Genomic DNA, 56,090 nt, shown 5'->3' with positions numbered 1-56,090 from the left:
AGGTCGTCCATGCCCCCGGCATGGACTGAACAGCGCGGGGCGCTGTTTCCCTGATGCTCCCCGGAGGGGAAAGGGTTTGGATTTATCGGGCGGTGACGCGCCAGATCTTGTTGCCGACATCGTCGGCGACCAGCAGGGCGCCGGTCTTGTCGATGATGACGCCGACCGGGCGGCCCTGTGCATCGCCATCGGCGTTCAGGAAGCCGCCGACGACATCGAACGGCTTGGCGCCCGCCACCGGGAAGCCGTTGGCGCCGAAGGGGATATAGACCACCTTATAACCCGACACCGGCTTGCGGTTCCACGAGCCATGTTCGCCGATGAACACGCCGTTGCCGAAGCGGTTGCCCAGTTTCGCTTCGTTCGCGAAGGTGAGGCCGAGGGCCGCGACATGGGGGCCGAGCGCGTAATCGGGCCGCTTCGAATATTGTTGAAGTTGCGGATAGGCGGGCTCGACGCGGGTGTCGGGATAGCCGCCCCAATAATACCAGGGCCAGCCGAAATGGTCGCCAAACTCGACCTGGGTCAGGTAATCGGGAGCGAGATCGGAGCCGAGCATGTCGCGCTCGTTGACCACGGTCCAGAGCCGGCCATTGGCGGGGTTGAGCGCCATGCCGTTCGGGTTGCGCAGGCCCGCGGCATAGATCCGCCAGTTCTTGTCGGCGGGCCAGACCTGGAGGATGTTGGCGCGGTACTTCTCCGCCTCCATGCCGCCTTCCGCGATATTGCTGGCCGAGCCGACGCTGACGAACAGGGTGCGGCCGTCACCCGACGGGATGACGTTGCGCGCCCAGTGATTGCCGCCGGGGTTCAGCTTGATGACCAGTTCGGGCTTGGCGGTGATGCGGGTCGCACCCTCGGTATAGGGTACACGGACCAGGGCATCGGTGTTGGCGACGTATAGCTGCCCCTCGAACAGCGTCATGCCGAAGGGCGAGTTGAGCCCGGTCATGAAGGCGGTGCGGGTATCGACGCGGCCGTCGCCATTCGCGTCGCGCAACAGGGCGATGCGATTGGCGGAGGGAACGCCGGCACCGGCGCGGCCGAGCAGGACGTTCATCACCTTTTGCACGATGCCGCCGCCCTCGCGCGGCGGCGAGTTCGTCTCGGCCACCAGCACGTCGCCATTGGGCAGGCGGTAGAGCCAGCGGGGATGATCGAGCCCGCCGGCAAACTCCTCGATCCGCAGGCCGGGCGCGACGCTGGGTTTGGCACCCGCCTGCCAGCCGACCGCCTTGGCGACCTTGACCGTGGGAATGGTCTGCTGGCGCGGTGCGGTGATGGTCGGTTGACGGCCGACGACCTGATCGACCGGCAGTTGGGCGGTGTCCGGCCAGGCGAGCCAGGTGACGATGCCGGCCCCGACAAGGAGCAACAGGCCGAGCACGATCAGGATGTGTTTGCGCATGGGCACCTTGCTAGACGCAGCCGCGGCCGAGGGAAAGAGCGGGCGCGTCAATGACAATGGCCGCCGGCGTGGGAGAAACGCCGGCGGCCGATCGGGCCCGTCAGGGAAGCAAAGGGGGTTACTTCACGGGCTCAAACTTGGGTGCCTCCGCCTCGGTATTCTTGTGCGGTTCGGTCACGGCCATGCGATCGACATCCTTGTGCGTCTCGCGGTCCTCCTCGGACTTGTCGAGATGGGCGAGCGCGTTGCGGACGCCCTCGGCATAGGAGGGGTCGACCTTGGCGAAGTGGCCGAGCTGGCGGTCGATGATGAACTGCGGGATGCCATGCATCGCGGCGGCGATGTTTTTGAACAGGCGGCCCTTCTGCTCGTCGTCGAACATGGTGTAGAGCGCGCGCGGCTGGACGAAATCGTCATCGCCGACCGGCTGCTCCCACCGCTTGGCGACGCCGTGCACCTCCAGCGGCGGCTCGTTGTAGCGCGGGTCCTGCACCGGGCCGTCGAAGCTGTTCGGCTCGTAATAGGCATCCGGATTGTTGTTGTCCGCAAAGAAGCGGAGCAGGCCGTCCTTGTGGTAATGCGCGACGGGCGACTTGGGCTGGTTGACCGGCAGCGCCTCGTAATGTGCGCCGAGACGATGACGGTGCGCATCGGCATAGGAGAAGATGCGACCCTGCAGCATCTTGTCCGGCGAGAAGCCGATGCCGCGCACGACGTTGGACGGGCTGAACGCGGCCTGCTCCACCTGGGCGAAGTAGTTTTCCGGGTTCTTGTTCAACTCGATCTCGCCGACCTCGATCAGCGGGAAATCGGCGTGCGGCCAGACCTTGGTCAGGTCGAAGGGGTTGTACGACGTCTCGTTCGCCTGCTCCTGCGTCATGACCTGGACGTACATCGTCCATTTCGGGAAGCGGCCCTCATGGATCGCGCCGTAGAGTTCCTCCTGATAGGATTCGCGGCTCTTGCCGATGATCTCGGCGGCTTCCTCGTTCGTGTAGAATTTGTGGCCCTGCTGGGTCTTGAAGTGGAACTTGCACCAGTAGCGCTCGCCCGCGTCGTTCCAGAACGAGAAGGTGTGGCTGCCATAGCCGTTCATATATTGCGGGCCGATCGGCAGGCCTCGGTCGGACATCAGGATCGTCACCTGATGAACGGACTCAGGGCAGAGCGACCAGAAATCCCACATCGCGGTCGGCGAGCGCAGGTTGGTGCGCGGATGACGCTTCTGGGTGCGGATGAAGTCCGGGAACTTGTACGGATCGCGCACGAAGAAGATCGGCGTGTTGTTGCCGACCAGATCCCAATTGCCTTCCTCGGTGTAGAATTTGAAGGAGAAGCCGCGCACGTCGCGCTCGGCGTCGGCCGCGCCCTGCTCGCCCGCGACGGTGGAGAAGCGCAGGAGCAGATCGGTCTTCTTGCCGACCTCGTTGAACAGCGCGGCGTTGGTGTATTTGGTGACCGCGTCCGAGGTGACGGTCAGCGTGCCGAACGCGCCCCAGCCCTTGGCATGGACGACGCGTTCCGGGATGCGCTCCCGATTCTGGTGCGCCAGCTTCTCGATGAGCTGATAGTCCTGGAGCAGCAGGGGGCCGCGCGGGCCGATGGTGATCGCGTTCTGATTGTCGCCCACCGGCGCGCCGGCGGAAGTGGTGAGCGTCGGGCGCTTCTTGTCGTCTGCCATGGAGTCTCTCCCGGGTTCCGTTCGAATTCTGGAACGGAGAGTGACAGCTTCGGTTCAAGCGGCAAAATGCATTGATTGCCCGTCTGTGATCGACTGCCTGAATTTCGCGACGGATGACATCGGCGGCCCGCCCGCGCGTCAGTCGTCCGTTTCCTCCGGGACCGGCGGGTGGAGGCGCAGGCGGTGGATGCGGCGTTCGTCTGCTTCCAGCACCTCGATCGTCCAGCCGGTGGGGTGCGCGACCAGGGTACCGATGTCGGGCACCTGCCCCGCGATCACCGCGGTGAGGCCGCCAAGCGTGTCGACATCCTCCTCCGCTTCCTCCAGCGCCGGGTCGACCGTGCGGGCGACCTCCGCCAGACCGACGCGGGCGTCGGCATCCCAGGCGCCGCCGTCGAGCGGCACGAGCAGCGCCTGGGGCGCATCGTCATGCTCGTCCTCGATCTCGCCGACGATCTCCTCGATCAGGTCCTCGATGGTGACGAGGCCCTCGGTGCCGGAATATTCGTCGAGCACGACCGCGAGGTGGACGCGCTTCTGGCGCATGTCGGCGAGCAGATCGAGCGCGCCGCGCGACATGGGCACATAGAGCGGATCGCGGATCAGCCCGGCGATGGTCGCGGGATGCTCCGCCCCGGTCGCCAGGATGTTGAACACGTCCTTGATGTGGACCATGCCGATCACCTCATCCAGGCTTTCGCGGTAGACGGGCAGGCGGCTGTGCCCGGCCTCCGCAAAGATCTGAACGAGATGGTCGAAGGTGGTGCGTTCCTCCACCGCGATGATGTCGGCGCGCGGCACGCCGACGTCGCCGGCGTCGCGCTCGCCGAAATGCAGGAGGTTGCGAACCATCTGCCGCTCCAGCGGGGTCAGGTCGCCCTTGGCATCGGGGCCGGGATCGCCCTCGTGCCGGTCGATCGCCTCCTCAAGCTGCTCGCGCAGCGATTCCTCCTGCTGCTCGCCGAAGATCAGCGAGCGCAGGCCGCTCCATATCCCGTTTTCCTGGGAGTCACCGCCGACGGTGCTACTTTGGCCCTCTGACATGGGAAGGTCTTCTAGTCCTCGCGAACGCTGTAAGGGTCGTCGATGCCGAGCGAGGCCAGCGCGTCGCGCTCGATCGCCTCCATCGCCTCTGCCTCGTCGTCGTCCATATGGTCGTAGCCTAGCAGATGAAGCACGCCGTGCACCATCAAATGGGTGGCATGGGTTTCCACCGCGATGCCGCGCTCGGCCGCCTCCGCGACGCAGACGCCGTGCGCCAGGACGATATCGCCGAGCAGCAGCTCGCCATCGTCCGAATTCTGGCTGACGGTTTCGATCAGGTCGGGCTGCACCATCGGGAAGGACAGGACGTTGGTCGGCTTGTCCTTGCCCCGATACTGCTTGTTGAGGTGGTGAACCTCGTCGTCGGAGGTCAGGCGGACGCTGATCTCGACCAGCGCCGGCGTGGTGAGCAGGGGGCCGTGCGGCGTCCGCTCGATCGCGGCACGCGCGGCGCGGGTGGCGAGGCCGTCCCAGTCGGCATGCGCCCACGGCTCCTCACGGGAGAGTTCGATCTGGATCATGCGTCGGGGCCTTCATACGCCTCGACGATGCGACCGACGATCGGGTGGCGGACCACGTCGGCGGCGGTGAAGCGGCTCATCGCGATGCTCTCCAGCCCCTCCAGCCGGCGGACGACATCGGCGAGACCGGATGCGGCGACGCCGCCGGGCAGATCGACCTGGTTGGGATCGCCGCAGATCACCATCCGGCTGTTCTGGCCGAAGCGGGTGAGGAACATCTTCATCTGCGCCGGCGTGGTGTTCTGCGCCTCGTCGAGAATGACGAAGGCGTCGCCGAGCGTGCGACCGCGCATGAAGGCGATCGGCGCGATCTCGATCTCGCCACTGGCGATGCGGCGTTCCACCTGCTCGGCGGGTAGGCAGTCGTAGAGCGCATCGTAGAGCGGGCGCAGATAGGGATCGACCTTCTCCTTCATGTCGCCGGGCAGGAAGCCGAGCCGCTCGCCCGCCTCCACCGCCGGGCGCGACAGGATCAGGCGCTGGACCGAGCCGGTGATGAGCTGTGCCACCGCCTGCGCCACCGCCAGATAGGTCTTGCCCGTGCCCGCCGGCCCGAGCGCGAAGATCATGTCGTTGGACACGAGCTCCTTCATGTAATGCGCCTGGGCGGGGGTGCGGGGCACGATCGTCTTCTTGCGGGTCCGGATCATGATCGGCGGAGGCGAGGACCGCTCCGCCGAGACGATGCCGTCCAGCGTCGGTTCCGCCGCCATCGCGATCGAGGCGTCGACCAGACCGGTATCGACCTCCTCGCCGCGACCGATGCGGGCGTAGAGATCGTTCAGCACATCGCGGGCCATCGCCACCTGTTCGGCGGTGCCCTCCAGCCCGACACGGTTGCCGCGCGCGGTGATGTAGACCCCCAGCCGGTTCTCCAGCGCGACCAGATTGCGATCATATTGGCCGAACAGATGGGCAAGCATCTGCGGCTTTTCGAACACCAGTTCCACCCGGCTGCGTTCACCGGCACGGGCGGGAAGGGGCTTACGGCTCATGCGATCCTTTCTTCGCGGATTGCCGTGAAGATGGTGCGCGAACGGGCGGAGCGCCAGTGGGAAAATCGGTTGCCCACGATGCGCAGTCAGGCCGCCGCGCGCAGCGTCTGCGTGCCGGTCAGCGAATTGGGTCCGGCGGCGCTCAACTGCACCGTCACCACGTCGCCGATGGCGTGGTCGCCGATCAGGTGAACCGACTGCAACCAGGGCGATTTGCCGAGCATCTGGCCGGGCAGCTTGCCACGGCGTTCGATCAGCACGTCGCAGGTGCGCCCGACGCTGGCGAGGTTGAAGGCGTGCTGGTCCCGGTTGAGTGCGGCCTGAAGCCGCTGGAGACGGTCGTCCATCACCTCCGCCTCGACCTGATCGGCCATGTCGGCGGCAGGCGTGCCGGGGCGCGGCGAATATTTGAAGCTGAACGCCTGCGCATAGCCGAGCGCGTCGACGAGGCTGAGCGTGTCGGCAAACTCGGCCTCCGTTTCGCCGGGAAAGCCGACGATGAAGTCGCCGGACAGCGCGATGTCCGGCCGCACCGCGCGGATCCGGTCGATCAGGCGCAGATAGGAGTCGCGGCTGTGCGCGCGGTTCATCGCCTTCAGCACGCGGTCGTTGCCCGCCTGTACCGGCAGATGGAGGAAGGGCATCAGGCTTTCGACATCGCCATGCGCATCGATCAGCCCTTGCGTCATGTCGTTGGGATGGCTGGTGGTGTAGCGGATGCGGTGCAGCCCCTCGATCCGGTCGAGGGTGCGGATCAGGCCGTGCAGGCCGTGATTCTCGGCATCGTTCCACGCGTTGACGTTCTGGCCGAGCAGCGTGATCTCGCGCGCGCCGGCATCGACCAGCGCCTTTGCCTCGTCGACGATCGCGGCGAAGGGGCGGCTGATCTCCGCACCGCGGGTATAGGGCACGACGCAATAGGTGCAGAACTTGTCGCACCCCTCCTGCACGGTCAGGAAGGCCGACGGGCCGACCTTGCGGCGGCCGGGCAGCTTGCCGAACTTGCTGGCGAGCGGCATGTCGGTATCGAGCGCGGCCTCGCCCTTTGCGGCCTTTGCGACGAGTTCGGGGAGGTTGTGGTACGCCTGCGGGCCGACGACGACGTCCACATTCGCGCGGCGGACGATCTCGTCGCCTTCGGCCTGCGCGACGCAGCCGGCGACGGCGATCATCGGGTCGTGACCCTGCTGGCGCGCGTGTTTGCGCAGGCGGCCGATGTCCGAATAGACCTTTTCGGTCGCGCGTTCGCGGATGTGGCAGGTGTTGAGCACGACGAGGTCGGCCGCATTCGCATCATCGGTCGCGGTCAGGCCCTGGGCGGCCATCAGTTCGGCCATGCGCTCGCCGTCATAGACGTTCATCTGGCAGCCGAACGACTTGACGTGGAAGGTCTTCGGATTGGACTTCATGGGCGGGGCCCATAGCAGAGTCGCGCGGCCGGCGGGAGGGGCGGCGCGCGGAAGTGGACACTACGTCCCCCCGTCCGTGTCCACTTACCTTTTTTGCAATCGTGCGGTTGGATGAAGGTGCAAGCGGGGAGGGGCTGTCCCATGGCTGCGATGTAGCAGAATCGCGGATTGTAGGACAGCGTCGTTATCAGGCGGCGGTGGCTGTGCTTCGACTTCGCTCAGCACGAACGGGGCTGGGGGGTGTCGCAATCCCTTGGGGCGGCATCCTCGATCCGGCGGCGGGCCTCGGCGGCGATGGCTTTGCGGCCGGGGTGGTCGGCGGGGTCGAAGGGGGGGCAGAAGGTCAGGGTTGCCGTGAAGCGGCCGGGGCGGCGAAGGACGCGGGCGGCGTTTGTCTGGCCATGTTCGCCATCGGGCCAGGCGAGATCGGCCATGGCCGGGCCATAGTCGATGCGCACGGGCTGGACGCGGATGCCGGGCGGGGCGGGGTCGAGCGCGGCGAAGAGGGCGCGCTTGAAGGGGAGCAATGCCCGGCCGTCGCCGGTGGTGCCTTCGGGAAAGATGGCGAGCGGCTGGCCGCGGGCGAGGGCGTCGCGGATCGCCTGCACCTGGTCCGCAATGCCGAGACGGTCGGCGCGCTCGATAAACAGGGTCCGGTTGAGGCCGCACAGCCAGCCGACCAGCGGCGTGCGGGCGAGCTCGGCCTTGGCGACGAAGCTGGTGCCGGTGGCGCCGGCGAGCAGGGGAATGTCGAGCCAGCTCTGATGATTGGCGACGAACATCACGTCGCGGGTCAGCGGCTGGCCGACGATGCGGGCCCGCGCGCCGGCGATGCGCGCGACGCGGGCCAGAAACCGCCGCGGCCAGGGCGAGGCGCGCCGCCCGCTGCGCCAGGCGCCGTGAAGGGCCAGCGCGCCGGCGAGGCTGGCGGAAAGGCCGGCGACCCGGATCGCCAGCCGGCCCTGCTTCAACGATCCGGCTTCGGCTGGCGATCGAGGCTGACGCCGTAGAGTTCCATGCGGTGATCGACGAGGCGGAAGCCGAGCTTCTCGGCGATCGCCTTTTGCAGCTGTTCGAGTTCGGGATCGACGAATTCGATGACGCGGCCGGTCTCGACATCGATCAGATGGTCGTGATGCGCCTCGGGCGAAGGCTCGTAACGGGCGCGACCGTCGCCAAAATCGTGGCGGTCGAGGATGCCGGCCTCTTCGAACAGGCGCACGGTGCGATAGACGGTGGCGATCGAGATGCCGGGGTCGATCGCGGCGGCGCGCTCATAGACCTTTTCGACATCGGGGTGATCCTCAGCCTCGGACAGCACGCGCGCGATGACGCGCCGCTGCTCGGTGATGCGCAGCCCCTTTTGCGCGCAGAGCGCTTCCAGATCGATTTTGCGGGCCATGCTTCACTACTCCTTGGGACGCGCCATCATATAGGCCCAAAGCGTTTTTGCGAAAAGAGGATAGCGATTCGCAATAAGTGGGACTTTCTGCCCTCTACCCTCCGGGGGGGCTTCCGAAGCTATCCCACCACCCGCGCGTAGGTATGCGCATCATAAGCCACGCCGTCATGGCCCCGGTAATAGCCGCGGCGAATGCCCTGACGCGTGAAGCCGTGACGCTGGTAGAAGGCGATGGCGGGATTGTTCTCGCGCACCTCGAGGTGGAGGTGGGTCACGCCGCGCGCGGCGCAGTCGGTCAGCACACCCTGCATCAGCGCGGTGCCGACGCCGGCGCGGCGATGCGCCGGCGTGACGGCCAGCAGCAGCAGCTCGGCCTCGTCCAGCACGGCGCGGGTGAGGGCGAAGCCGGCGGGGATGTCGTCGACCAGCGCGAAGACCAGGTGGATGCCGGGCATCGCCAGCACGCCCATCGCCTGCGACCGGGTCCATGCCTCGCCCCAGCGGGCCTCGAAGGCGGCGGCCATCAGCGCATCCATCACGCCCACGTCGCGCGCATCGCCGGTGCGCAGCGTAAGGCTGCGCGTCGCCATCATGCAGCGACCCCGAGCGCGGGCCTGGGCGTGGGGGGCTTTGCATCGGGCGCCCGGCCATAGATCGGCCGCGGCGGCAGATCGGCCTGGGCGGGGGGCAGGCGATGCGCCTCGGCCGCGTCGGGCAGCGCCTCGATCACGGGCAGGTCGGGGGCGAGCGTGGTCAGCCGGTGGACGCCGTTGCCGACCGCGGTGCGGCCGGCGAGATCGGCGAGCGCGGCATCGGGCTTGCACGAGGCGGCGGGGGCGAGCGGGGTGAGATCGGCGGCGAAGGGTTGCACGAAGACCTCGCCATGCCCGCCCTCCAGCACGACGCACACCTCCGCCAGATCGTGCGCGGCGAGGGCAGCGGCGGCAACGAGCGCGAGCGACTGAAAGCCCGCGACCGGCACCTGCCAGCCAAAGGCGAGGCCGCGCGCGGCGGCGAGCCCGACGCGGATGCCGGTAAAGCTGCCCGGGCCGCAATCCACCAGGATGCGGTCTGCCCGGCCGCCGCCATTCAGCGCGGCGATCATCGGCACCAGCTTTTCGGCATGACCGCGGCCGACCACGTCATGCGCATGGTCGATCACCCGCCCGTCCTCGATCAGCGCGACCGAGCAGGCGGCGGTGGCGGTCTCGATGACGAGCGTGCGCAAGGGATCAGGCGATGCGGTTGAAGCGGTCGAAGTCCGGCCGCGGGTTGCGCGGGTGGAGCGTCGAGCGATCGCCGTAACCGAGCGTGGAGATCAGGTTGGTACGCACGCCGGGCTGATCCGCGAAAAAGGCCGCATCGACCTGTCCGGCGTCGAAGCCCGACATCGGACCGGTATCCAGCCCCAGCGCGCGGGCGGCCAGGATGAAATAGCCGGCCTGGAGCGAGCTGTTGCGGAAGGCGGACGCCTCGCGCAGTTCCGTGTTGCCGTCGAACCAGCTCTTTGCGTCCACATGCGGATAAAGATCGGGCAGATGTTCGTGGAAGTTCACGTCCATGCCGATGACGACCCCAACGGGCGCCTTGCGGATCTTGGCCGCGTTCGAGTCGCTGGCGCAGGCGGCGAGCCGGTCCTTGGCCTCCTGGCTGGTGCACCAGACGAGGCGGGCGGGAAGCTGGTTGGCGGAGGTGGGGCCGAACTTCATCAGGTCCCAGATCGCGTGCAGCGCCGAGGTTTCGACGGGCGTATCGAGATAATGATTGAAGGTGCGGGCTTCGCGGAACAGCCGGTCGAGCGCGGCGTCGTCGAGCGGCTGCATCAGACGGCCCTCACTTCGGTGACTTCGGGAACATAGTGGCGCAGCAGCTGCTCGATGCCGTTCTTGAGCGTGGCGGACGAAGACGGGCAGCCGGCGCAGGCGCCCTGCATCCGCAGGTATACCTTGCCCTTGTCGAAGCCGCGATAGACGATGTCGCCACCGTCATTGGCCACCGCTGGGCGGACGCGGGTTTCGATCAACTCGCGGATCTGGGCGACGATGTCGGCATCGGCGGGATCGTCGGCAAAGCTTTCTTCCTCGACGGGCACGGCGAAGTCGGCGCTGCCCTGGCGGAAGAGCGGCATGTTGGCGGAAAAATGGTCGAGCAGGATGCCGAGCACGTCGGGCTTCACGTCCGCCCAGGTGATGCCGGGCGCGATGGTCACCGAAACGAAGTCACGGCCGAAAAAGACGCCGGTGACGTCGCCCAGGTCGAAGATCGCCTCGGCCAGCGGGCTGGCGGTGGCCTCTTCGGGAGTGGCGAAATCGCGGGTGCCGGCATCCATCACCGCCCGACCGGGCAGGAACTTCAGCGTCGCGGGGTTCGGCGTGGCTTCGGTTTCGATCAGCATGGGGAGCATGTGGCGCGGCGCGGGGCGAGGATCAAGCGGGTTGGGGGAAAGGGATCGTTTCCGGGGGGATAGCGGGGTGCGTCAAATACTCTACTCCCTGCCGGGGAGAGGGTGTAAGGTTACACGTCCATCTGTTTCACGGCGGCGTTCCAGGTGTCGATGTTGGTGCGCGCTTCCTGGACGAAGGCGGAGCGGCGGACGAAGCCCATGAACAGGTCGGCGAACCATTTGCCCGGCTGGCGCAGGGGGCGTTCGAACTGAATGAGCAGGACGACGCGGGTGCCGTTCGTCTCGTTCCAGACCTCATGCTGGTAGGTATCGTCGAAGACCAGCGTCTCGCCTTCCGCCCAGCGGACGATGCGGTCGTGGACACGCATCCGCACATCGCCGTCGCGCGGCACGATCAGGCCGAGATGACAGGTGATCAGCCCCTTGGTGACGCCGCGGTGATCGGGGATGTGGGTGCCGGGCGCGAGGATCGAGAAGAAGGCCGAGTTGAGGCCGGGGATGGAGGCGACGACCTGGGCGGTACGCGGGCAGCGCGCCAGATTGTCCGCAATCGGATAGCTGTAGCCCCACAGGAAAAAGGAGCGCCACTTGTTCACCTCCGCGATCGAGCGGTGGTCGGGCGAGATGGTGGCGAGGCTGGGGCTGGCCTGCCCCTGGAGTGCGACGGAGACCGCCTCGTCGCGGATCGCCTGCCAGTTGTCGCGCAGGGCGGCGGTCCAGGCGAAGTCGCGGGTGTCGAGGACGGGATCGTTCGAGACGAGCGAGGACGACCCGATCAGCCGGTCGAACACGCCGCGGATCTGCTTGCCGAAGCGGATGATGAAGGGGCGGCCGCGTTCGGCCCGCATCGGGGCGCCGGGTTGCGGCGCGCCCGAGATCGAGCCGAGATCGGGGGTGACGGCGCGGCCACGGGGTGCGTCGTCCGCGTTCCGCCATAAAAGACGGTCCTGTCCAACTTTTACCTCAACGCCCATCGGATCAACCACTTGTCTGTTGTTGCCGTGCCGTGGCCGGCCAGTATCGGCGCCCTAGTCGCGCTATGGGTCGAAATGATGGCGGGATCGGGCAAGGATGCGGCGGGCGTGGCTGGCGGAGGGGGCCGCGAGCGGGTACAGGGTGGTGCCTATGGCGTTTCCTTCGCGCGCATATCGCGCTCCCGTCCTTCTCTTCCTCGGGCTGGGACTGGCCGGCCTGGCGCCGGTGTCCGGGCAGCAGACACCGGCCCCGCAGGCCGCCCCCGTCGCGCCGGTGCAGCAACCGGCACCCGCCGCGGTGCCGCCGATCCCCGGCGTCGACCAGACCCCCTGGCTCTACAAGGGATCGGACCTGCCGCAGGACAAGGCCTGGGCCTTCGGCACGCTGCCCAACGGCTTGCGCTACGCGGTGCGCAAGAACGGAGTGCCGCCGGGGCAGGTGGCGGTCCGGGTGCGGATCGATGCCGGGTCGTTGAACGAGCGGGATTCGGAACGCGGTTTCGCGCACTTCATCGAGCATCTGAGCTTCCGCGGATCGGAATATGTGCCCGATGGCGAGGCCAAGCGCATCTGGCAGCGGTTCGGCGCGACGTTCGGATCGGATTCGAATGCGTCGACCACGCCCACCCAGACCGTCTACAAGCTGGACCTGCCGGGCGCGACCGAGGCGGGGCTGGACGAAAGCCTGAAGATCCTGTCGGGCATGATGGAAAAGCCTGCGCTGACCGATGCGGCGCTGGCCGCGGAACGCCCGGTGGTGCTGGCCGAGCGGCGCGAGCAGCTGGGGCCGCAGGTGCGCTGGTCCGACAAGCTGCGCGAAACCTTCTTTGCCGGGCAACCGCTCAGCCAGCGCTCGCCGATCGGGCAGGTGGAGACGTTGCAGGCGGCGACCGCGGCCAGCGTGCGCGCGTTCCACGACCGCTGGTATCGGCCCGAGCGGGCGGTGGTCATCATCTCCGGCGACATGGACCCGGCGGTGTTCGCGCGGCTGATCGCCAAGAATTTCGCCGACTGGAAGGGGGTGGGCGAGAAGCCGGTGGACCCCGATTTCGGCACGCCACAGGCGGATCAGCCGCCATCGGCATCGATCGCCGAGCCGGGCCTGCCGCCGGTGGTGGTGATGGGCGTGATGCGGCCATGGCGGTATCAGGACGACACGATCATCTTCAACCAGAAGCGGCTGGTCGACATGCTGGCCACGCGGCTGATCAGCCGGCGGCTGGAGACGCGCGCGCGGGCCGGGGGCAGCTTCCTGCAGGCGGGGGTCAGCCTGGACGACGTGTCGCGATCGGCGAACCTGACCGCGGTGAACATCGTGCCGGTGGGCGACGACTGGGAGGCGGCGCTGAAGGACGTGCGCGCGGTGATCGCCGATGCCATGGCGACCGCGCCGGGGCAGGCCGAGGTCGACCGCGAACTGGCCGATTTCGACACCATCATGCGCACCCAGGTGGAGACGGCGCGGGTGGAGGCCGGCGCGCGGCAGGCCGACGACATGGTCGAAGCGCTCGACATCCGCGAAACGGTGACGGGGCCGGAGACGTCCTACGCGATCCTGAGGGACGCGATCGCCAAGAAGATGTTCACGCCGGAAACGCTGCTCGCCTCCACCCGCAAGATCTTCCAGGGGGATGCGACGCGGGCGCTGGTCAACACGCGGAGCCCCGATCCGGGCGTTGCGACGAAGCTGGCGGCGGCGTTGAAGGCGGACGTGTCCGCGCTGGCGGGCAAGCGGCGGCAACAGGCCAACGTCACCTTTGCGCAACTGCCCAGGCTGGGAACGCCAGGCAAGGTCGTCTCGCGACAGGCGATCCCGGCGCTGGACATGGAACAGGTGGTGTTCGCCAATGGCGTGCGCCTGCTGCTGTTCCCCAACGCGTCGGAAACGGGGCGCGTCTATCTGCGGGCCCGGTTCGGGCAGGGCTATAATGCGCTGCCCGCGAACCGCGAGAGTCCGATCTGGGCGGCGGACCTGGCGTTGATGGCGGGCGGTATCGGCAAGCTGGACCAGGGCGACCTGGACCAGTTGAGCGCCGGACGCCGGCTGGGGCTGGACTTCGGCATCGAGAATGACGCGTTCGCGCTGGGGGCGATCACCTCGCCGAGCGATTATGCCGACAATCTGCAACTGATGGCGGCCAAGCTGGCGGCGCCCGCCTGGGACCCGGCACCCCTGACCCGCGCCAAGGCCGTGGTGCGCGCGGCCTATGCCGGGTTCAGCGCCTCGCCCGACGGGGTGATCAGCCGCGATCTGGAGCGGTTGCTGCACGACGGCGATCCGCGCTGGGGAACGCCCACGCCCGAGGTGGTGGCGGGGACGACGCCCGCCGCGTTCAAGGCGCTGTGGGCGCCGCTGCTCGCCTCCGGCCCGATCGAGGTGTCGGTGTTCGGGGACGTGAAGGCGGACGAGGCGATCGCGGCGGTGGGCCGGACGTTCGGCGCGCTGAAGCCGCGTCCGGCGGCGAGCGGGGCGGCGCCGGCGATCCGGTTTCCGGCGCATGTCGCGGCGCCCGTCGTCAGGACGCATGACGGGGCGGCGGACCAGGCGGCGGCGGTGATCGCGTGGCCGACGGGCGGCGGGAGCGCGGACTGGCGCGACCGGACGCGGCTCGACGTGCTGGCGCAGGTGTTCTCCGACCGGCTGTTCGACCGGCTGCGCTCGGAGGCGGGGGCGAGCTATACGCCGCAGGTGGCGAGTCAGTGGCCGATCGGCCTGTCGGGCGGCGGGCGGATGATCGCGATCGGGCAGGTGGCGCCGGACAAGGTGGACTTCTTCTTCACCCTGGCGCGCGAGATCGCCGCCGACCTGGTGGCGAACCCGATCGGGGCGGACGAGTTGCAGCGCATCAAGCGGCCGATGGGGCAATTCATCCTGCGCGCATCCTCGGGCAACCAGTTTTGGTTGCAGCAGCTGGGCGGCGCCTCGTTCGATCCCAAGCGGGTGGAGGCGACGCAGCAGCTGGCGCAGGATTTCGTATCGATCGATCCGGCGCAGTTGCAGGCGGTTGCGGTGAAATATCTGCGGCCGGAGCGGGACTGGACGTTGAAGGTGGTGCCGAAGGGGTGAGGCTTGGCGCCCTCTCCCCGGAGGGGAGAGGGGGTTAGTGGTCACCCCTTGTAGAGCGCGTCCAGTTTCTCGCCGTAGATCTGGCGGATGATGTGGCGGCGGATCTTGAGCGAGGGGGTCATCTGCTGGTTTTCGATCGCGAAGGGTTCGTCGGCCAGGATGAAGCGGCGGATGCGCTCGGTGACGGACAGGTCGCGGTTGACCCGGTCGACCGCGGCGGTGAGCGCGGCGCGGTAATCGAGATCGTCCCATAGCGCGTCCGCCCGGCAGGCGGTGCCGCGCTTCGCACACCATTCCTGCGTCCATTCGGGATCGGGGACGATGAGCGCGACCATATAGGGGCGGCGGTCGCCCGCGATCATCGCCTGAAGGATCTCGGGCTGGAGGGTCAGCATCCCCTCCACCTTCTGGGGCGCGACATTCTCGCCCTTGTCGTTGATGATGATGTCCTTCTTGCGGTCGGTGATCTTGATGCGACCGGCCGCGTCGAACTCGCCAATATCGCCGGTGTGCAGCCAGCCATCCTGCAGCACGCGGTCGGTTTCCGCCTCGTTATGCCAATAGCCGTGCATGACGAGTTCACCGCGCACCAGTATCTCGCCATCCTCGGCGATCCGCACCTCGGTATCGGCGAGCGGCGGGCCGACCGTGTCCATGCGCAGGCCCGCGGACGGGCGGTTGCAGGCGATGACGGGGGCCGCCTCGGTCTGGCCATAGCCTTGCAGCACGGTGAGCCCGATCGAGTGGAAGAAGATGCCGATTTCCGGGTTGAGCGGCGCACCGCCCGATACCATCGCCTTCAACCGGCCGCCGAAACGTTTGGAGATCTTGGGCTTGAACAGCGTGCCCACCGCCAGTTGGCGGGGGCGGTCGACGAGGCGCAGGCGGCCGTCATAGGATTTCGCGCCGAGATCGAGCGCGTGGCCGAGCAGGCGCGCGGCAAGGCCGCCCTTCTTCTCGATGCCCTTGGTAATGCGGGTGCGCAGCACCTCGAACAGGCGGGGCACGACGACCATGATCGTCGGGCGCACCTCCTCGATATTGGCGGCGAGCTTGTCGAGGCCTTCGGCATAATAGATGTGGCCGCCCAGGCCGATGGGCAGGAACTGGCCGCCGGTATGCTCATAGGCGTGGCTGGGGGGCAGGAAGGACAGGAACACCTCCTCGTCGTCCCAGGAGAAATCCTCGGCGATGATGTGCACGCAGCCATTGACGTTGTGAAGGATCGCGCCGTGATGCTGCATCACCCCGCGCGGCGCGCCGCCGGTGCCCGAGGTGTAGATGATGCACGCCAGGTCGCCGCGCACGAAATCGGCGCGTGCGGCCACCGTGGCGGGGTCCGCGGCATGCTTGTCGATCAGCGCGTCATATTGGAAGCACTCGATCTGGCTTTGCCCCAGGCGCAGCGGCTCGATCCCGATCACCTTTTCGAGATGGGTGGAGCGCAGGACGGCGGGCATCAGCGTGTTGGCGAGCTTCTGCGTCGAGACGATGACCGCGCGGGCGCCCGAATTCTCGATGATGTGCGCGTGGTCGCGCTCGGTATTGGTGGTGTAGGTCGGCACCGTCACACAGCCGGCGGCCATGATCGCGAGGTCGGCGATGCACCATTCCGGCCGGTTCTCGCTGACCAGCATCACCCGGTCGCCACGTTGCAGCCCGATATCGGTCAGCGCGTTGGCAAGGCTGGCGACGGCGCGCGCGGCGTCCGCCCAGCTGATCGAGACCCAGGCGCCGTTCTGCTTGCGCGACAGGAAGGGCGCGTCGCCCTTCTCCGCGGCGCGGGTGAAGAACATGGTGACGAGGTTGGGAAAATGTTCCAGCGTTCGCATCGGCCTCTCCTGATCGCCCGCATCATCGTCGGTGCGACGCACGGGGTTCTGTTTTCGTTGCTTATTCCGCCGGGCGGTCGAAGATCGAGCCCTGACGGCGGATGCGGGTGACGTTGCCGGCGACATCGATCGCCACGCCCTCGCTGCGCGGATCGGCGGCGCCGACCCAGCGGCCGTTCACCCGCTCGATCGCATTGGCCTTCAGGCCGAGCGGTGCGACGCGCACCTGTTCGCCCAAGGCCTGAAGCTGGGGGACGAGGGGTTCGAGGGTGGTGCCCTTCTCGACCGTCGCGACCTGGCCCGGCGCATAGACGAGGCCGAGGCCGATCGCATCCTGCGCGCTGAGTTTCCAGTCGACGACGCCGATGATCGCCTTGGCGACCTGCGCGATGATGGTCGAGCCGCCGGCGGCCCCGACCGCAAGGCGGACCTTGCCCTGCGGGTCGTAGACGATGGTCGGCGACATCGAGCTGCGCGGGCGCTTGCCGCCCTCCACCCGGTTGGCGACGAGGCGGCCGTCCCTGACGGGCACGATGTCGAAATCGGTCAGCTCGTTATTGAGCGAGGTGCCGTCGACGGACAGGCCGGAGCCGAAATAGCCCTCGATCGTGGTGGTCACCTGTACCGCGTTGCCGGCGGCATCGACGGCGGCGAGGTCGGAGGTGCCGGGTACCTCGCTGACGGGCGCGCGGACGCGGGGCGGGGCGCCCGGCGGCGTGCCCGGCGAGACGCTCGCCATGGTGCGGTCCGGCGCGATGAGGGCGGAGCGGGTGGCCAGATAGGTCGGGTCGGTCAGCCCCCTGACCGGCACCTGCACATAATCGGGATCGGCGAGGTACATGTCGCGGTCGGCATAGGCGAGGCGTGAGGATTCGGCGAACAGGTGCCAGGCGGTGGCGGAGGCGGGGCCGAGCCTGCCCATGTCGAAGCGTTCGAGCTGCTTCAGGATCATCAGCACGGTGACGCCGCCGGCCGATGGCGGCCCCATGCCGCAGATACGGTAGGCGCGGTAGGTGCCGCAGACGGGCGGGCGCGACTTGGCGTCATAGGTGGCGAGGTCGCCGGTGGTCATCCTCGACGGATTGCGCGCGGCGGTGTTGACGGTGGTGACGATCTTTTGCGCCTGCGGGCCGACATAGAAGCTGTCGGGCCCTTGCGCGGCGATGCGTTCGAAGAGCGCGGCCTGATCGGGGACGCGGACGGTGGCGCCAACGGGAAGCGGCTGGCCGTCGGGCCCCGAGAAGCGCGCACGGGTGGCGGCATCGACATGGGCACCGAAGCGGATCAGGCCGCCGTGCAGCCGCTCGCTGACCGTGAAGCCGTCGCGGGCGAGGCGGATGGCGGGGCCGAACAGCGTCTTCCAGGGCAGCCTGCCCGACTGGCGATAGGCGAGCGCCATGCCGCGCAGCGCGCCGGGCACGCCGACGCTGCGGCCGCCAGGCACGGCATCGCCGTGCGACAGGGGCGTGCCGTCGGGTGCGAAGAACCAGCGCGGGTCGGCGGCGGCGGGCGCGGCCTCGCGCGCGTCGATGGTGGAGAGCCGGGCCGTGCGGGCGGCGTGGGACACCCAGAAGCTGCCGCCGCCGATGCCGGAATTCTGCGGCTCCACCACGTTCAGCACCAGCATGGTGGCGATCGCGGCGTCGGTGGCGGTGCCGCCCATGCGCAGCATGTCGACCCCGGCCTGCGCGGCGCGGGGGTCGGCGGCGCTGACCATCCCCTGGGTAACGGGGCTTTTTGTAACGGGTCTGGTGGTGGTGCGGGCGGATGCGGTGGCGGGCAGGGCGAGCGCGGCGGCGGCGAGCAGCAGGGTCTTCATCGCGCGCGAACCTACCGGCGCGGGTTGCCTGCGCCAAGTCGTAACGTCAGGCGCCCACCGCCTCCGCCACGCTGGCGAAGCCGTCGCGCGCCAGCAGGGCATCGAGCCCTTCCAGCATGCGGCCGGGCAGGCCGGGGCCTTCATAGACCAGCGCGGAGTAGAGTTGGACAAGGCTGGCCCCGGCGCGGATGCGGGCATAGGCTTCCTCGGCCGAGCCGATCCCGCCGGCCGCGATCAGCGCGATCTGCGCGCCCGTGGCGCTGCGGAAGGCGGCAAGCTTCTCGCGGGCAAGCGGGGCCAGCGGCGCGCCGGACAGGCCGCCGGTCTCGGTGGCATTGGGGGAGGCGAGGCCGGGGCGGGTGATCGTGGTGTTGCCGATGATGATCGCATCCAGCCGGTGGTCGATCGCGGCGCGAGCGATGTCGTCGATCTGCGCCGTATCGAGGTCGGGGGCAACCTTCAGGAACAGGGGCGTGGTGCCCGCCGCGGCGCGGGAGGCGGCGAGCAGTTCGGCAAGGGCGGCGCCGTGCTGCAGGTCGCGCAGGCCGGGCGTGTTGGGACTGGAAATGTTGATGGTGACGTAATCGGCGACGGGGGCGGCGGCGCGCACGCCGTGCGTATAGTCGGCGATCCGGTCGGCGGCGTCCTTGTTGGCGCCGACATTGATGCCGAGCGTGGCGGTACGCTTCGCGGTGCGCGCGCGGGCAAGGCCGGCGTCGAGGCCACCATTGTTGAAGCCGTAGCGGTTCACCACGCCCTTGTCCTCGACCAGCCGGAACAGGCGGGGTCTGGGGTTGCCCGGCTGGGGCTTGGGCGTAAGCGTGCCGATCTCGACGCTGCCGAAGCCGAGGCCGGAAAAGCCGGTGATCGCCTGTCCGTCCTTGTCGACGCCGGCGGCGAGGCCGACCGGATTGGGAAAGTCGAGGCCCGCCACGCGGGTGGCGAGGCGGGGGAAGCGGCGGGGATCGACCGCCAGCGGGGCGCCCACCGCCCCCCAGCGCGACAGCATCGCGATCGTCAGGCCGTGCGCGCGCTCGGCATCCATGGCGAACAGGAGGGGGTGGTAGAAGGCCATGGCGGCGGCGTTAGCGCGTCGGGGGCACATGCGCAAAGCCGCTTACTCTGATCGCAACGCTTGGTGCCGCAGCGGCCCGATTTGCGGTTGACGAATCCCGTCCCCATAGCCATCTGCCCAATCGGAACGAAACGGTCCGATTGGAATAGATGCGCCTCTCCAGCCTTGCCGACTATGCGGTCGTGATGATGTCGAGTGCCGCGCGCCTGGATGGCGGCGCGGTGCGGCTGACCGCGACCGTATTGGCAGGCGAAACGGGGGTGCCGCTGCCCACCGCGCAGAAGCTGGTCAGCCGGCTGTCGGCGGCGGGCCTGATCGAGAGCGCGCGTGGCACCGGCGGCGGCTTTCGGCTGGCGCGCGAGGCGGAGGCGATCAGTCTTGCCGATATCGTCGAGGCGGTCGAAGGGCCGATCGCGATGACGGCGTGCGTCGAGGCGGGCGCGCATGACTGCGCGATCGAGAAGGATTGCCGCATGAAGCCGCACTGGAACGCGGTGAACCATGCGGTCAGGGGCGCGCTGGCGGGTATCACGCTGGCGACGCTGGCAAGCGGGCCGGAGGCGGTTCGGCAGGATTCAGCAAGCGCGCATGATGGCGCGGGGGTGATGGCATAATGGCGACGAAGAATGCCGAGGCCCATGCGGCCGTATCGAAGAAGTACGAGTGGGGCTTTGCCACCGATATCGAGCAGGACTTCGCGCCCAAGGGGCTGAGCGAGGACACGGTTCGCTATATTTCCGCCAAGAAGGGCGAGCCCGAATGGATGCTCGACTGGCGGTTGAAGGCGTTCCGCCTGTGGCAGACGATGGAGGCGCCCGACTGGGCCAAGCTGAACGTGCCGCCGATCGATTATCAGGACGCCTATTACTACGCCGAGCCCAAGGCGAAGGCGACGATCGCCTCGCTCGACGAGCTCGATCCCGAGATTCGGCGGACCTATGAAAAGCTGGGCATTCCGATCGAGGAGCAGAAGGTGCTCGCCGGCGTCGAGGGGGCGCGCAAGGTGGCGGTGGACGCAGTGTTCGATTCGGTGTCGGTGGCGACGACGTTCCGGGCCGAGCTGGAAGCGGCAGGCGTCATCTTCCGTTCGATCTCCGAGGCGGTGCGCGAATATCCCGAGCTGGTCCGCAAATGGCTGGGCAAGGTGGTGCCGCAGCGCGACAACTATTTCGCGACGCTGAACTCGGCGGTCTTCTCCGACGGAACGTTCGTGTACGTGCCCGAGGGCGTGCGCTGCCCGATGGAATTGTCGACCTATTTCCGCATCAATGCGGAGAATACCGGGCAGTTCGAGCGTACGCTGATCGTCGCCGACAAGGGCGCCTATGTGTCCTACCTCGAGGGTTGCACCGCGCCGATGCGCGACGAGAACCAGCTGCACGCAGCCGTGGTCGAACTGGTCGCGCTGGACGATGCCGAGATCAAATATTCGACCGTCCAGAACTGGTATCCGGGCGACGAGAACGGCGTCGGCGGCATCTACAACTTCGTCACCAAGCGCGCGCTGTGCCAGGGGCGGAACAGCAAGGTAAGCTGGACGCAGGTCGAGACGGGATCGGCGATCACGTGGAAATACCCGTCCTGCGTGCTGGCGGGCGACGGATCGGTGGGCGAGTTCTACTCGGTCGCGGTCACCAACAATCGCCAGCAGGCCGATACCGGCACCAAGATGATCCATCTGGGCAAGAACACCCGCTCGACCATCGTGTCCAAGGGTATCTCGGCCGGGCGTTCGGACAATACCTATCGCGGGCTGGTGCGCGTGACGCCGACCGCGGAGAATGTCCGCAACTTCACCCAGTGCGACAGCCTGTTGCTGGGCGATCAGTGCGGGGCGCACACCGTGCCCTATATCGAGGTGAAGAACCCCAGCGCGCAGATCGAGCATGAGGCGACGACGTCGAAGATCAGCGAGGACCAGCTGTTCTACGCCATGTCGCGCGGGCTGGACCAGGAGGCCGCGGTCGCGCTGATCGTCAACGGCTTTGCGCGCGAGGTGTTGCAGCAACTGCCGATGGAATTCGCGGTCGAGGCCCAGAAGCTGCTGGGGATTTCGCTGGAAGGCTCGGTCGGCTGATCCGCTGACGCGTATTCGCTCCCCGTGCTGTCGGGGAGGTTCAGAGATGAAGATGCCCCGCGGGGCCGTTGAGGAACACGATGCTCAAGATTGAAAACCTCCATGCCGAGATCGACGGCAAGCCGATCCTCAAGGGCCTGTCGCTGGAAGTGGGGGCTGGTGAGATCCATGCGATCATGGGGCCGAACGGGGCGGGCAAGTCGACGCTCGGCTATGTGCTGGGCGGGCGTCCGGGCTATGAGGTGACGGCGGGATCGGTGACGTTCGACGGGCAGGACCTGTTGGCGCTGGAGCCGCATGAGCGTGCCGCCGCGGGGATGTTCCTGGGCTTCCAGTATCCGGTCGAGATTCCGGGCGTGTCGAACGTGCAGTTCCTGCGCGAAAGCCTGAACGCGCAGCGCGGCAGCCGGGGCGAAAAGCCGCTGTCGGGTGCCGAGTTCCTGAAGCTGGCACGCACGCAGGCCGACGGGCTGGGGCTGGACCAGGAGATGCTGAAGCGGCCGGTCAATGTCGGCTTTTCCGGCGGTGAGAAGAAGCGCAACGAGATGGTACAGATGGGCATCATCGACCCCAAGTTCGCGATCCTGGACGAAACGGACAGCGGGCTGGACATCGATGCGCTGCGCATCGTCGGCGATGGCATCAACCGCATCATGCGCAAGGCCGACAAGGCGGTGCTGCTGATCACGCATTACCAGCGGCTGCTGGATTATGTGAACCCGGACAAGGTGCATGTGCTGGCCGATGGCCGCATCGTCCGGTCGGGCGGCGCGGAGCTGGCGCTGGAACTGGAGCGCGAGGGTTACGCCGGGGTCGCCGCATGAGCGAAACGCTGGAACTTCCCTCGACGCGTGACGAAGCGTGGCGCTGGGCCGATCTCGCCGCGTTGAAAGCGGCGGCGGAGAGCGCGCGCGGACCTGCCGAGGACGGTGCGCGACACTTTTTGGACCTGCCCGGCGCACGGCTGCTGTTCGTGGACGGCGTGCTGGACGAGGGCGCGAGCGACCTGCATCGGGTGATGCTGGGCACCGTCGAGGCGGGGGACCACCCGCTCGGGCGTCATGCGCTGGGGCAGGGCTGGTCGCTCAGGCTGGACGAGGATGCCGTCGCCTGGCCGGTGCAGATCGTCCATGTCGCGACGGGTGCCGCCAACCATCTGCCCGCCGAAATCGTGCTGGGCCCGGATGCAGCGGCACAGGTGGTGGAAACCTATGTCGGGCGGGGCTGGACCAACCGGCTGACGCGGGTGCGGCTGGGCGCCGCGGCGCGGCTGATGCATGCGGTGCGGCTGGTGCAGGACGCCGGGTTCGTGTCGCTGCGCACCGAGGCGGAATTGGGCGAGGGTGCGAGCATCGTTGCGACGCATTTGGGCGCGGGCGATGCCGGGTCGCGGATCGATGCCGGCATCGTGCTGGCGGGCGATGGCGGCTTTGCCGAGTTCGGCGGCGCGCTGCTGACCCGTGGCAACCAGCGGCAGGAATGCGCCGTGCGGGTGCGCCATGCCGCCCCCAACGGCCAGTCGCACCAATTGTGGCGTGCGGTGGCGGCCGATACCAGCGCGGCAAGCCTGGCGGCGGCGGTCGAGGTGGCGCGCCATGCCCAGAAGACGGACGGCGAGCAATCGCTGCGCGGGCTGCTGCTCCAGCGAACGGCGACGGTGAACCTGAAGCCCGAACTGGAGATCTTTGCCGACGACGTGAAGTGCGCGCACGGCGCAACCGTGGGCGAGCTGGATACGCGGGCGTTGTTCTACATGCAGAGCCGTGGCATTCCCAAGGCCCGCGCGCAGGCGCTGCTGACGCGCGCCTTCGTCGCGGATGCGCTGGAGCGGATCGGTAACGAGGCAGTGCGCGCGGCGTTCGAGGCGGATGCCGACGCCTGGCTGGAAGGGGCCCTGTGAGTATGGTGGACGCCGCCACCATCGCCCGCGAGCAGCCGCTCGACACGCTGGCCGATTTCCCGGCCATTCCGTCCGGCTGGGCGTATCTGGATACCGCGGCGACCTCGCAAAAGCCGCAGGTCGTGGTGGATGCGATCACCCGTGCCTATGACACCACCTATGCGACGGTGCACCGGGGCGTGTACCAGCGTTCGGCGGACATGACGGTGGCGTATGAGGCGGCGCGGCGGCGCGTGGCGGCGTTCATCAACGCCGGTTCGGATGCCGAGATCGTCTTTACCCGCGGCGCGACCGAGGGGATCAACCTGGTCGCGCAATGCTGGGCGGGCGTGCAGTTGAAGGCGGGCGACCGCATCATGCTGTCGATGCTGGAGCATCATTCCAACATCGTGCCGTGGCAGATGGTCGCCGAGCGCGTCGGTGCGGCGATCGACGTGGTGCCGCTGACCGAGGATCACCGCATCGACCTGGACGCGATGGCGGCGATGCTGACCCCCCGGCACAAGCTGGTTGCGCTGGCGCATGTCTCTAACGTGCTGGGATCGGTGCTGGACGCGCGGCGTGCCACCGAACTGGCGCACGGCGTGGGCGCCAAGATCCTGATCGACGGGTGCCAGGCGGTGCCGCGGATCGCGGTCGACGTGAGCGAGATCGGGTGCGACTTCTACGTCTTTTCCGCGCACAAGCTGTACGGCCCGACCGGGATCGGGGTTTTGTGGGGCAAGCCCGAGCTGCTAGACGCGATGCCGCCCTATCAGGGTGGCGGGTCGATGATCGACCGGGTAAGCTTTGCGCAGACCACCTATGCGCCCGCGCCTGGCCGGTTCGAGGCGGGGACGCCGCACATCGTCGGTGCGCTGGGGCTGCATGCTGCGATCGACTATGTCGAGGGGCTGGGGCTTGCGCGTATCCATGCGCACGAGACCGCACTGGTGCGCGCAACGCGCGAGGCGCTTTCGGGCATCTACAGCGTGCGCGTGCTGGGGCCGGCGGATTCGGCGGGCATCGTCAGCTTCACCATCGAGGGGGTTCATCCCCACGATATCGGCACCATATTGGACGAGGGCCGGGTGGCGATCCGCGCAGGGCATCATTGCGCGCAGCCGCTGATGGAGGCGCTGGGCGTGCCTGCCACCGCGCGGGCGAGTTTCGGCGTGTATAACGGGCCGCAGGATGTCGACGCGCTGGTCGCCGGCATTGCGCGCGTCACGAGGATATTCGGATGAGCTACGAAGTCGAACAGGTGGACAGCGTGCCGCAGCCGGCCAAGGCGCGGGTGGGCGACGCACGGGAAGCGGATGCGGGCGGCGAGCGTCGGCGGGATTATCTCGACGGGTTCCTGACGCAGAAGCCGGTGGGCGATGCGCCGCACGAACCGGGCGGCGCGCTGTATGAAGCGGTGATCGACGCGTTGAAGGATATTTTCGACCCCGAGATTCCGGTCAACATCTATGACCTGGGTCTGATCTACGGCGTCGAGATCAGCGCGGACGGCCATGCCGTGGTGATGATGACGCTGACCACGCCGCATTGTCCGGTCGCCGAATCGATGCCCGGCGAGGTGGAATTGCGCGTGTCGGCCGTGCCGGGGATCGCGACCGCGGACGTGAACCTGATCTGGGATCCGCCATGGGACCCGCAGAAGATGTCCGACGATGCCAAGCTGGAACTCGGCATGCTGTGATGGGCGCTCCTCCCGCGCGACGGGAGGAGAGGAGATGATACGATGACGACGGCCACTACCACCACCTTGCGTCCGCGGCCCGCGGCGTTGAACCTGACCCCGTCCGCGCTGGCGCGGATCGCGGACCTGATGGGGCGGGCGCCTGAGGGATCGGTCGGCGTGAAGCTGTCGACACCGCGGCGCGGCTGCTCGGGCCTTGCCTATTCGGTGGATTATGTGAGCGAAGCCAAGCCGTTCGATGAGCGCATCGATACGCCCGGCGGCACGCTGTTCGTGGATGGCGGATCGATCCTGTACCTGATCGGGTCGACGATGGACTGGGTGGAGGACGATTTCACCGCCGGTTTCGTCTTCCAGAACCCCAACGCCAAGGGCGCGTGCGGGTGCGGGGAAAGCTTCACGGTCTGACCGTGGTGCGCGGCAGTCGTGGGTGTCTGATGGTCCCGGCCCGCCACTGCGCGACCAGCCATGCCGCGGGCCAAGCCAGCACGGGATAGATCAGGAAACTGTAGCGCGGCATCGGCTGGAACATGGCGAATTGCAGCGCCAGGGCGGCCACATAGAGGGCAACCGGTGCGAATGTGCGCTGCCCGCGCCAAAGTCCGACGATCAATCCCGCCAGCCCCAGCATCGACACGGTACAGGCGATCAGCGAACGGGCGGCGCGCATGCCCTGCCATCCCGTGAAGTAGAACTGCCACGGCTGCGGGGCGAAAAACTCGACGAGATGGCGGACATAGAGACGCGTCATCGCCCACGGGTGCCGCACCATCCACGTCAGCGTCACGCGTTGCAGAGCGAGCGCATAGGCCCGTTCGCCATAGGAGCGTACCGCCGCCTGTGCCCGGCGGCTGGCGGCGGGATGGACCGCAAACAGGCGCGCGTTGAAGCGGTCTTCCGGCGCCGTGGCGTCCAACGCCTGGGGGTAATTCGCCATGGCAAGCTCGACACCCAGATTGCTGCGCGACGGCAGCGGGACGCCGATGGCCGCTTCGTTGCGCACCGCCCAGGCCAGCGACATCGCCGAAAACGCCGCGAGGCCGATAGCGAGGACGATCATCGTCGAGCGGATCGCCAGATGCCGCCACGCGGTCCACCCCCAGGCGACGGCCACGGCAATCCCGACCGGTGGCGCGACAAAGGTCAGCAGCGCGCCGGTGAACGCGACTGCCAGCAGGCGGACCATGGCGGGCGGGGCGCCCCGCTGCGCAATCATCATCCACCGGAGATGGCATGCGGCCAGCAACAGCGCCGTGCCGCCCTCCCAGTAGCGGAAATCGATCACCTCCTGCGGCACGAAGACAGGTAGCAGCAACAGGATCGCCGCCCCGCCACGAAGCGCGATCCGCTCCAGGCCGGCATGAGCAAAGGCGGACAGCAGCACGAGATAGGCGAGGAATACCTGCCCCACCGACCAGAGCGTGAGCACGGTGGCGGAGGCGAGGGTGGCGGTGCCCAGCCACCCCATCACCCATCCCGCGATGGCCGGATTCAGGGGCATCAGATGCGCGGTCGGGCCCTGGCCCGGAAAATAGGCATCGGCAAGCGTGCCGGTCTGCGCGAACGCTATCGCCACATCGCATGCCTCCGCCGCCGACAGCGCGACGAACGGCGCGCCGTGAACGATGGTCAGCCACAACAGGCGGAGCAACAGGCCACAGGCGATCAGCGCCAATATCGCTCGGTCAAAATGTGGGTGTGCGGCCCTCATGCGGTGCCTTCTGCCACCGGGCCGCTAAGATCGGGTAAGCGCCCACGCAAAAGGCCCGCCCTCCGTGTGTCGGAGGACGGGCCTTTTGCGGTTCGGCTGACGCCGCCGCGATTATGCGGCGAGCTTGCGCAGCACGTATTGGAGGATGCCGCCGTTCAGGAAATATTCCAGCTCGTTGACGGTATCGATCCGGCAGCGGGTCTGGAACGTCTCGGACGTGCCATCCGCGCGGACCAGCATCACTTCGACCTCCTGACGGGGACGCAGGCCGGCGACGTTCTGGATGGTGAACGTCTCGGTGCCGTCCAGCTTCAGCGTCTGGCGGGTCACGCCCTCAGCGAACTGGAGCGGCAGCACGCCCATGCCGACGAGGTTCGAGCGGTGGATGCGCTCGAAGCTTTCGGCGATGACCGCGCGCACGCCCAGCAGGTTGGTGCCCTTGGCCGCCCAGTCGCGCGACGAGCCGGTGCCATATTCCTTGCCCGCGACGACGACGAGCGGCGTGCCGTCCGCCTTGTGACGCATCGCGGCGTCGTAGATCGGCATGACCTCGCCGTCATACTGGGTCATGCCGCCTTCGACGCCCGGTACCATCTCGTTCTTGATGCGGATGTTGGCGAAGGTGCCGCGGACCATGACATGGTCGTTGCCGCGGCGCGCGCCGTAGCTGTTGAAGTCCTTCTTCGAAACCTGGCGCTCCATCAGCCACTTGCCCGCCGGGCTGTCCGCCTTGATCGAGCCGGCCGGGCTGATGTGGTCGGTGGTGATCGAATCGCCCAGGATGGCCAGCGGCTTGGCCTCGATGATGTCGGTGGTCGGCTTCGGCGTCATCTCCATGCCCTCGAAATAGGGCGGGTTGGCGACATAGGTCGACGCGGCGGGCCAGCTATAGGTGTCCGAGCCCGTGACGTCGATCGCCGACCACCGGGCATCGCCGGCATAGACATTGCCGTAGCGCGAACGGAACATCTCGTCGTCGATGTTCGCATCCATCAGGGTGCGGACTTCCTCGTTCGAGGGCCAGATGTCCTTGAGATAGACGTCCTGGCCGTCCTTGCCCTGGCCGATGGGCGTGTCGCGCATGTCCTGCGTGACGGTACCCTTCAGCGCATAGGCCACGACGAGCGGCGGCGAGGCGAGGAAGTTGGCGCGCACGTCGGGGGACACGCGGCCCTCGAAGTTGCGGTTGCCCGACAGGACCGATGCGGCGACCAGATCATGGTCGTTGATCGCGGTCGAGATCGGACCCGGCAGCGGACCGGAATTGCCGATGCAGGTGGTGCAGCCATAGCCGACGAGGTTGAAGCCGATCGCATCGAGGTCGGCGGTCAGACCGGCCTTGTTGAGATAGTCGGTGACGACCTGCGAACCGGGGGCCAGCGAGGTCTTCACCCAGGGCTTCGGCTTCAGGCCGAGCGCGTTCGCCTTGCGGGCGACGAGGCCGGCGGCGACCAGCACCGACGGGTTCGAGGTGTTGGTGCAGCTGGTGATCGCGGCGATCACCACGTCGCCGTCGCCGATGTCATGGCCGCGCTCAGCCACGTCGACGCGCTCGGGGCGCTCCTTGTGATAGATCTTGAACAGGTCGCCGTTGAAGACCTCGTCCACCTTGGTCAGCGCGACCTTGTCCTGCGGGCGCTTCGGACCGGCGAGCGACGGCACGACCGTCGACATGTCCAGTTCCAGCGTGTCGGTGAACACGGGGTCCGCCGCATCGTCATGACGCCAGAAGCCGTTGGCCTTCGCATAGGCCTCGACCAGCGCGATGTTCTCGTCCGAACGCGCGGTCAGGCGCATATAGTCGAGCGTCTTGTCGTCGACGGGGAAGAAGCCGCAGGTCGCGCCATATTCGGGCGCCATGTTGGCGATCGTCGCGCGGTCGGCGAGCGTCATCGACGACAGGCCCGGACCGTAGAACTCGACGAAGCGGCCGACCACGCCCTTGGCGCGCAGCATCTGGGTGATGGTCAGCACCAGGTCGGTGGCGGTGATGCCTTCCTGCAGCGCGCCGGTCAGCTTGAAGCCGACGACCTCGGGGATCAGCATCGACACCGGCTGGCCGAGCATCGCTGCCTCCGCCTCGATACCGCCGACGCCCCAACCGAGCACGCCCAGGCCGTTGATCATCGTGGTGTGGCTGTCGGTGCCGACCAGCGTGTCCGGATAGGCGATCGCGGCGGTGCCGGTCGCGTTCTCGCCGGACTCGGTCGAGGACCAGATCGCCTGACCGATATATTCCAGGTTCACCTGGTGGCAGATGCCCGTGCCCGGCGGCACCACCGAGAAATTGTCGAGCGCCTTGGAGCCCCACTTCAGGAACTCGTAACGCTCCATGTTGCGCTGATATTCCAGGTCGACATTCTCTTCGAACGCCTGCGGCGTGCCGAACTCGTCCACCATCACCGAGTGGTCGATGACGAGGTGGACGGGCACCTGCGGATTGATCTTGGCCGGGTCGCCGCCCAGCTTGGTGATCGCATCGCGCATCGCGGCGAGATCGACGACGCAGGGAACCCCGGTGAAGTCCTGCATCAGCACGCGGGCCGGGCGATACTGGATCTCGCGGTCCGACCGCTGCGTCTTCTGCCAGTCGACGATCGCCTGAATATCCTCACGCGTGACGGTCTTGCCATCCTCGAAACGCAGGAGGTTTTCCAGCAGCACCTTCATCGAGAAGGGCAGGCGGCTGATGTCGCCGAGCTGTTCGGCAGCCTTGGCAAGGCTGTAATAGTCATAGGTCTTGCCCGCGACGTCGAGCGTCGTGCGGGTCTTCAGGCTGTCCTGGCCGATGGCAGTCATGCGCGTCCCTTCAAGGTAAGCCGGCGGCTCGGGGGACGCGGCGGGAGAAGGCCGCGCAAGCGCGCCGGGCTATGAAACCGGTTGCCAGAGGCCCTTAGCAAGGGGTGGGGCCGGGGGGAAGGGCCGCAGGCGGGTAAGTGGAAGGAACCCGAAAAGGTGGGGAACAGGCCGCCCCCATCGGTGGTTGGACCGCGCACTACGGGAGCATCGACGATGAGCAAGCCTTCGGCCATGCCCATGCTGATTCTCTCCGGTCTGGCCGGTGCGCTGGCAAGCGTCACCGCAGGGGTGCTGATCGGCGAGTATACGGTATCGGGCACCAATCCTCTCAGCGTGTCGGCATGGCACGCGCCGGCACCACCGGGCGCGGGGCGCGTGTCGGGCGGCGATGCCGATCCGTTCGGTTCGGCAAGCCAGGTCGCATCGTGACGGCCTCCCGCAACCCGCAAGCAGGGCCGGACCGGATCGTCGCCATCGGGCTGTTGACGCAGCGTGACCTCGACGTGCTGGGCTCGGGCTTTCGCCGGTCCTTCTCGGTCGAGGACGATCACGCCTTTGCCGACCTGCTGGAGGCGCTGGACGAGATCGAGGAGGTCTCCGTCACCCTGCCCCCCGGTTGAGGTCCGGCACCCGCCAATTCGCTCCGTTTCGGTGCAACCATGTTCGCCGGCGGGTGTGCGGGTTGGAAAAAACCCGTCCTTGCGGCTAGGGCGGGGCGAAGGCGGCCGGGGCGGTGCGCCGGGATGGGGACCATGACACCCGAACGTTTCAACCTTCTGACCCGCCGGCATCGCGAATGCCTGCGGGGCGTCCGTGAACTGAAGGGCTCCAAGGAGATCGCGGCCGAGCTTGGCCTCGGCAAGTCGACCGTGGACGGATATCTGACGGAGGCGGTGCGCCTGCTCGGCGCGCGCAATCGCCGCGACGCTGCGCTGATGCTCGCCGAGCATGAAGCATCCGTCGACCAAGCCATTGAAAATGAACAGAATACGTACCCCGATAAAGTCATGCCTGATTCTGCGCGGCTGGTCGCGCCGCCGGAAGTCATGCCAATCCCATCGGCACCGGATGGGAGTACGGTCGGCGGGGTGGTGTCGGCAGGCCATGCTTCGGCACTGCCCCGTTTGAATCTCCCGATCCGGCGGCGTGGACAGCATCGCAACGATATGGGGCTGGTCGAACGACTGCTCTGGATACCCACCATCGCGGTCGGGCTGGCCATCGGCTTCGGCATGCTGGCGACCGGCCTCGACGTGATGACGCGGGTGATCGACGCGGTGGCGAGCCATGCCCGGTAGCAACGGGTGGCGTACGGCGAGGCCGACGCAGGGGAGATGGCGCGATGAATAACGAGCATGCGGCGGCGGTCGATGTCACGCACCTTTTGTGGAAGCTGGAAGAGCAGCTGGACGCGGCCTTTGCGACCAGCGGCGAACTGGCGGCCGCCCTGCCACGCGCCCGGACGGCGGCGCGACTGCCCGCGATCGCCGGTCAGCAGGCGTTCGAACTGGTCAGTCAGGCGATGATGGCGATCGGTGCCGCACGCGGCCACACCGTGCAGGGCCACCGTGTCCTGGAAAAGGTCGGCCGGACGATCGGGTACGATGCCGATTACGGCGACACCCGCCCCAAGCCCGATTTCATGCCCGGCGCATCGGCCAAGGTGTCCGCATCGGCGAAGACGGGGGCCGATACCGGCCACCTGCGCGTCGCGGCCTGACGCATGCGCGGCATGCCCCGATCGACCCGTGGCCGGCGGGGCATGCCGTGATCCATATCTATGTCTTTCATGCCTTTCAGGCGCTGGTCTGCGTCTATGCGCTGGTCGCCGGCGGCAAACCGGAACGCGCGGTGGCGGTGATGTTGCTGGTCGCGTCCTTTGCCACGCTGGCGCTGCCGTTCGACGCGCGCAGTTTCCATGCACTGGAGGTGGTGGGCCTGATCATCGATCTCGGGTTGATGGGGGGGCTGGTCGCGGTGGCGCTTGTCGCCAACCGCTTCTGGCCGCTTTGGCTGTCCGCCATTCACCTGCTCGCCATCGGTATCCACGGGGTAAAGGCGCTGGATGCCGACCTGATGCCGTGGATGTATGCCGGGGCGGGGGGCAAGCTGGCCTATCCGATGCTCATCATCTTGGCGGCCGGCGTCATGCGCCACCGCAACCGCATCGTTCAGCAAGGCAGCGATCCCGACTGGTCTTGGCCCGTGGAGGCGCGACGATGACCCTGTGCCTGTATCGCTGGTCCGCCAAGGACCGCGACGAATTCGAACGGTTTACGGCGACGCTGACCGACCTCCAGACCCGGGTGCGGGCGGTATCCGGGCATGATACCGGCGTGCCGGTCCCGCGTGGACCCCGACGCCCGAGCCTGATGGAGCGTGCGCAGACGCTGCTCGACCATCGGCGGCACCGGGCCGCGATCGCCGGGGAACTGGCCGAGCTGTTCGCCGACCCGGCCTGGGACCTGTTGCTCGGGCTCTACGTTTCGGGCGGCCGGGAAACGGCGGCGGCGCTGGCAGAGACGGCCGGGATCAGCGGATCGCTGGCGGAGCGCTGGATGGCCGTGCTGGAAACGCGCGGCCTGACGCAGCCGGTCGGGGACGAAATGGCCCTGACCGATCGTGGTAAAAGCTTCCTCACGCGCTACCTCGATTCCCTTTAAACGCCGCGCAACCCGTAGCGTCGCTGCGGGTTGATGCAGGATAATACGGGAGAGGAGCAGATTATGGCCGACACGAACGAAGCGGGAAACACCGGCGGCGCCGGCGCGATCGGTGGCGACATGGCATCGGGCATGCGCAACTTTTCGGACCAGATGAAGGGCGCGGGCGATGCGATGAAGGCATCGGGCCAGAAGATGGCCGAGGGCGGCTCCACCATCGGTCTGAAGATGCTCGACCAGGCCGAGTCGAATACGCGCGAAGCGTTCGCCGCCATGCGCGCCGCCGCTGGCGCCAAGGACATCGGGGACGTGATGCGTATCCAGAGCGAGTTCATGCGCGACCAGGGCAATCGCTCAATGGCGCAGGCGCGCGAGATCGGTGAGCTCATCATGCAGTTCGGCCGCGATGCGGTAGGCTCGGCCCGCGGTCAGGGCTGAGCTTAGACGGCCTGCCGACGGGAATGTCGCCGGACCGGGATAAACTTTCCGGTCCGGCTATCGACGTGTTCCGTCGGGGGCCACCTCCACCGGGCCGTTGCGGGTCGCCTCCAGCAGCGAGTCCCCGCCCAGCACCCGGTACAGCGTAACCCGGTTCGACGCGGCGACCAGTTGCGTCGTGATGACCGTCTGTTGCGCGGCATAGAAGGAGCGCTGGGCATCCAGCGTGTTGAGGAAGGGCGTGATGCCGCCGCGATAGCTGGCATCCGCCAGCCGCAGCGTGTCGGCCGCGGCCGCCAGGAAGCGCTGGTTTGCGGATAGCTGCTCCGCGATCGTCCCCTGCCGTGCGAGCGCGTCGCTGGTTTCGCGGAATGCGATCTGGATGGCGCGCTCGTAATTGGCGAGTGCCGCATCGCGCTGCGCCTCGGAATAGCGGACGCCGGCCACGCCGGCGCCGGCGCGGAAGATCGGATAGCTGACCGAGGGGGCGACCGAATAGTTGAAGCTGCCCCCCGAGAAGAGGGAGCCGAGCGCGGTGCTGGCAAAGCCGACGAGACCGGTGAGCGAGATGCGGGGGAACATGGCGGCGCGGGCGGCGCCAACCTCGCCGTTCACCGCACGCAGTTCATATTCGGCCTGCACCACATCGGGGCGGCGCAGGAGGATGCCCGAATCCAGTCCGGCGGGCAGCGCGACGATCGCCGGTGCCGCCTCTTCGATCGAGGCCGGCAGCAAGGTCGGGTCGACGGGGGCGCCGACCAGCAGTTGCAGCGCGTTGATGTCCTGCGCGACCAGCGTACGTTGCTGCGCCAGATCGGCGCGCGCGGTTTCCAGTATCTGTTCGGCCTGACGCAGATCGGTGCGCGGTGCGATCCCGCCGGACAGCCGTGCCTGGGTCAGGCGCACGCTCTGTTCGGCGACGCGGGCGGTGTCCTCGGCAATCTTGAGCAGGCTGCGATCCGCCCCGTAGGTCAGCCACGCGTCCCCGATCTCCCCGACCAGCGACAGCCGTGTCGCGCGCGCCGCCGCCTCCGTCGCGAAATAACGATCCAGCGCCGCACCGGTCAGCGCCCGGATGCGGCCGAACAGGTCCAGCTCGAACGCGGTTGCGCCCAGATCTACCGAGAAGGCGCTGCCCCCCGAAGAACTGGTGACGACGGTGCCGCCCGTCCCCGTACCGCCGCCGGTGCCCGGGGTGGCTCCCGTCCCGGTACCGGTGCCGGTTCCTGTGCCCGTACCCGTTCCCGCGCCTGTGCCGCCGCCGCTCGTGGCGGTGCTGCGAGCGCCACGGCCCCCGCCGGAGTAAGTGTAGCGGCCGCTGGCGTCGAGCTGGGGGAGGAGGTCGGCGCGCTGGATGCGGTATTGGGCGCGGGCGGCGGTGATGTTGGCGGCGGCGACACGCAGGTCGCGGTTGGTGGCGAGCGCCTGGGCGATGAGCTGTTGCAGGCGGGTGTCGCGGAAGATGTCGCGATAGGTGACGGCAGGAAGCGTCGCCTCCGACTGGCGCAGATAGGCATCGCCCACCGGCCACGACATCGGGACGGGTAGTTCCGGGCGCACATAGTTCGGTGTCATCGAACAGCCCGCCAGCGCGCCGGCCGCGAGGAGAAGGGAGAGCGTCTTCGTCATCAGGCCTGCTCCGCCTCCTTGCCGCGGTGGCCGGTCGGGCGGCCGCGAACCTTGGCCAGACCATCGCGCACCCCGCGCCGGACCAGCACGAAGAACAGCGGAATGTAGAAGATCGCCAGCACGGTAGCGGTCAGCATGCCGCCGATTACCGCGGTGCCGATCGCGATGCGGCTGTTCGCGCCCGCACCCGTCGAGATCGCCAGCGGCAGCACGCCGAAGATGAAGGCGAAGCTGGTCATCAGGATGGGCCGCAGACGGATGCGCGCCGCCTCCAGCGCCGCATCGATCACGCGCTTGCCCTGTTTTTCCGCCTGTTCGGCAAATTCGATCATCAGGATCGCGTTCTTGGCCGCCAGACCCATCGTAGTGAGCAGACCGATCTGGAGATACACGTCGTTGGTCAGACCGCGCAGCGTGACGAAGGCGATGGCGCCGATCAGGCCTAGGGGGATGACGAGGAGGACGGCGATGGGGATCGACCAGCTTTCATAAAGCGCGGCAAGACACAGGAAAACCACGAGAATCGACAGGCCGTACAGGATCGGCGCCTGACCCGCCGACAGGCGTTCCTGGTACGAAAGGCCCGCCCAGGCGACCGACGTGCCCGGAATCTGCGCGGCAAGCTCCGCGATCCGCTCCATCGCGTCGCCCGAGCTTTTGCCCGGCGCCGCCGAACCCTGGAATTCGAAGGACGGGATGCCGTTGAAGCGCGACAGCGTGGTCGGCGCCTGACCCCAGGCGATCGTCGAGAACGACGAGAAGGGCGCCATCTGCCCGGCCGAGCCGCGGACGAACCACTGCTTCAGATCGTCGGGCTGCGACCGGAACGGCGCATCGCCCTGCACGAACACGCGCTTGACACGGCCGCGGTCGATGAAGTCGTTGACATATTGCCCGCCCCAGGCGGTCGACAGCGTGGAATTGACGCTGGCCTGGGTCAGCCCCAGCGCCGCCAACTTCTGCTGGTCGATATCGACGCGCAGCGTGGCGATGTCGGGCAGTTCGGTCAGACGCACCGAGGCGAGATCGGGATCGGCATTGGCGGCGGCGAGCAGCTTGTCGCGCGCCTCGGCGAACTTCTCCTGGCTCATGCCCGAGCTGTTCTGCAGCTGCATGGTGAAGCCGTCCGACTGACCGAGGCCGCGGACCGCGGGCGGCACCAGCGCGAAGACCTGCGCATCGCGAAGCCCGCTAAAGGCCGCGGAGGCACGGCCGACGACCGCATCCGCGCTGTTCTCCTTGCCCTTGCGCTCGCTCCAGTCGACGAAGTTGATGAAGCCCTGGCCGGTATTCTGGCCGCTGGTGCCGCCACCGCCGCCGCCGGCGACGGTGAAGAGTACGCGGACGTTCTTGCCCTCATGCTGGGCGAAATACTGCTCCACCTGACGCTGGATCTGGAGCGTGCGTCCCTGCGTCGCGCCGGCAGGCAGGCGGAACTGGACGATCGCGGAGCCCTGGTCCTCGGTCGGCAGGAAGCCGGTGGGCAGGCGCAGGAACAGCACCGCAAGCAAGGCCAGCGTGCCGGCATAGATCAGCAGGAACAGCCATTTGCGGTCGACCACATAGCGGACGGCCCCGGTATATTTGTCGACGCCCTTGTCGAAATTGGTGTTGAACCAGGTCTTGGCCCGCTCGAACCCGTGGGCGACGCGCGGGAACTTGCGCTCCAGCCATTCGGCTTCCTCGCCCTCCTGCTTCTTGCGCTTGAGCAGGGTGGCGGTGAGTGCGGGCGAGAGGATAAGGGCGACCAGCACCGACAGGATCATCGCGGCGACGACGGTGACCGAGAATTGCCGGTAGATGACGCCGGTCGAGCCGCCGAAGAACGCCATTGGCAGGAACACCGCCGACAGGACGAGGGCGATGGCGATCAGGGCGACGGTGATCTCGTCCATCGACTTGATCGTCGCGTCGCGCGGGGACAGTTCGGGGTCCTCCTCCATCAGACGCTCGACATTTTCGACCACGACGATCGCGTCGTCGACGAGCAGGCCGATGGCGAGAACGAGGCCGAACAGGGTCAGCGTGTTGATCGAGAAGCCGGCGAGATAGAAGACACCAAAGGTGCCGAGCAGCACGACGGGCACCGCGATCGTCGGAATGAGCGTCGCGCGCCAGCTTTGCAGAAAGACGAACATGACGATGACGACGAGGATGATCGCCTCGAACAAGGTCTTCACCACCTCGTCGATCGACAGCTTGATGAAGTCGGTGGTGTCGTTGGCGTAGGCGATCTTCAGGCCGGGCGGGAAGCCCTTGGCGACGCGGGCGATCTCCGCCTTCACCGCCTCGGCGGTCTTCAGGGCGTCGGCGCCCGGCGCCATCAGCACCGCGATGCCGGCGCCCGGATGGCGGTTGATCCGGCTGACCGCGGCATAGCTTTCCGCGCCCAGCTCGATCCGGGCGACGTCCGACAGGCGCACGGTGGCGCCGCTGGTCAGCGTCTTCACGATGATGTTGCGGAACTGCTCGGGCGTTTGCAGGCGCGACTGGGCGGTGACGGTCGCGTTCAGCATCTGCGTGGTGGGCGAGGGCAGGCCGCCGACCTCGCCGGCCGCGACCTCGGCATTCTGGTTCTGGATGGCGGTGGTGATGTCGGACGGGATCAACTGGTAGCTGTTGAGCCGTTCGGGATTCAGCCAGATGCGCATCGCATATTGCGAGCCGAACACGTTGGTGTCGCCGACCCCCTGGACGCGGCCGAGCGGATCCTGAAGATTGGACACCAGATAGTCCGACACGTCCTGGTTCGTCATCTTGTCGGTTTCGTCATAGACGCCGGCGATGAGCAGGAAGTCCGGGTTGGACTTGCGGACGGTCAGGCCCTGTTGCTGCACCTGTTGCGGCAGACGGGCGACCGCTTGCTGCACCTGGTTCTGCACCTGGACCTGCGCGATATCGGGGTCGGTGCCCTTTTCGAAGGTGGCGGTGATCGTCACCTGGCCGCGGCTGGACGAGGAGGACGAGAAGTAGAGCAGCCCGTCGATGCCGGTAAGCTGCTGTTCCAGCACCTGGGTGACCGAGTTCTGCAACGTCTGCGCCGAGGCGCCGGGGAAATTGGCGCGGATCGACACCTGTGGCGGGGCGACGTCGGGATATTGCGCGATCGGCAGGCCCATGATGCCGCCGATGCCACCCAGCATGACGAGGATGGCGAGAACCCAGGCGAAGATCGGGCGATCGATGAAGATGCGGCTGATCATGGCCGGGTCAGCCCGCCTTCTGCTTGGACTGCATCTGCTTCATCTGTTCGGGCGATGGCGGGGCGACGCGCTGCGGCGACGCGGCGGCTACGGGCTTCACCGTCTGGCCGGCGCGCAGGTTGTTCAGCCCTTGCGTGATGATCCGCTCGTTGCCGTCGAGGCCGCCGGTGACGACCCAGGCGTCGCCCTGGGTACGATCGGCACGAATGGTCTTTTGCGCCGCCTTGTTGTCCGGGCCGACGACGAACACGGTCGCATTCCCCTTGGGATCACGCGACACCGCCTGTTGCGGGACGAGATAGGCCCGGCGGTTGATCGCCTGCGCGAAGCGGGCGCGGACGAACATGCCGGGGAGCAGCAACCCTTGCGGATTGGGGAAGCGGGCGCGCAGCGTGACGGTGCCGGTCTGCTGATCCACCACATATTCGGCGAACTGCACGGTGCCGGCGGGGCCGTATTCGCTGCCATCCTCCAGCTTCAGGTGAACCTGTGCGGAGGCGGGGACGATGCCGTCGCGCGTCAGGCTGCGGCGCAAGCCGAGCAGGTCGGCGGCGGATTGCTGGATGTCGACAAACATCGGATCGAGCCGCTGGATCTGCGCCAGCGGATCGGCCTGGTTGGCGGTGACGAGCGCGCCGACGGTGAACAGCGAACGGCCGATGCGGCCGGTGATCGGCGCGGGCACGGTGGTGAATTGCAGGTTGACGCGCGCGGTCTGCAGCGCGGCCTGGGTCTGGGCGACGCTGGCCTGCGCCTGGCGGCTGGCGGCGAGGGCGTTGGTGTAATCCTGCTTCGACACCGCCTCGATCTCGGCGAGCGGGCGGAAGCGTTCGGCCTGGATGCGCGTCGCCTCCGCGTTCGCGCGGGCGCTCTGGAGGTTGGCGGCGGCCTCGTTGACGGCGGCGCTATAGACGCGCGGGTCGATCTCGTAGAGCGGCTGGCCGCGCTGGACGAGCGCACCTTCGGTGAAGAAGCGGCGGCGGATCACGCCGGAGACCTGCGGGCGCACGTCCGAGCTTTCGAACGCAAAGGTTCGCGCGGCGAGTTCGACCACCATCGGGGCATCGGTGGGCTGGAGCGTGACAAAGCCGACCGTGGGCGTGCGCTGACCCGGACCCTTGCCCGCCGCCTTTTGCTCACCGCCGCCGCCACATGCGGCAAGCAGCAGGGCGAGGGTGAGGAGGGCGACACCGGCCGGCAGCCGGCGCCCGCGAATCGATGCTGTGTTCAAGTCGTTCTACCTGTGTCTCGTATCGCGCAGCCGTTTCTGCACGGCCGACGGCGCGGCGCGGGAAATGGGTTGTGCGATCTGACCTAATGGCGGCGAGCGGGACGGAAATGCAAGCCGGTGGACGCGTTATATGTGTCGCAATTTGTCGCAACGCCCGCTTTCCCGAAATACCCAAGGATCAACAGGATCATGACGATCGATACCGACAAGCGGGCCGCCGCCGCCGCCGCCGTGGAGATGGTGCGCGACGGGATGCTGGTAGGGCTGGGCACCGGCAGCACGGCGGCGCACCTGATCGCCCTTCTGGTCGATCGCCGGCCGGCGATCGAGGTGGTCGCCACGTCCGAGGCGAGCGCGCGGGCCGCGCGGGAGGGCGGGCTGGTGGTGCGCGATTTTGCCGGGATCAGCCGGGTCGACCTGACCATCGACGGAGCGGACGAGATCGATTCGACGCTGGTCGCGGTCAAGGGCGCGGGCGGGGCGATGCTGCGCGAGAAGGTGGTGGCCGCCGCGTCCGACCGGATGGTGGTGATCGCCGACGCCAGCAAGCGCGTGGACCGGGTGGGCGCGGCGAAACTGCCGGTGGAGGTTCTGCCCTTTGCCGAGCGCTTCGTGGCGCGCGCGCTCGCCGGTTTGTTCGAGCGGGTGGAAAAAAGGGAGGGGGTAGAGACGGATAACCGCAATGTCATCTTGGACGGCCATGGCTGGCGCGATGCCGATCCGCAGCGGATGGCGGCCGCGGTGGCGTCGATCCCCGGCGTGGTGGGGCACGGCCTGTTCCTGTCCGAGGTGGATGCAGCGATCATTGCCGAGAATGGTGTTGTTACGAGACTGGAACGGAGGGCGCTTGGCCGTTAAGGCCGAAAACGTCTTGGCAACCAGATCGGATGCGCGGGCGTTCGGTCGCTGACGAGAATGAGGCCCCACTTTCATGACTGACGCAGCCACCACCGCTTCGAGCGCGGACTCGCACCTTCACGAGGACGGTTCGATCGAGCGCCTGACGATCGATACGATCCGCACCCTGTCGATGGATGCGGTGCAAAAGGCCAATTCGGGCCACCCCGGCACGCCGATGGCGCTGGCGCCGGTCGGGCACACGCTCTGGTCGCGCTATCTTCGCTTCGACCCGGCCCATGCCGACTGGCCGAACCGCGACCGCTTCGTGCTGTCGGTGGGGCATGCGTCGATGCTGCTCTACGCCCTGCTGCATCTGGCGGGGATCGAGGAGATCGACGCGGACGGCAACAAGACCGGCAACCCGGCGATCAGCCTGGATGACATCAAGCAGTTCCGGCAGCTCTCGTCGCGCACGCCGGGCCATCCCGAATATCGCCACACCACCGGGGTCGAGACGACCACGGGCCCGCTGGGCGCCGGTTGCGGCAACTCGGTGGGCATGGCGATCGCCGAGCGCTGGCTGGCCGCGCATTTCAACCGCGAGGGTTTCCCCGTCTTCGACCATGACGTGTACGTGGTGTGCGGCGACGGCGACATGATGGAGGGCGTCGCGTCCGAGGCGGCATCGACCGCCGGGCACCTGAAGCTGTCCAACCTGTGCTGGATCTACGACAGCAACCATATCTCGATCGAGGGCGGCACCGACCTCGCCTTCGACGAGGATGTGGGCAAGCGGTTCGAGGCCTATGGCTGGAACGTGCTGCACGTGGACGACGCCAACGACGTGGGCGCGCTGTGCAAGGCGCTGGACACGTTCAAGGCCACGCAGGACAAGCCGACCTTTATCGTGGCGCACTCGGTGATCGGCTATGGCAGCCCCAAGGCGGGCAGCGAGAAGGCGCATGGAGAGCCGCTGGGCGACGACGCGATCCGCGCGACCAAAAAGGCCTATGGCTGGCCCGAGGATGCGCAGTTCCTGGTGCCGGACGGCGTGCGCGAGGCGTTCCAGGGCGCGATCGAGGCGCGCAGCAAGCCGCTGCGCGACGAATGGGTGGCGATGGTCGATCGCTACCGCCAAGCGCATCCGGAACTGGCGGCCGAGCTCGACGCGATGCTCAAGGACGAGCTGCCCGAGGGCTGGGACGCCGACCTGCCGGTCTATGAGGCGGATGCCAAGGGCGTGGCGAGCCGCGAGTCCGGCGGCAAGGCGCTGAACGCGATCGCGGCCAAGGTGCCGTGGCTGGTCGGCGGATCGGCGGATCTGGCGCCCTCGACCAAGACGCTGATCAAGGATGGCGGGTCGTTCCAGGCGGGCTCCTATGGCGACCGCAACATGCATTTCGGCGTGCGCGAGCATGGCATGGGCGCGATCGTGGATGGCATGGCGCTGTCGCACCTGCGCTCCTACGGCGCGACCTTCCTCGTGTTCGCCGACTATATGCGCGCACCGATCCGGCTGGCGGCGATCATGGAGATCGGCGCGATCTTCGTCTTCACGCACGATTCGATCGGCGTGGGCGAGGACGGGCCGACGCACCAGCCGATCGAGCATCTCGCCACGCTGCGTGCCATTCCGGGGCTGGACACGATCCGGCCGGGCGACGCCAACGAGGTGTCGGAGGCGTGGCGCTGCGCGATGACCAACAGCAGCCGGCCGACGGTGCTGGTGCTGTCGCGCCAGCCGCTGCCGACGCTGGACCGGGGCAAGTACGCGTCCGCGTCGGGCGTGGAGAAGGGTGGCTATGTTCTCGCCGATTGCGACGGCACGCCCGACGTGATCCTGATCGCGACCGGATCGGAACTGGCGCTGGTCACCGAGGCGTATGAAAAGCTGTGCGCCGACGGGGTGAAGGCGCGGGTCGTGTCGATGCCGAGCTGGTATCGCTACGAGATGCAGGACGCCGCCTACAAGGAGTCGGTGCTGCCGGGCCATGTCACCGCGCGTCTGGCGGTGGAGCAGGCCGGGTCGATCGGATGGGACCGTTATGTCGGCCTGGCGGGCCGCACGATCACCATGTCGACGTTCGGGGCCTCCGCCCCCATATCCAAGCTGCAGGACAAATACGGCTTCACCGTGGACAATGTCGTCAAGGTGGCGCGCGAACTGCTGGAGACCAAGTGATGAGCACGCTCAAGGACATGAGCGCCGCGGGCTGCGCAGTGTGGCTCGATTTCGTGGATCGCAAGTTCCTGGAGGCGGGCGGGCTGGACGCGCTCGTCGCCGAGGACGGGCTGACCGGCGTGACGTCGAACCCGTCGATCTTCGAAAAGGCGATGGGCCATGGCGACGCCTATGACGGAACGCTGGCCGCGTTCGACAAGGAGAACCCCGGCGCGGCGACGATCGACCGTTACGAGCATCTGGCGATCCAAGACATCAAGGCGGCAGCCGAGACGCTGCGCCCCGTCTACGACCGGCTGGACGCCAAGGACGGCTATGTCAGCCTGGAGGTGTCGCCTTACATCGCCGACGATACCGACGCGACGATCGCCGAGGCCGAGAAGCTGTGGCATGCGGTCGACCGGCCGAACCTGATGATCAAGATCCCCGGCACGCCGGCGGGCGCGCCCGCCATCGCGGCGACGATCGCCAAGGGGATCAACGTCAACGTCACGCTGCTGTTCTCGCAGGAATCCTATGCGCGGGTGGCGGAAGCCTATGCGATGGGGCTGGAGGAGCGGGTGAAGAAGGGCGAGCCGGTCGACCGGATCGCCAGCGTCGCCAGCTTCTTCGTCAGCCGCATCGATTCCTCGATCGACAAGGCGATCGACCAGCGCGTGAAGGACGGCGATCCGGAGGCCGAGGCGCTGAAGGCGATCCGCGGCAAGGTGGCGATCGCCAACGCAAAGCTCGCCTATCAATGGTATCTGGACTTCATCAAGTCCGACCGCTGGCAGGCGCTGGCCGCAAAGGGCGCGCAGCCGCAGCGGTTGCTCTGGGCATCGACGGGTACCAAGGACCCGGCCTATCCGGACACGCTGTATGTCGACACGCTGATCGGGCCGGACACGGTGAACACCATGCCGCCCAAGACGATGGATGCGTTCCGCGAGCGTGGCACGGTGGCGAACACGCTGACCGCCGATGTGGACGATGCGCGCCACGTACTGGCCGAAGCCGAGCGGCTGGGGCTGGACCTGAACGGCGTGACGGGCCGGCTGGTCGAGGAGGGCGTGGCGTCCTTCACCACCGCGTTCGACGATCTGCTGGGTGCGATCGCCAAGAAGCAGCCGGCCGAGGCGTAAAGCCGATCAGGGGGAGGGACCTTAAACCGGGTTGCGTTGTTCGCAGCCCCTCACTCTCCCCACGGCAGGGCCGTGGGGTCCTTCCCTCTCTGCCGGGTGGCGAGGGCAATATTGAGTAGGAGCGTTTGCATGAAAATCGGTCTGATCGGTCTTGGCCGGATGGGCGGCAACATCGCGCGGCGGTTGATGAAGGCCGGCCATGAGGTCGTCGCCTGGGATCGCGATGCGGCGGCGGTGGAGAAGCTGACCGCGGACGGCGCGCAGGGCGCCAGCGGTATCGCGGACATGGCGACCAAGCTGGACAGTCCCGCCATCTGGTGGGTGATGCTGCCCGCAGGCGGCCCGACCGAGGACACGATCCAGCAGATCTGCGCCGACGCGAAGGCGGGCGACATCGTGATCGATGGCGGCAACAGCTTCTACAAGGACGATATCCGCCGCGCCAAGGAACTGCGGGAAAAGGGCATCGAATATGTCGATGTCGGCACGTCCGGCGGCGTATGGGGGCTGGATCGCGGCTATTGCATGATGATCGGCGGCAGCGAAGAGACGGTGCGCTATCTCGACCCGATCTTCGACACGCTGGCGCCGGGCACGGGCGACATCGTCCGCACGCCGGGCCGCGTCGCCGAAAAGGCCGACCCGCGTGCCGAAAAGGGCTATATCCATGCCGGACCCGCGGGTGCCGGGCATTTCGTGAAGATGATCCACAACGGCATCGAATACGGCCTGATGCAGGCCTATGCCGAGGGCTTCGACATTTTAAAGTCGAAGAATTCCGACAAGCTGCCGGAAGATGAACGCTTCGACCTGAACCTGACCGACATTGCCGAGGTGTGGCGGCGGGGCAGCGTGATCTCGTCCTGGCTGCTCGATCTGACCGCAAGTGCGCTGGCCAAGGACGAGATGCTGGAACAATTCTCCGGCCATGTCGCAGATTCGGGCGAGGGCCAGTGGACGATCGATGCGGCGATGGAGGAAAAGGTGCCGGCCAATGTGCTGACCGCCTCGCTGTTCGCGCGCTATCGTAGCCGCGTGGAGCATACCTTCGGCGACCAGGTGCTGTCGGCCATGCGCTTCGGCTTTGGTGGCCACACCGAAATCCCGCAATGACGACGCCGATCCGGCTCGTCGTCTCCGATGTCGACGGCACGCTGGTCGATCCCGACAAGACGCTGCGCCCCGCCACGATCGCGGCGGTGCGGCGGCTGGAGGCGGCGGGCGTCGGCTTCACGATCATCAGTGCGCGGCCCCGGTCGGGGCTGATGGCGCTGGTCGAGACGCTGGGGGTCGATGCCCCGGTAGGTGCGTTCAATGGCGGGACGGTGTTCCGCCGGGACGGGACAATCGAGGCGCGCTTTCGCGTGCCCGAACCTGTGGTGCGCGGCGCTCTGGAAGCGGCCCGCGACGTGGCCGTTGATATCTGGGTGTTCGCCGCCGATCGCTGGTATGCCAGCAATCCGGAGGGGGAGCATGTCGATCATGAGCGCATCGCCTCCGCCCAGGAGCCAGTGATCACGCGGGATTTCGATGCGCTGGCGGGCGAGGTCGACAAGATCACCTTTGTCAGCGACGACCCGCCTGTGCTGCGTGCGCTGCATGAGCGGATCGCGGGCGTGCACGGCGACGATGCCACCATCGCGCAGTCGCAGACCTATTATCTCGACATCACCGCGCTGGAAGCAAATAAAGGCAAGGGTGTCGCATCGCTCGCCAAGGCGTTCAACGTGGGCCTAGCGGAGGTCGCCGCGATCGGGGACCAGGCGAACGACCTGCCGATGCTGCTGCGCGCAGGCCTGCCCATCGTGATGGGCAATGCGCCCAGTGCCGTAAAGGCACAGGTGGCGACACATACCCGTTCCAACGCCGAAGACGGCGTGGCACACGCCATTGATACCATTATCTTTCCCCGCACCGGAGTTCGTACATGAAGCAGCTCGTCGCCTTCGACCTCGATGGCACCCTGGCCGAAAGCAAGCAGCCGCTGGGCGATCCGATGGGCGAGGCACTGGCCGATCTGCTGGACGTGGCGCATGTCGCGGTAATCTCCGGCGGGGACTGGCCGCAGTTCGACAAGCAGGTGGCGAGCCGCCTGCCCGAGCGCGCCGACCGGTCGAAGCTGTGGCTGATGCCGACGACGGGCACCAAGCTGTTCACCTGGCAGGACGGGCAGTGGACCACGGTCTATGCCGAGCTGTTCGACGATGCGACCAAGGCCAAGATCCTGGAGGCGTTCGATGCCTCGCTGGAGGCGACCGGCTTCGTGCCCGAGCAGACCTGGGGCGAGCGGATCGAGGATCGCGGCAGCCAGATCACCTTTTCCGCACTGGGCCAGCAGGCGCCGGTCAAGGAAAAGGAGCATTGGGACCCCAAGTTCGAGAAGCGCAAGGTGATCCAAGCCGACCTGAAGAAGCGCCTGCCGGGCCTGTCGATCAACATGGGCGGCGCGACCTCGATCGACATCACGCAGGAAGGCGTCGACAAGGCGTACGGCCTGAAGCGCCTGCGCGACGAGAGCGGCATCGCGCTGGATGCGATGATGTTCATCGGCGATGCGATCTTCCCCGGCGGCAACGATTATCCTGCCAAGGAGCTGGGTCTGGACACGGTGCGCGTGCGCGATCCGGAGGAAACGCTGGCGGTGATCGCCGGGATCGTTGCCTGCCTGAAGTGAGCGCGGCGCTGGCATTGCGCGAACGGACCGCCGCCGCACATGCGGCGGTGGATGCGGCCTTTGCAGGCTATGACCTTGCGGATGCCGGGGGCTATCGGGCCTTCCTGATTGCGCATGCGCGGGCTTTGCCAGCGGTGGAGGCGTGGCTTTCGGGCCGTGCAGGCATGCCCGACTGGCGGCCGCGTGCGGGGGCGCTGGCGGAGGATCTGGCGGCGCTTGGCGTCGAAACGCCGGCGCCCTTGCCGTTCGCCTTGCCCGATGACGATGCGGCGGCCTGGGGCGCGCTCTACGTGGTCGAGGGATCCCGGCTGGGCGGGGCGATGCTGGCACGCGACGTCGGGGCGGGATTGCCGCGAGCGTATCTCTCCGCAGTGTTTGAGCCGGGGGAGTGGCGTTCCTTACGCGCGGCGCTGGATGCGGCGCTGGTGGACGAGGGCGCGCTGGACCGGGCCGTTGGTGCGGCGGAGGCGACGTTCGGGTTGTACCAACGGGCTTTGGTGTAGCTTCCTCTCTCCTTCGGGGAGAGGAAGGGGACCCGCGGCGTGAGCCGTGGGGAGGATGAGGGGTAGCCAGCGGTGCTGCGCGTGGGGCAGCCCCTCACCCCAGCCCTCTCCCCGAAGGGGAGAGGGAGCAGGATTGTCACTGCTTAATGGGTGTCAGCTTGGCCGATCCTCGATCGGGGCGGTGACGATCACGCGCAGGCCGGGCTGGTTGTCGACATGGTCGATGGTGCCGGACAGGCGGGACATCATGGCGGTCATCATGCGGCTGCCGAAGCCGGCCCCGTCCCCCGTCTTGCCGCGGCCATCGTCGGCCACGATCAGGCGCAGGCGGTTGCGATGCTGTTCCAGCGAAATGGCGATCGGCCCGGCCGCGCCGCCATAGGCATATTTGGTCGCGTTGATGAGCAGTTCGGTGGTCACCAGCCCAAGATTGATCGCCCGGTCGGTGGGCATCAGGACGGGGGCGAGGTCGAGGCGGATCAACTGCGCCCAGTCGGCGCCCAGCGACGCCTTCATGTCGCCGACCAGTTCCTCCAGATAGCGGGCGAGGTCGACCGTCTGGATCTGGTCGTCGCGGTAGAGACGGCGATGGACCAGCGCGACCGCGGACAGGCGCGCCTGCGCCTCCGACAGATGCGCGCGCACGGTGGGGTCGTTGGCCGCCTTGCTTTGCAGCGACAGAAAGGCCGAGACGAGCTGGAGGCTGTTCTGGACGCGGTGGTCCACCTCCTTCATCAGCACGTCCTTCTGCTGGAGCAACGCGTCCTTGTCGGCGAGTGTCCGCTGCAACTCGGTGTTCAGCGTGCGCAGGCGCTGCGTCTGGTGGATGTCGTGCAACGCGCGGCGCAGGCGATGCGCGGCCTCGATCTCCTCCAGCGTCCAGTGGCGGGCGCGACCGCGCACCGTTTCCACCCAGCTTTCGAACGAGGCGCGCGGCGACAGGATCTCGCCGGGCTTCAGGTCGACCGCCTTGTGGGGGTTGCCGGCCCATTCGACTTCCTCGACCTGTTCGGCGCGGAACCAGAGCAGGACGGCGCCGTCATCGACCAGCGGCAGTGCGAGCAGCCCGCTGGCTCGGTCCGAATAATCCGCAGCTTCCGGTACATGCTGCGCCAGCTCGTGCGTCGCGAACAGGTCGCTGGTGCCGCGTGCACGCACCCAGCGCGCCAGTTCCTGAATGTCGAACGATCCCGGATGGATGCCGTGACAGGCGACCGTCGGACCCTGGACCAGGGCAAAGCCGTCGCTGCGGAACATCTGGCACAGCTCGTTCGACAGCGCGTCCACCGCCTTGCGCAGCGATCCGCTGGTCGCGATGCGGGGCAGCAGGCTGTCTTCCGCGGCGCGCAGGCGCAGACGCTCGCGATAGGTGTCCGCTTCCTCCTTGGCGCGGATCTGGCGGGCAAGGCCGCTGGCGAGCATCGCGGCGGCGGAGCGGGTGGCGGGCGACAGGCGGCGCGGCGCGGCATTGTGGCACGCGATCAGGCCCCAGAGCAGCCCGTCCTTGACGATCGAGATCGAGGCGGACGCGCCAACACCCATATTGTGCAGGTAGCGCAGGTGGATGGGCGATACGCTGCGCAAGCCGACGTCGGACAGGTCGGTAGTCTCGAAGCCGATCGGGCGGAGGGGGGCCGGGGTATAGTCGATCGCCGGGATCGCCCGGGTGCGGTTGCGGATGTAGAGCGCGCGGGCCTGTCTGGGGATGTCGGACGCGGGGAAGTGATGGTGGAGAAACGTGCCGGTATCGGGCGCGGCATCCTCGGCGACGACGCGACCGGCATCGTCGTCGAGAAAGCGGTACACCATGACCCGGTCGAAGCCGGTCAGCGCACGAAAGGCGACCGCGGCACGCTCGCACAGCGATTGCAGGTCGCCGGCCCGCTCGAAGGTGGTCGCGGCGGCATCCAGCCAGGGCAGCACGCTGCCCCGACCCCAGGGCGCGTCCCGCTCGGCGGGTTCCAGCTCGACCAGCAGCCGGTCGCCGCCGCGGTGCAGCGCGACCTCGAACTGCTCGGTGGCGGTGGTCAGCGGCTGCGCGGTCAGGGTGGAGCCCAGGCCGACCATGGTGTTGGCGAGGAGCGCGGAGATATCCTGTGCGAGCAGATCGGACAGCGTGCGGCCCAGCCAGTCGGGCGCAAGCCGTTCCTCCAGCGCGCCGGCACCCGCGATCACGGTCAGCGTGGCCGGATCGGCGACCAGCAGCAGGCCGTGGGGCTGGATGGCACCCGGGATATGGATCGGCTCGCGATCGCAGACCGTTAGATCGGCGCCGATCGGCGGCGTTACGGGCAACGTTGCCATGGGTACACATCTCTCACTGGATGGCAGCCGCATGCCGGTTTTCGAGCGGCGTTGCAAATTTGGAAGAGAAATGCCGAATACCGTACAAAGAGCGCTCTTCCCCTCAAGACCGAATTGAAGCTAGAAGCGAAAGAAAATTACAGACCCGGAGAGGCCATGATCGACGATTTCGACTTCGCGCTCGGCGAGAGCGCGGACATGATCCGCGATGCCACGCGACGCTTCGCCACCGACCGTATCGCCCCGCTGGCCGCGCGGATGGATGCGGAGGACTGGTTTCCCCGCGACCTCTGGCCGGAAATGGGCGCGCTGGGTCTGCACGGCATCACCGTCGGCGAGGCGGATGGCGGGCTGGGACTGGGCTATCTGGACCATGTCGTCGCGATCGAGGAAGTCAGCCGCGCCTCGGCCTCGCTCGGCCTTTCCTACGGCGCACATTCCAACCTGTGCATCAATCAGATCAGCCGCTGGGCAAGCCCCGAGCAGAAGGCGAAGTACCTGCCCAAGCTGATCTCCGGCGAACATGTCGGCAGCCTGGCGATGTCGGAGGTTACGGCCGGGTCGGACGTGGTGTCGATGAAGCTGAAGGCCGAGGCGGTCGAGGGCGGGTTCCGGTTGAACGGCACCAAGTTCTGGATCACCAACGCCGCCTATGCCGACACGCTGGTCGTTTATGCCAAGACGGGGGAGGGAAGCCGCGGGATCACGGCCTTCCTGATCGAGCGCGACATGCCGGGCTTCGCGATCGGGCAGAAGATCGACAAGATGGGCATGCGCGGATCGCCGACCGCCGAGCTGGTCTTTACCGACTGTTTCGTGCCGGCGGAGAATGTGATGGGGCCGCTGAACGGCGGCGTCGGCGTGCTGATGAGCGGGCTGGATTACGAGCGCGCGGTACTGGCGGGCATCCAGCTTGGCATCATGCAGGCCTGCCTCGACGTGGTGGTGCCCTATGTCCGCGAGCGCGAGCAGTTCGGGCAGGCGATCGGGACGTTCCAGCTTATCCAGGCCAAGGTGGCCGACATGTATGTCGCGCTCAATTCCTCGCGCGCCTATGTCTATGCGGTCGCGCGGAGCTGCGACGCGGGGCGGACGACGCGGTTCGATGCGGCGGGCGCGATCCTGCTGGCGAGCGAGAATGCGGTCAAGGTTTCGCTGGACGCGATCCAGGCGCTGGGCGGGGCGGGCTATACCAAGGACTGGCCGGTGGAGCGCTTCGCACGCGATGCCAAGCTGCTCGACATCGGTGCAGGGACGAACGAGATCCGCCGCATGCTGATCGGCCGCGAACTGATCGGCGCCAAGCCGAAGGTCGCGCAATGAGGGTGCTGCCGAGCGCGGTGCAGACGGAAGCCGAAGCATTCCGCGCCAATGCCGCGCATAATCGCGCGCTGGCCGAGCGGCTGCGCGCCGATGTCGCGATCGCCGGGCTGGGCGGCAGCGAGGCGTCGCGCGAACGCCATGTCGGCCGGGGCAAGCTGTTGCCGCGCGAACGGGTGGAGCGGCTGCTCGACCCCGCCTCGCCGTTTCTGGAAATCGGACAGCTGGCGGCGAACGGCCTTTATGGCGGGGAGGTGCCCGGCGCGGGCGTGATCGCCGGGATCGGCTGGGTATCGGGGCGGCAGGTGATGATCGTCGCCAACGACGCGACGGTGAAGGGCGGCACCTATTACCCGCTGACCGTGAAGAAGCATCTGCGCGCGCAGGAGATCGCGGCGGAAAACCGGCTGCCCTGCCTGTATCTGGTCGATTCGGGCGGCGCGAACCTGCCGCATCAGGCGGAGGTGTTTCCCGACCGCGACCATTTCGGGCGCATCTTCTTCAACCAGGCGCAGATGTCGGCGGCGGGCATCCCGCAGATCGCGTGCGTGATGGGAAGCTGCACTGCGGGCGGCGCCTATGTGCCGGCCATGTCGGACGAGACGGTGATCGTGCGCGAGCAGGGCACGATCTTTCTGGCCGGGCCGCCACTGGTCAAGGCGGCGACGGGCGAGGTGATCTCTGCCGAGGAACTCGGCGGGGCGGAAACGCATGGCCGGCGATCGGGCGTGGTCGATCATGTCGCGGAGAATGACGAGCACGCGCTGACCCTGTTGCGCGATATCGTCTCCACGCTGCCGCCGCAGATGGCGGCGCCGGTCAACATGGCGCCCCCACGCGCGCCGCTCTATTCGGCGGAGGAACTGTACGGACTGATCCCGTCGGACGTGCGGGCGCCCTATGACGTGCACGAGGTGATCGCGCGGATCGTCGACGGTTCGGAATTCCATGCGTTCAAGCCGCTCTACGGCACCAGCCTGGTTTGTGGCTTTGCGCATATCCATGGCCAGCCGGTCGCGATCCTGGCGAATAACGGCGTGCTGTTCTCCGAGAGCGCACAAAAGGGAGCGCATTTCATCGAGCTGGCATGCCAGCGGCGTATCCCGCTGCTGTTCCTGCAGAATATTGCGGGTTTCATGGTGGGCGGCCGGTACGAGGCGGAGGGTATCGCCAAGCACGGGGCCAAGCTGGTGACCGCGGTCGCCACCGCGCAGGTGCCCAAGATCACGGTGGTGATCGGCGGCAGCTTCGGCGCGGGCAATTACGGCATGTGCGGACGGGCCTATTCCCCGCGCTTCCTGTTCACCTGGCCCAATGCGCGGATCAGCGTGATGGGCGGCGAACAGGCGGCGAGCGTCCTGGCCACCGTCCACCGCGATGCCGCCCGCTGGAGCGAGGAGGAGGCGGATGCCTTCAAGGCGCCGATCCGCGCGAAATATGAGGAAGAGGGCAATCCCTGGTACGCGACGGCGCGGTTGTGGGACGATGGCATCATCGATCCCGCGCAGACGCGCGACGTGCTGGGCCTGGCGCTGGCCGCGACGCTGAACGCGCCGATCCCGGAACGCGCGGCCTTCGGCGTGTTCCGGATGTAGTGCGCGATGGCGATGGATCTGTGCATCGACGGCGCGAGCATCGTGGACGAGGCGGACTTCCATGCCCGCATCCGTGATGCGTCCGGCGTCGACTGGTATGGCGGCAGCCTGGATGCGCTGTTCGACCTGCTGGTTGCCGTTGTCGATCCGCCGATCGCCATTCGCCTGCGCCATGCCGCGGCTGCTCGCCTGACGGTCGGCGCGCGGTTCGATCGTATCCTGACCGTGATCCTGGACGCCATCGCCCTGCGGGGCGGCACCGCGATCACGCTTGTGCTGGAATCCTGATGATGATCTCTACCCTGTTGATCGCCAATCGCGGCGAGATTGCCTGTCGGGTCATTCGCACGGCGCGGGCGATGGGTGTGCGTAGCGTGGCCGTCTATTCCGAGGCGGACGCGAGCGCGCTGCATGTCGCCTTGGCCGATACGGCGGTGCTGATCGGACCGGCGGCGGCGCGGGACAGCTATCTGCGCGGCGACCGCATCTTGGAGGCGGCACGGGCAAGCGGGGCGGATGCGATCCACCCCGGCTACGGCTTCCTCAGCGAGAATGCCGACTTTGCGCAAGCCGTGATCGATGCCGGCCTGACCTGGGTCGGCCCGAACCCCGACAGCATCCGCGCGATGGGGCTGAAGGATGCGGCGAAGGCGCGGATGATCGCCGCAGGGGTGCCGGTGACGCCGGGCTATCTGGGTGAGGATCAGGGCGAGGCGCGGTTGGCGGCGGAGGCCGATGCGATCGGCTATCCCGTGCTGATCAAGGCGGTTGCGGGCGGCGGCGGCAAGGGGATGCGGCGGGTGGACGCGCCCGGCGACTTCGCTGCGGCGCTCGCCTCGTGCCGGCGCGAGGCGGCGGCGTCGTTTGGCGACGATCGCGTCCTGATCGAGAAATATATCCTGTCGCCACGCCATATCGAGGTGCAGGTGTTCGGTGACGGCCACGGCAATGTCGTGCATCTGTTCGAGCGCGATTGTTCGTTGCAGCGGCGACATCAGAAGGTGATCGAGGAAGCGCCGGCGCCGGGAATGGACGAGTCGACGCGCGAGGCGGTGTGCGACGCGGCGGTCAGGGCGGCGAAGGCGGTCGACTATGTCGGCGCGGGCACGATCGAATTCATCGCCGATGCGGGCGAGGGCCTGCGCGCCGACCGCATCTGGTTCATGGAGATGAACACCCGGTTGCAGGTCGAGCATCCGGTGACCGAGGCGATCACCGGCGTCGATCTGGTGGAGTGGCAGTTGCGTGTCGCGGCGGGCGAGCCCCTGCCGGTCGCGCAGGCGGACCTGTCGATCCGGGGGCACGCGATCGAGGCGCGGCTCTATGCTGAAGACCCGGCGCGCGGCTTCCTGCCGTCGATCGGACGGCTGGAGGCGTTCGACCTGGGCGACGGGGCCGGCATCCGCATCGACACCGGCGTGCGGCAGGGCGATGCGGTGACGCCCTATTACGATCCGATGATCGCCAAGGTGATCGCGTGGGGGCACACGCGCGAGGACGCACGCGTGGCCCTGCGCGACAGGCTGGCCGGCGCGACGGTGTGGCCGGTGCGCAGCAATGCGGGCTTTCTGGTGCGGGCGCTGGAGCATCCGGCGTTCGTGTCGGGGACGGTGGATACCGGGCTGATCGCGCGGGAGGGCGACGCGCTGTTGCCGCCGGCACAGCCCGATGCGGCGGTGCTGGCGGCGGCGGCGACGGCGATGGTGCAGCCCGGGCCGCTGGCGGGCTTCCGGCTGAATGCCGCGGCGCGGTGCGAGGCGCGGGTGCTGCTGGACGGGCAGGCGGTGACGGTGACGCTGGGGGCGGCGGCGGAGCGGCCGGCCGCACCCTATGTGATGCAGGGCGGGCAGAGCTGGACGCTGGCGCCGTGGCGGGTGGATGGTGCCGCGGCCGGGGGCGCGTCCGACGGGGCGATCCTGTCGCCGATGCCGGGGCGGATCATCGCGGTGGCGGTGGAGCAGGGGGCGCAGGTGGTGCGCGGCCAGCCGCTGGTGACGCTGGAGGCGATGAAGATGGAACATGCGCTGGTCGCGCCGTTTGACGGGGTGGTTGCCATGCTGGACGCGGTGACGGGCGGGCAGGTCGCCGAGGGGCGGTTGCTGGTGCGGATCGAGAAGGACGCGGCATGAGCGGGCGCACATTCGAGGGGTGGACGATCGGCGACCGGATCGAGCATCCGATCCGCCGGACGGTGACCGAGACGGACAACCTGCTGTTTTCCACCATGACGCACAATCCGCAGCCGCTGCACCTGGATGTCGAGGCGGCGCGGGCGAGCGAGTTCGGGCAGATCCTGGTCAACGGCACCTTCACCTTTGCCCTGATGGTCGGGCTGTCGGTGGGGGAGACGACGCTGGGGACGCTGGTCGCCAATCTGGGCTATGACGAGCTGGTGATGCCCCACCCGGTGTTCCTGGGCGACACGCTGCGCGCGACGACCGAGGTGGTGGCGCTTCGCGACAGCCGTTCGCGGCCCGAGGCGGGGCTGGTGACGTTCCGGCACGAGGCACTGAACCAGCGCGACCAGATCGTCTGCCGATGCCTGCGGACCGCGCTGGTACGGCGGGGCTGAGCGGGCCGGCACCGCAAAACAGGCAGGCCTCCCCCGCTACAGGCGATAGCGCAGGCCGATCCACAGCGTGCGGGGGACGGCGCGCTCGACGATGCCCGCGCCGGAAAAGCCGGTTTCCACCGTCTCGTCGCCGATATTTTCGGCCCGGGCCTCGACCGCGAGGGTGGGGGTGAGGGGAAGCGAGGCAAAGGCATCGACCGTGGTTGCGGCGGCCAGCGCGCGGCTGTTCTGGTCGTCATCGAACTGGCGGGCGACGTGGCGGACGGTGGCGGTCAGCGCGGCGCGCCCCTGCGTATAGCCGAGCGTGCCCGAGACCTGATCGCGCGGCGTCTGCGCCGGGCGCAGATCGTCGAGCGCGGCGGCAGGACCGGATCCCTGGACACGGGCATTGGTGTGGGACCAGCTTGCGCGGGCGAGCAGGGGGCCGCGCGTCCAGCGGCCGTCCAGCTCGAAGCCGTGGGCGCGCACCGCATCGAGGTTGCGGCGGACGCGGTAGGTGCCGCCGGCGGCGACGAAGCCGACGCCGGGGAAGGTGCCGGGGCCGGCGCCGGCAGTGACGTTGGCGATGGCGTCGGTCAGCCGGTTGTAGAAATAGGTGGCCGAGACGCGGACACCGGGAAGCGGGGTCAGGTCGATCCCGCCCTCCACCCCGGTCAGATGTTCGGGGTTCAGGTCGGGGTTCGCCGCGGTGGCGTCGGCACCGACTCGAAAAGGACGATAGAGTTCGTTGAGCGTCGGCAGGCGCCAGCCGCGATAACCGGCGACCCGCAGGGTGACGGGTTCGGCGGGGCGGAAGGCGAGGCCGGCGCGGCCGGTCCATTCGGTGCCGGAGCGATCGGCAAAGCGTGCATCGGTCAGCACCGCGGAGGTGGCCAGCGTACGCTCGGCCAGCATGCCGCCCCTGATCTGCCACCCGTCGACCCGGCCGCCGGCGGTGAGGGTCAGCGCGCCGGCCTCCACGCTGCCATCGGCGAACAGGCCGGCGGTGCGCGAGGCGCCCCCCGCCTCGCGCCGGCGGGTCGGAAGGCCGGCGACGAAGGTGTAGAGTTCCTGCGTCTTGCCCGACACGTCGCGGATATCGGCGCCGATGCGCAGGGCGACCTGCTCGCCGATCGGGGGCGCGACCTCCAGCCGGGCGCCGAGGCCGGTGGCGGGAGTGTTATACTGGTCCAGCGTCTGCGTGGCGGTGGTGCGGGCGGCGTTGATCGCGGCGAAGCTGGAGGCGAAGGCGCGCGTCTGAAGATAGGCGAGCGCCGACCAGCCCCAACGTCCGCGCCCGACGAGGCGGATGCTGGCGTCGGCGCCCTCCGACTGGTTGGCGGTAAAGGCGGTGCCGCGCTCGCGCCGGTCGGTAAAGGCGGAGACGTTCATCTGCACCTCCGTATCGGGTGTAATGCTGGCGACGCCGCGGATCGCGCCCGAGGCCTGTTCGAAGGGGGCGGGGCGATCGACCGGGCCACGCTGCGCGGCGATCGTCGGGATGAAGCCGTCGCCGCGCGTATAGGCGCCGGCGATCGTCGCGAAGCCGCCAGGGCGGACGAGCGAGGCGGCCCCTTGCGCATCGACCGAGTCGCGGCTGCCATAGGCGGCATAGAGGTCGACCGGGCTGAGCTGGTCGGGGGTGGCGCTGTCCAGTTCGATCGTGCCGGCGAGCGCGCCGGGGCCCTGATAGCCCGAGCCGCCGCCCCGGGTGACGCGCACCCGGCCGAGGCGACCGGTGGCATAAGCCGGGAAGGCGACCCAGCCGCCGAACGGATCAGTCTGGGGCACGCCATCGAGCAGGAGGAGCGTGCGGCTGGCGGCGTTGCCGCCCAGTCCGCGCAGGGTGATGCCCTGGCTGGTCGGATTGGCCGAGCGGCTGTCGGAGCGGCGGAACTGTTGCAGGCCGGCGACGTCGGCCAGCACGCTTTCCAGACGGTTGCTGCCGCTTTGCAGGATGCGGTCGCGGTCGATCGTCACCACGTCGAAGGCGCGGTCGCCGGGGGCGTCGTCCAGCCCGCGCCCGGTGAC

50 protein-coding genes are annotated in these 56,090 nt (G+C 67.9%); 27 read left to right on the top strand and 23 right to left on the bottom strand.

Annotated elements, in window-relative coordinates; all coding sequences use genetic code 11:
• Positions 1-82 precede the first annotated feature (82 nt).
• From OXR08_RS08670 to OXR08_RS08610, 13 genes are all read right to left on the bottom strand, one after another.
• Positions 83-1,408 (bottom strand): sorbosone dehydrogenase family protein, encoded by a 1,326-nt coding sequence (locus OXR08_RS08670; RefSeq protein WP_267349320.1) that lies wholly within the window; start codon positions 1,406-1,408, stop codon positions 83-85.
• Positions 1,409-1,526: 118 nt separating this feature from the next.
• Positions 1,527-3,089, bottom strand: coding sequence for a catalase (locus OXR08_RS08665; RefSeq protein ID WP_112381219.1), 1,563 nt, complete (start codon positions 3,087-3,089; stop codon positions 1,527-1,529).
• Positions 3,090-3,227: 138 nt separating this feature from the next.
• Complete coding sequence (locus OXR08_RS08660; RefSeq protein ID WP_112381218.1) at positions 3,228-4,133, bottom strand: hemolysin family protein; 906 nt, start codon at positions 4,131-4,133, stop codon at positions 3,228-3,230.
• An 11-nt stretch (positions 4,134-4,144) separates the two neighbouring features.
• Positions 4,145-4,654, bottom strand: a complete 510-nt coding sequence (gene ybeY / locus OXR08_RS08655; protein WP_112381217.1) for an rRNA maturation RNase YbeY — start codon at positions 4,652-4,654, stop codon at positions 4,145-4,147.
• Positions 4,651-5,649, bottom strand: a complete 999-nt coding sequence (locus tag OXR08_RS08650; RefSeq protein ID WP_267349319.1) for a PhoH family protein — start codon at positions 5,647-5,649, stop codon at positions 4,651-4,653. The genes ybeY and OXR08_RS08650 overlap by 4 nt, the downstream gene beginning before the upstream one ends.
• Positions 5,650-5,735: 86 nt before the next feature.
• Complete coding sequence (gene miaB, locus OXR08_RS08645) at positions 5,736-7,058, bottom strand: tRNA (N6-isopentenyl adenosine(37)-C2)-methylthiotransferase MiaB (protein WP_267349318.1); 1,323 nt, start codon at positions 7,056-7,058, stop codon at positions 5,736-5,738.
• Between the two features lie 218 nt (positions 7,059-7,276).
• Positions 7,277-8,029: a lysophospholipid acyltransferase family protein gene (locus OXR08_RS08640; RefSeq protein ID WP_267349317.1), complete on the bottom strand. Its 753-nt coding sequence runs from the start codon at positions 8,027-8,029 to the stop codon at positions 7,277-7,279.
• Positions 8,026-8,460: a Fur family transcriptional regulator gene (locus OXR08_RS08635; RefSeq protein ID WP_112381213.1), complete on the bottom strand. Its 435-nt coding sequence runs from the start codon at positions 8,458-8,460 to the stop codon at positions 8,026-8,028. Before OXR08_RS08635 ends, OXR08_RS08640 begins: the two co-directional genes overlap by 4 nt.
• 119 nt (positions 8,461-8,579) lie before the next feature.
• Positions 8,580-9,053 (bottom strand): GNAT family N-acetyltransferase, encoded by a 474-nt coding sequence (locus OXR08_RS08630; protein ID WP_342657651.1) that lies wholly within the window; start codon positions 9,051-9,053, stop codon positions 8,580-8,582.
• The gene (gene tsaB, locus OXR08_RS08625) at positions 9,050-9,688 is read right to left on the bottom strand and encodes a tRNA (adenosine(37)-N6)-threonylcarbamoyltransferase complex dimerization subunit type 1 TsaB (protein WP_267349316.1); all 639 of its coding nucleotides are present in this window, start codon (positions 9,686-9,688) and stop codon (positions 9,050-9,052) included. Before tsaB ends, OXR08_RS08630 begins: the two co-directional genes overlap by 4 nt.
• 4 nt (positions 9,689-9,692) lie before the next feature.
• Positions 9,693-10,283, bottom strand: coding sequence for a malonic semialdehyde reductase (locus tag OXR08_RS08620; protein ID WP_267349315.1), 591 nt, complete (start codon positions 10,281-10,283; stop codon positions 9,693-9,695).
• A complete protein-coding gene (locus tag OXR08_RS08615) occupies positions 10,283-10,855 on the bottom strand; it encodes a NifU family protein (protein WP_267349314.1) in 573 nt (190 codons plus the stop codon). Before OXR08_RS08615 ends, OXR08_RS08620 begins: the two co-directional genes overlap by 1 nt.
• Before the next feature lie 119 nt (positions 10,856-10,974).
• Positions 10,975-11,850, bottom strand: coding sequence for an aspartyl/asparaginyl beta-hydroxylase domain-containing protein (locus OXR08_RS08610; RefSeq protein WP_267349313.1), 876 nt, complete (start codon positions 11,848-11,850; stop codon positions 10,975-10,977).
• A 139-nt stretch (positions 11,851-11,989) separates the two neighbouring features.
• Between OXR08_RS08610 and OXR08_RS08605 the strand changes: the two genes are divergently transcribed.
• Positions 11,990-14,905, top strand: coding sequence for an insulinase family protein (locus OXR08_RS08605; RefSeq protein WP_267349312.1), 2,916 nt, complete (start codon positions 11,990-11,992; stop codon positions 14,903-14,905).
• A 41-nt stretch (positions 14,906-14,946) separates the two neighbouring features.
• Here the strand turns inward: OXR08_RS08605 and OXR08_RS08600 are convergent, their stop codons facing one another.
• From OXR08_RS08600 to OXR08_RS08590, 3 genes are all read right to left on the bottom strand, one after another.
• The gene (locus tag OXR08_RS08600) at positions 14,947-16,737 is read right to left on the bottom strand and encodes a long-chain fatty acid--CoA ligase (RefSeq protein WP_267349323.1); all 1,791 of its coding nucleotides are present in this window, start codon (positions 16,735-16,737) and stop codon (positions 14,947-14,949) included.
• A 61-nt stretch (positions 16,738-16,798) separates the two neighbouring features.
• Positions 16,799-18,454 (bottom strand): gamma-glutamyltransferase, encoded by a 1,656-nt coding sequence (gene ggt, locus OXR08_RS08595; protein ID WP_267349322.1) that lies wholly within the window; start codon positions 18,452-18,454, stop codon positions 16,799-16,801.
• A 148-nt stretch (positions 18,455-18,602) separates the two neighbouring features.
• Positions 18,603-19,631: a quinone-dependent dihydroorotate dehydrogenase gene (locus OXR08_RS08590; RefSeq protein ID WP_267349311.1), complete on the bottom strand. Its 1,029-nt coding sequence runs from the start codon at positions 19,629-19,631 to the stop codon at positions 18,603-18,605.
• 149 nt (positions 19,632-19,780) lie between these two features.
• Here OXR08_RS08590 and OXR08_RS08585 point away from each other — a divergent pair, with 149 nt between their 5' ends.
• The 7 genes from OXR08_RS08585 (at position 19,781) to OXR08_RS08555 (ending at position 25,700) form a co-directional block, all read left to right on the top strand.
• Positions 19,781-20,245 carry an SUF system Fe-S cluster assembly regulator gene (locus tag OXR08_RS08585; RefSeq protein ID WP_112381205.1) on the top strand — a complete coding sequence of 155 codons (465 nt, stop codon included), beginning with the start codon at positions 19,781-19,783 and terminating at the stop codon, positions 20,243-20,245.
• Positions 20,245-21,708 (top strand): Fe-S cluster assembly protein SufB, encoded by a 1,464-nt coding sequence (gene sufB / locus OXR08_RS08580; RefSeq protein ID WP_112381204.1) that lies wholly within the window; start codon positions 20,245-20,247, stop codon positions 21,706-21,708. The genes OXR08_RS08585 and sufB overlap by 1 nt, the downstream gene beginning before the upstream one ends.
• An 80-nt stretch (positions 21,709-21,788) precedes the next feature.
• Positions 21,789-22,532, top strand: coding sequence for a Fe-S cluster assembly ATPase SufC (gene sufC, locus OXR08_RS08575; RefSeq protein WP_267349310.1), 744 nt, complete (start codon positions 21,789-21,791; stop codon positions 22,530-22,532).
• Positions 22,529-23,608, top strand: coding sequence for a SufD family Fe-S cluster assembly protein (locus OXR08_RS08570; protein WP_267349309.1), 1,080 nt, complete (start codon positions 22,529-22,531; stop codon positions 23,606-23,608). Before sufC ends, OXR08_RS08570 begins: the two co-directional genes overlap by 4 nt.
• 2 nt (positions 23,609-23,610) lie before the next feature.
• A complete protein-coding gene (locus OXR08_RS08565) occupies positions 23,611-24,834 on the top strand; it encodes a cysteine desulfurase (protein WP_267349308.1) in 1,224 nt (407 codons plus the stop codon).
• Positions 24,831-25,292, top strand: a complete 462-nt coding sequence (locus OXR08_RS08560; RefSeq protein WP_267349307.1) for an SUF system Fe-S cluster assembly protein — start codon at positions 24,831-24,833, stop codon at positions 25,290-25,292. The genes OXR08_RS08565 and OXR08_RS08560 overlap by 4 nt, the downstream gene beginning before the upstream one ends.
• 42 nt (positions 25,293-25,334) lie before the next feature.
• Complete coding sequence (locus tag OXR08_RS08555) at positions 25,335-25,700, top strand: iron-sulfur cluster assembly accessory protein (protein WP_112381199.1); 366 nt, start codon at positions 25,335-25,337, stop codon at positions 25,698-25,700.
• Here the strand turns inward: OXR08_RS08555 and OXR08_RS08550 are convergent.
• Positions 25,690-27,003, bottom strand: coding sequence for a hypothetical protein (locus tag OXR08_RS08550; RefSeq protein WP_267349306.1), 1,314 nt, complete (start codon positions 27,001-27,003; stop codon positions 25,690-25,692). The two genes, OXR08_RS08555 and OXR08_RS08550, sit on opposite strands and share 11 nt — an antisense overlap.
• A 111-nt stretch (positions 27,004-27,114) precedes the next feature.
• Entirely contained in the window at positions 27,115-29,802 is a 2,688-nt protein-coding gene (gene acnA, locus OXR08_RS08545) for an aconitate hydratase AcnA (RefSeq protein WP_112381196.1), read from the bottom strand.
• 213 nt (positions 29,803-30,015) lie between these two features.
• On the opposite strand from acnA, the gene OXR08_RS08540 reads away from it, so the two are divergent.
• The 7 genes from OXR08_RS08540 to OXR08_RS08510 all read left to right on the top strand — a co-directional run bounded on the left by OXR08_RS08540 (position 30,016) and on the right by OXR08_RS08510 (position 32,903).
• Positions 30,016-30,231 (top strand): hypothetical protein, encoded by a 216-nt coding sequence (locus OXR08_RS08540; RefSeq protein WP_112381195.1) that lies wholly within the window; start codon positions 30,016-30,018, stop codon positions 30,229-30,231.
• A complete protein-coding gene (locus OXR08_RS08535; protein WP_112381194.1) occupies positions 30,228-30,422 on the top strand; it encodes a hypothetical protein in 195 nt (64 codons plus the stop codon). The genes OXR08_RS08540 and OXR08_RS08535 overlap by 4 nt, the downstream gene beginning before the upstream one ends.
• 132 nt (positions 30,423-30,554) lie before the next feature.
• Complete coding sequence (locus OXR08_RS08530) at positions 30,555-31,100, top strand: helix-turn-helix transcriptional regulator (protein ID WP_267349305.1); 546 nt, start codon at positions 30,555-30,557, stop codon at positions 31,098-31,100.
• 44 nt (positions 31,101-31,144) lie between these two features.
• Positions 31,145-31,522, top strand: coding sequence for a hypothetical protein (locus OXR08_RS08525; protein WP_267349304.1), 378 nt, complete (start codon positions 31,145-31,147; stop codon positions 31,520-31,522).
• 47 nt (positions 31,523-31,569) lie between these two features.
• Positions 31,570-32,025 (top strand): hypothetical protein, encoded by a 456-nt coding sequence (locus OXR08_RS08520; RefSeq protein WP_149680953.1) that lies wholly within the window; start codon positions 31,570-31,572, stop codon positions 32,023-32,025.
• The gene (locus OXR08_RS08515) at positions 32,022-32,465 is read left to right on the top strand and encodes a hypothetical protein (protein ID WP_267349303.1); all 444 of its coding nucleotides are present in this window, start codon (positions 32,022-32,024) and stop codon (positions 32,463-32,465) included. Before OXR08_RS08520 ends, OXR08_RS08515 begins: the two co-directional genes overlap by 4 nt.
• A gap of 63 nt (positions 32,466-32,528) precedes the next feature.
• A complete protein-coding gene (locus OXR08_RS08510; protein ID WP_112381189.1) occupies positions 32,529-32,903 on the top strand; it encodes a phasin family protein in 375 nt (124 codons plus the stop codon).
• Between the two features lie 57 nt (positions 32,904-32,960).
• On the opposite strand, the gene OXR08_RS08505 is transcribed toward OXR08_RS08510, so the two are convergent.
• The 3 genes from OXR08_RS08505 to OXR08_RS08495 are packed head-to-tail and all read right to left on the bottom strand — an operon-like array spanning position 32,961 to position 38,966.
• A complete protein-coding gene (locus OXR08_RS08505; RefSeq protein WP_267349302.1) occupies positions 32,961-34,532 on the bottom strand; it encodes an efflux transporter outer membrane subunit in 1,572 nt (523 codons plus the stop codon).
• Positions 34,532-37,735 (bottom strand): efflux RND transporter permease subunit, encoded by a 3,204-nt coding sequence (locus tag OXR08_RS08500; protein ID WP_112381187.1) that lies wholly within the window; start codon positions 37,733-37,735, stop codon positions 34,532-34,534. The genes OXR08_RS08505 and OXR08_RS08500 overlap by 1 nt, the downstream gene beginning before the upstream one ends.
• A gap of 7 nt (positions 37,736-37,742) precedes the next feature.
• On the bottom strand, positions 37,743-38,966 hold the full coding sequence (locus tag OXR08_RS08495; RefSeq protein WP_211368629.1) for an efflux RND transporter periplasmic adaptor subunit: 1,224 nt from the start codon (positions 38,964-38,966) through the stop codon (positions 37,743-37,745).
• Between the two features lie 189 nt (positions 38,967-39,155).
• Between OXR08_RS08495 and rpiA the strand changes: the two genes are divergently transcribed.
• The 7 genes from rpiA (at position 39,156) to OXR08_RS08460 (ending at position 46,289) form a co-directional block, all read left to right on the top strand.
• On the top strand, positions 39,156-39,824 hold the full coding sequence (rpiA, locus tag OXR08_RS08490) for a ribose-5-phosphate isomerase RpiA (protein WP_267349301.1): 669 nt from the start codon (positions 39,156-39,158) through the stop codon (positions 39,822-39,824).
• 73 nt (positions 39,825-39,897) lie between these two features.
• Positions 39,898-41,988, top strand: coding sequence for a transketolase (gene tkt, locus OXR08_RS08485; protein WP_267349300.1), 2,091 nt, complete (start codon positions 39,898-39,900; stop codon positions 41,986-41,988).
• On the top strand, positions 41,988-43,112 hold the full coding sequence (gene tal / locus OXR08_RS08480; protein WP_267349299.1) for a transaldolase: 1,125 nt from the start codon (positions 41,988-41,990) through the stop codon (positions 43,110-43,112). The genes tkt and tal overlap by 1 nt, the downstream gene beginning before the upstream one ends.
• A 129-nt stretch (positions 43,113-43,241) precedes the next feature.
• Positions 43,242-44,225, top strand: a complete 984-nt coding sequence (gene gnd, locus OXR08_RS08475) for a phosphogluconate dehydrogenase (NAD(+)-dependent, decarboxylating) (RefSeq protein WP_112381183.1) — start codon at positions 43,242-43,244, stop codon at positions 44,223-44,225.
• Complete coding sequence (locus OXR08_RS08470; RefSeq protein ID WP_267349298.1) at positions 44,222-45,043, top strand: Cof-type HAD-IIB family hydrolase; 822 nt, start codon at positions 44,222-44,224, stop codon at positions 45,041-45,043. The genes gnd and OXR08_RS08470 overlap by 4 nt, the downstream gene beginning before the upstream one ends.
• Positions 45,040-45,786, top strand: a complete 747-nt coding sequence (locus OXR08_RS08465; protein ID WP_267349297.1) for an HAD-IIB family hydrolase — start codon at positions 45,040-45,042, stop codon at positions 45,784-45,786. Before OXR08_RS08470 ends, OXR08_RS08465 begins: the two co-directional genes overlap by 4 nt.
• Positions 45,783-46,289: a biliverdin-producing heme oxygenase gene (locus OXR08_RS08460; protein WP_267349296.1), complete on the top strand. Its 507-nt coding sequence runs from the start codon at positions 45,783-45,785 to the stop codon at positions 46,287-46,289. The genes OXR08_RS08465 and OXR08_RS08460 overlap by 4 nt, the downstream gene beginning before the upstream one ends.
• 153 nt (positions 46,290-46,442) lie before the next feature.
• Here OXR08_RS08460 and OXR08_RS08455 read toward each other — a convergent pair whose 3' ends face one another.
• Positions 46,443-48,593: a histidine kinase dimerization/phosphoacceptor domain -containing protein gene (locus tag OXR08_RS08455; RefSeq protein WP_267349295.1), complete on the bottom strand. Its 2,151-nt coding sequence runs from the start codon at positions 48,591-48,593 to the stop codon at positions 46,443-46,445.
• 156 nt (positions 48,594-48,749) lie between these two features.
• Between OXR08_RS08455 and OXR08_RS08450 the strand changes: the two genes are divergently transcribed.
• From OXR08_RS08450 to OXR08_RS08430, 5 genes are read left to right on the top strand one after another with little or no spacing between them, the layout of a single operon-like run.
• Positions 48,750-49,916 (top strand): acyl-CoA dehydrogenase family protein, encoded by a 1,167-nt coding sequence (locus OXR08_RS08450; RefSeq protein ID WP_267349294.1) that lies wholly within the window; start codon positions 48,750-48,752, stop codon positions 49,914-49,916.
• Entirely contained in the window at positions 49,913-51,508 is a 1,596-nt protein-coding gene (locus OXR08_RS08445) for a carboxyl transferase domain-containing protein (protein WP_267349293.1), read from the top strand. Before OXR08_RS08450 ends, OXR08_RS08445 begins: the two co-directional genes overlap by 4 nt.
• Positions 51,509-51,514: 6 nt before the next feature.
• The gene (locus tag OXR08_RS08440) at positions 51,515-51,796 is read left to right on the top strand and encodes a barstar family protein (protein WP_267349292.1); all 282 of its coding nucleotides are present in this window, start codon (positions 51,515-51,517) and stop codon (positions 51,794-51,796) included.
• 2 nt (positions 51,797-51,798) lie between these two features.
• On the top strand, positions 51,799-53,637 hold the full coding sequence (locus tag OXR08_RS08435; RefSeq protein WP_267349321.1) for an acetyl/propionyl/methylcrotonyl-CoA carboxylase subunit alpha: 1,839 nt from the start codon (positions 51,799-51,801) through the stop codon (positions 53,635-53,637).
• A complete protein-coding gene (locus OXR08_RS08430; protein WP_112381176.1) occupies positions 53,634-54,080 on the top strand; it encodes a MaoC family dehydratase in 447 nt (148 codons plus the stop codon). Before OXR08_RS08435 ends, OXR08_RS08430 begins: the two co-directional genes overlap by 4 nt.
• Positions 54,081-54,116: 36 nt before the next feature.
• Here OXR08_RS08430 and OXR08_RS08425 read toward each other — a convergent pair.
• The coding region (locus tag OXR08_RS08425) for a TonB-dependent receptor (protein WP_267349291.1) at positions 54,117-56,090 on the bottom strand (1,974 nt) is incomplete at its 5' end.

This window comes from Sphingomonas sp. GM_Shp_2 (genome assembly GCF_026540875.1).
In the GTDB taxonomy this organism is placed as follows: Bacteria; Pseudomonadota; Alphaproteobacteria; order Sphingomonadales; family Sphingomonadaceae; genus Sphingomonas; species Sphingomonas carotinifaciens.
Note: the sequence above shows the minus strand (reverse complement) of the source record. Positions and strands in the feature narration are given on the sequence as shown.

What these genes read in the sequence shown, in the direction of transcription:
- OXR08_RS08670 (WP_267349320.1), bottom strand. Translation starts at nt 1,408, where the DNA reads ATGCGCAAACACATCCTGATCGTGCTCGGCCTGTTGCTCCTTGTCGGG.
- OXR08_RS08665 (WP_112381219.1), bottom strand. Translation starts at nt 3,089, where the DNA reads ATGGCAGACGACAAGAAGCGCCCGACGCTCACCACTTCCGCCGGCGCG.
- OXR08_RS08660 (WP_112381218.1), bottom strand. Translation starts at nt 4,133, where the DNA reads ATGTCAGAGGGCCAAAGTAGCACCGTCGGCGGTGACTCCCAGGAAAAC.
- ybeY (WP_112381217.1), bottom strand. Translation starts at nt 4,654, where the DNA reads ATGATCCAGATCGAACTCTCCCGTGAGGAGCCGTGGGCGCATGCCGAC.
- OXR08_RS08650 (WP_267349319.1), bottom strand. Translation starts at nt 5,649, where the DNA reads ATGAGCCGTAAGCCCCTTCCCGCCCGTGCCGGTGAACGCAGCCGGGTG.
- miaB (WP_267349318.1), bottom strand. Translation starts at nt 7,058, where the DNA reads ATGAAGTCCAATCCGAAGACCTTCCACGTCAAGTCGTTCGGCTGCCAG.
- OXR08_RS08635 (WP_112381213.1), bottom strand. Translation starts at nt 8,460, where the DNA reads ATGGCCCGCAAAATCGATCTGGAAGCGCTCTGCGCGCAAAAGGGGCTG.
- OXR08_RS08630 (WP_342657651.1), bottom strand. Translation starts at nt 9,053, where the DNA reads ATGATGGCGACGCGCAGCCTTACGCTGCGCACCGGCGATGCGCGCGAC.
- OXR08_RS08620 (WP_267349315.1), bottom strand. Translation starts at nt 10,283, where the DNA reads ATGCAGCCGCTCGACGACGCCGCGCTCGACCGGCTGTTCCGCGAAGCC.
- OXR08_RS08615 (WP_267349314.1), bottom strand. Translation starts at nt 10,855, where the DNA reads ATGCTGATCGAAACCGAAGCCACGCCGAACCCCGCGACGCTGAAGTTC.
- OXR08_RS08605 (WP_267349312.1), top strand. Translation starts at nt 11,990, where the DNA reads ATGGCGTTTCCTTCGCGCGCATATCGCGCTCCCGTCCTTCTCTTCCTC.
- OXR08_RS08600 (WP_267349323.1), bottom strand. Translation starts at nt 16,737, where the DNA reads ATGCGAACGCTGGAACATTTTCCCAACCTCGTCACCATGTTCTTCACC.
- ggt (WP_267349322.1), bottom strand. Translation starts at nt 18,454, where the DNA reads ATGGTCAGCGCCGCCGACCCCCGCGCCGCGCAGGCCGGGGTCGACATG.
- OXR08_RS08590 (WP_267349311.1), bottom strand. Translation starts at nt 19,631, where the DNA reads ATGGCCTTCTACCACCCCCTCCTGTTCGCCATGGATGCCGAGCGCGCG.
- OXR08_RS08585 (WP_112381205.1), top strand. Translation starts at nt 19,781, where the DNA reads ATGCGCCTCTCCAGCCTTGCCGACTATGCGGTCGTGATGATGTCGAGT.
- sufB (WP_112381204.1), top strand. Translation starts at nt 20,245, where the DNA reads ATGGCGACGAAGAATGCCGAGGCCCATGCGGCCGTATCGAAGAAGTAC.
- sufC (WP_267349310.1), top strand. Translation starts at nt 21,789, where the DNA reads ATGCTCAAGATTGAAAACCTCCATGCCGAGATCGACGGCAAGCCGATC.
- OXR08_RS08570 (WP_267349309.1), top strand. Translation starts at nt 22,529, where the DNA reads ATGAGCGAAACGCTGGAACTTCCCTCGACGCGTGACGAAGCGTGGCGC.
- OXR08_RS08565 (WP_267349308.1), top strand. Translation starts at nt 23,611, where the DNA reads ATGGTGGACGCCGCCACCATCGCCCGCGAGCAGCCGCTCGACACGCTG.
- OXR08_RS08560 (WP_267349307.1), top strand. Translation starts at nt 24,831, where the DNA reads ATGAGCTACGAAGTCGAACAGGTGGACAGCGTGCCGCAGCCGGCCAAG.
- OXR08_RS08555 (WP_112381199.1), top strand. Translation starts at nt 25,335, where the DNA reads ATGACGACGGCCACTACCACCACCTTGCGTCCGCGGCCCGCGGCGTTG.
- OXR08_RS08550 (WP_267349306.1), bottom strand. Translation starts at nt 27,003, where the DNA reads ATGAGGGCCGCACACCCACATTTTGACCGAGCGATATTGGCGCTGATC.
- acnA (WP_112381196.1), bottom strand. Translation starts at nt 29,802, where the DNA reads ATGACTGCCATCGGCCAGGACAGCCTGAAGACCCGCACGACGCTCGAC.
- OXR08_RS08540 (WP_112381195.1), top strand. Translation starts at nt 30,016, where the DNA reads ATGAGCAAGCCTTCGGCCATGCCCATGCTGATTCTCTCCGGTCTGGCC.
- OXR08_RS08530 (WP_267349305.1), top strand. Translation starts at nt 30,555, where the DNA reads ATGACACCCGAACGTTTCAACCTTCTGACCCGCCGGCATCGCGAATGC.
- OXR08_RS08525 (WP_267349304.1), top strand. Translation starts at nt 31,145, where the DNA reads ATGAATAACGAGCATGCGGCGGCGGTCGATGTCACGCACCTTTTGTGG.
- OXR08_RS08515 (WP_267349303.1), top strand. Translation starts at nt 32,022, where the DNA reads ATGACCCTGTGCCTGTATCGCTGGTCCGCCAAGGACCGCGACGAATTC.
- OXR08_RS08510 (WP_112381189.1), top strand. Translation starts at nt 32,529, where the DNA reads ATGGCCGACACGAACGAAGCGGGAAACACCGGCGGCGCCGGCGCGATC.
- OXR08_RS08505 (WP_267349302.1), bottom strand. Translation starts at nt 34,532, where the DNA reads ATGACGAAGACGCTCTCCCTTCTCCTCGCGGCCGGCGCGCTGGCGGGC.
- OXR08_RS08500 (WP_112381187.1), bottom strand. Translation starts at nt 37,735, where the DNA reads ATGATCAGCCGCATCTTCATCGATCGCCCGATCTTCGCCTGGGTTCTC.
- rpiA (WP_267349301.1), top strand. Translation starts at nt 39,156, where the DNA reads ATGACGATCGATACCGACAAGCGGGCCGCCGCCGCCGCCGCCGTGGAG.
- tkt (WP_267349300.1), top strand. Translation starts at nt 39,898, where the DNA reads ATGACTGACGCAGCCACCACCGCTTCGAGCGCGGACTCGCACCTTCAC.
- tal (WP_267349299.1), top strand. Translation starts at nt 41,988, where the DNA reads ATGAGCACGCTCAAGGACATGAGCGCCGCGGGCTGCGCAGTGTGGCTC.
- gnd (WP_112381183.1), top strand. Translation starts at nt 43,242, where the DNA reads ATGAAAATCGGTCTGATCGGTCTTGGCCGGATGGGCGGCAACATCGCG.
- OXR08_RS08470 (WP_267349298.1), top strand. Translation starts at nt 44,222, where the DNA reads ATGACGACGCCGATCCGGCTCGTCGTCTCCGATGTCGACGGCACGCTG.
- OXR08_RS08465 (WP_267349297.1), top strand. Translation starts at nt 45,040, where the DNA reads ATGAAGCAGCTCGTCGCCTTCGACCTCGATGGCACCCTGGCCGAAAGC.
- OXR08_RS08455 (WP_267349295.1), bottom strand. Translation starts at nt 48,593, where the DNA reads ATGGCAACGTTGCCCGTAACGCCGCCGATCGGCGCCGATCTAACGGTC.
- OXR08_RS08450 (WP_267349294.1), top strand. Translation starts at nt 48,750, where the DNA reads ATGATCGACGATTTCGACTTCGCGCTCGGCGAGAGCGCGGACATGATC.
- OXR08_RS08445 (WP_267349293.1), top strand. Translation starts at nt 49,913, where the DNA reads ATGAGGGTGCTGCCGAGCGCGGTGCAGACGGAAGCCGAAGCATTCCGC.
- OXR08_RS08440 (WP_267349292.1), top strand. Translation starts at nt 51,515, where the DNA reads ATGGCGATGGATCTGTGCATCGACGGCGCGAGCATCGTGGACGAGGCG.
- OXR08_RS08435 (WP_267349321.1), top strand. Translation starts at nt 51,799, where the DNA reads ATGATCTCTACCCTGTTGATCGCCAATCGCGGCGAGATTGCCTGTCGG.
- OXR08_RS08430 (WP_112381176.1), top strand. Translation starts at nt 53,634, where the DNA reads ATGAGCGGGCGCACATTCGAGGGGTGGACGATCGGCGACCGGATCGAG.